Source organism: Anaeromyxobacter sp. PSR-1, assembly GCF_000964525.1.
In the GTDB taxonomy this organism is placed as follows: domain Bacteria; phylum Myxococcota; class Myxococcia; order Myxococcales; family Anaeromyxobacteraceae; genus Anaeromyxobacter.
This window is the reverse complement of record NZ_BAZG01000019.1, coordinates 1-42,983: the sequence shown is the minus strand read 5'-3', so window position 1 is coordinate 42,983 and position 42,983 is coordinate 1. Positions and strand designations below refer to the sequence as shown.

The window sequence follows — 42,983 nt, the reverse complement described above, 5'->3', positions numbered from 1 at the left end:
GCGCCGCGTGGGCGCCGCCCTGGGTCGCGGCGGCGTTCACGCCCTCGGCCCAGTGGACCAGCGGCACGTACGCGGCCACCCAGCGGCGGCCGGCGGCCACGTCGTCGGCGGGCGCCTTCTCGGCGGCGAGCCGGCTCCAGCGCGCCTCCAGCCCCTGGTGCACCGCCGCCTGGAGCAGCCGCTCCACCTCGGCCGGGTTGCCCTTCGCGATGGCCCGGTCCATGGCCGCGACGGCCGGGTCGAGGTCGCCGCCGGCGGGCTTCAGGCCGGTGTACGGCGCGCCCTCGCCGGCGCGGTGCACGCGCACCAGCGTCTCGAGGAACCAGCGGTCGGCCACCTCGCGGGCGTCGGGGCCGGCCTTGCGCGCGGCGCGGGTCTTCGCGAACGCGGCCTTGATCTCGGCCTCGTCGGCCGGCTGCACCCACGCCAGCACCGGGGCGAGCTTGCCGGACTCGAGCGCCGCCTTCGCGGCCACCACCACCGGGCCGTCGAGCGTGTCGCAGTGGGCGCGGACGACGGCGGGCGAGAGCAGCGCGCCGAGCGCGAGCGTCAGGGAGAGGGAGGGGAGGAGCTTCACGTTCACGGGGTCACCTCTGGTCGTGCCGTCGGGTCGGGGGGGACCGCGGAGGACGGCGCCCCGCGGCGGTCGCGCGGCCCGCGGGCCGGCGCAGGAAGGTCTCGAGGGTGCGCCACACGCGCTCGGAGAGCTCGGGCGGGCGCGGGGCGGCGGCGGGCGCGTGGGCCAGCGCGAGCAGCGCGCCGATCACCATCACCTGCGCCTCCTCGGCGCCCACCCCGTCCGCGAGCACGCCGCCGCGCTCCGCCTCGTCGAGGCACGCGCGCACGAACCCGGTGGAGCGGCGGCGGAAGGCGGTGAGGCGGGCGATCCCGGCCGCGCCCGCGACCTGGCCCAGCTCGTCGCAGGCGAACAGCCGCGCGATGCCCGGGTTCGCGCGGATGGCCGCGACGCGCCGCCGGAAGAACGCGCCCAGCCGCTCCAGCGGATCGGCCTGCTCCGGCGGGAAGCCCTCGAACAGCAGCTCCTCGACCCGGTCGATGGCCGCGGCCGCGATGGCCTCCTTGGTGGGGAAGTGCCGGAACAGCGCCGCGTCGCTCACGCCGACCTCGCGGGCGATGGCGAGCGCGGTGAAGTGCGAGGCGCCCTGGGCGGCGATCACCCGCAGGGCGGCGTCGGCGATCTCCCGGCGGCGATCCGGGCCCGGCTTGCGCGCGCGGGGCGCTGCGGCGAGCTGTCTCATGGCCGCTATGTAAGTGAGTATCCACTTACTAGCAACCGAACTCGACGCGTCCCCGGGGGGTGCCCGCGGAGGCGGTGACGCGCGTGCGGCGCGGCGGACCGGGCTACAGGTGGGCGATGCGGGGCGGCTCCTCGTCGTGGTGCGCCTCGTCGCGATCGCGCAGGCGCCGCTCCCAGGAGCGGGTCACCACCTCGCGCGAGCCGAGCCCCACCGCCAGCGCCAGCGCCAGCACGATGCCGCCGAACAGGATCGAGAAGGAGATGGTGACGAGCGCGCCGCCCACCCCGAGGTGCTGCAGCGCCATGGCGCCGCCCAGCACCGTCACCAGCCAGCGCGCGCCGGTGGCGAGCAGCCGCGCCGAGCGGATCTGCATGTTCACCGCGCTCACCAGCACGCTCGCCTCCACCCACCGCGACAGCGCCACGGCCGCGGCGAACAGCACGCCCGCCACGATGACGCTGGGGGCGAACGCGAGCACGCGCTCGGCGAGCGCGCTGGTCCAGCGCGACTCGACCGACGTCAGGCTGAGCGCGAGGCCCACGGCGAAGACCAGCCAGAACGTGAAGCGGGTGGCCCCGGTGACGAGCGAGGGCAGGCGGGCGCGGTCCTCGGCGGGCGCCCACCGGCGCAGGAGGCGATCGAGCTGGACCGCCTTCAGGATCCGGCGCACCAGGCGCGCGCAGGCCCACGCGAGCGCGAGCGAGAGCAGCGCGAAGACGAGCGTGGCGAGCAGGCCGGGCACCAGCCGCGCGGCGTTGACGGCGAGCCGCTGGAACGACTCGCGGAACGTGATCGCGACCGCTTCCCACATGATCGGCCTCCTCTCGGCGGGGGACGACCACCGTAGCGCCCGGAGGGCGGCCGGTCAAAGCACCCCAGGTACGCCCGGCGCCCCGTGCGTGGATCGCTTGGGACACCAACGGAGCGGGCTGGTAGGATCGGGCTTCACCGCGACCGGTTGCCGCGCCCCGAGCGCGCCGGGCGCGGATCCCCGGATCCTGCGAAGGAAGGTGCGATGTCGCGCGTGGTGATCGTGTCGAACCGGCTGCCCGTGACCGTGGAGCGCGCGCAGGACGGCGTCCGCGTGGTGCCCAGCGTGGGGGGCCTCGCCACGGGGCTGCGCCGCCCCCACGAGCAGGGGGGCGGGCCCTGGGTCGGCTGGCCGGGCGATCTCGGCGGGCTGGAGCCGGAGCAGCTGGCCCGCGTGGAGGCCCGGCTCTCGGACCTGCGGCTCGTGCCGGTGCACCTCACGCCCGAGGAGGTGCAGCGCTACTACCAGGACTACTCGAACGCGCTGCTCTGGCCGGTGTTCCACTCGTTCCTGGGCGAGGTGCCGCTGGAGATGGGCGGCGCCGCCGAGTACGAGCGCGTCAACGCGCGCTTCGCCGACGCGGTCGCGGCCACCGCGCGGCCCGGCGACGTCATCTGGGTCCACGACTACCAGCTGCTCCGCCTGCCGGCGCTCCTGCGGGAGCGGCTCCCCGACGCGCGCATCGGCTTCTTCCTGCACATCCCCTTCCCGTCGTCCGACGTGTTCCGCGTGCTGCCGCAGCGCGAGGCGCTGCTCGAGGGCATGCTCGGCGCCGATCTGATCGGGTTTCACACGGCGTCCTACATGCGCCACTTCTCCTCGTCGGTGCTGCGCGTGCTCGGCGCCTGGACCGACGTGGACCGGATCCGCTGGCGCGGGCGCGAGGTCCGCATCGGCGTGTTCCCGATGGGCGTGGACGCGGCCGACTTCGCCGGCACGGCGCACACGCCCGAGGTGGAGGAGGAGTTCCGCGGCCTGCGGCAGGACGGGACCCACCTGCTCGTGGGGATCGACCGGCTCGACTACACGAAGGGCATCCCCCGCCGCCTGCTCGCCTACGAGAAGCTGCTGCGCGACCACCCGGAGCTGCGCGGCAAGGTGCGGCTGGTGCAGGTGGCCGTCCCGTCCCGCACCGAGGTCGGCGCCTACCAGCAGTTCCGCGAGCAGGTGGACGGGCTCGTCGGCCGCATCCACGGCGCGTTCGCCACGCCGACCTGGTCGCCCATCCACTACCTGTCGCGCGGGCTCAGCCGCCCGCAGGTGGTGGCGCTCTACCGCGCGGCGGACGTGATGCTGGTCACGCCCATCCGCGACGGCATGAACCTGGTGGCGAAGGAGTTCGTGGCGGTGCGCGGCGACGGCGACGGCGTGCTGGTGCTGTCGGAGTTCACCGGCGCGGCGGCCGAGCTGGCCGAGGCGGTGCAGGTGAACCCGTACGACGCGGAGGGCACCGCGGCGGCGATCCTGCGCGCGCTGGAGATGCCGGAGGACGAGCGGCGCACCCGCATGGCGGGGCTGCGCCGGCGGGTCACGCGCTACGACGTCCACTGGTGGGCGCGGACGTTCCTCGACCGGCTGCGGGCGCCCGCGACGGCCACCGCGCCGCACGGCCTGGAGGTGTCCGCGCGCCCGGCGATCCAGGAGGCGGTGACCCGGCTCCGGTCGGCGCCGCACGCCACGCTGCTGCTCGACTACGACGGGACGCTGGTGCCGTTCGCGCCCACCCCCGAGCTGGCGCGGCCCGATCGCGAGCTGCGCGACCTGCTGCGCGAGCTCGGCCGGCACCCGGGCTACTCGGTCCACCTCGTCACCGGGCGCCAGCGCGACACGGTGGACCGCTGGTTCGGCGATCTCGGGATCGGCCTCCACGCCGAGCACGGCTACTGGTCGAAGCTGCCCGGCACCGCCTGGCAGCTCGCGGCCTCCGTCTCGACCGCCTGGCGCGAGCCGGCCCGCGCCATCCTCGAGGAGTTCGCGGCGCGCACGCCGGGCTCGCTGGTGGAGGAGAAGTCGGCCGGGTTCGCCTGGCACTACCGCACCGCCGATCCGGACTTCGGGGCGGCGCAGGCGCACGACCTCATGCTCCACCTCTCGACGGTGCTCTCCAACGCGCCGGTGGAGATCCTGCCCGGCGCCCTGGTGGTCGAGGTGCGGCCGCAGGGCGTGGACAAGGGCAAGGTGGTGGCGCGCGCCGCGGCGGCCTCGCCCGAGGGGAGCCTGCTCGCCGCCCTCGGGGACGACCGCACCGACGAGGACATGTTCGCGGCGCTGCCCCCGGGTGCCATCTCGGTGCACGTGGGCCCCGCCCCCAGCCGCGCCACGCTCCGCCTCGCCGGTGTGCCGGAGTCACGGGCATTCCTGCGCGGGCTGCTGTAACCCGCGCGGGGTGTGGTCGGCTGCCTCGGGGGCAGGGAGCCGGGTGGAGCCGGGGTGGAGCCGGGGTGCCGGAGTCAGGGAGCCGGGGTGCCGGAGTCAGGGAGCCGGGGTGCCGGAGTCAGGCCGGCGAGCCGGGGGGAGCCGGGGTGCCGGAGTCAGGCCCGGCGAGAACCGGGGTGCCGGAGTCAGGGGGAGAGCCAGGGTGCCGGAGTCAGAACCGGGGTGCCGGAGTCAGCGGGTCCGAAGGGCTTTCGTGCCGCGCCGCGGCACGAGACGCCCCATCCGCGTGTCTGCGCCGTGACACGCCCATCACACGCCCCCCATAGGCAAGTGGGCCTTCCCGACGACGAGGTGCCCACGTGCTGTATCCCGAGCTGTTCAGGTCCCTGGAGCGCGCCCGCTGGAGCCTGGAGGACGACGTGCCGTGGGCGAGCTTCGACGCGGCCGCGCTCTCCGACGAGCAGGCGCTCACGGTGAAGATGAACGCCATCACCGAGTGGTCGGCGCTGCCCGCGACCGAGATGTTCCTGCGCGACAACCGGCACGACAGCGACTTCTCGGCGTTCATGTCGATCTGGTTCTACGAGGAGCAGAAGCACGCCCTGGTGCTCATGGAGTACCTGCGCCGCTTCCGCCCCGACCTCGTGCCGACCGAGGACGAGCTGCACGCGGTCCGCTTCGAGTTCGACCCGGCGCCCGCGCTGGAGACGCTCGCGCTCCACTTCTGCGGCGAGATCCGGCTCACCCAGTGGTACCGGCGCGCCGCCGAGTGGCACACCGAGCCCGTGCTGAAGCAGGTCTACGGCCTCATCTCGCAAGACGAGGGGCGCCACGGCGGCGCGTACCTCCGGTACATGCGCCAGGCCGTCGAGCGCCACGGCGACGCCGCGCGCGCCGCCTTCGCGAAGCTCGGCGTCCTCATGGCGAGCAGCGGCCGCAGCGGCAAGCCGCTCCACCCCACCAACCTGCACGTGAACCAGCAGCTGTTCCCGCGCGACACCGTGCAGAGCCGGTTGCCGGATCCGGGCTGGCTCGACCGCTGGCTCGACGGCCAGATCCGCTTCGACGAGGCCTGCGAGCGGCGGGTGGTGCGGACCATGCTGCGCAGCCTCTCGGCGCTCCTCGGCGAGAGCTTCGACACGGTCCGGGACCTGAACCGCTACCGGAAGTCGCTCGCGGGCGTCTCGGCACCGCCGGCGAGCGCCGCGGCCCTGCCGGCCTGAGCCGAGCGGTCAGCGCCCGCCCGCACCCTCCAGCCGCGCCACGTCCTCCGCCGTGAGCGCGATCCGGACGGCGCCGGACAGCTCCCGCACCTGCGCCGCGCTCGTCGCGCTGGCGATGGGGGTCGTGACCCGCGGGCTCTGCAGCTGCCACGCGAGCGCGACCTGCGCCACGGTCGCGCCGTGGGCCCGCGCCACCTCGCGCGCCGCGGCCAGCGCCGCCATCGCCTTCGGGTCGGCGAGGAGCGCGTTCACCTTGCCGGCGCGGGCGGTGGGCGGCGGCAGGCCCGGACCGTACTTGCCGGTGAGGAAGCCGGACGCGAGCGCGTAGTAGGTGCACACGCCCAACCCGCGCGCCGCGCACAGGTCGGCGAGCGCGCCCTCGTAGCCGCCGCGCGCGACCAGGTTGTACTCGGGCTGGAGCACCGCGAACGGCGCCAGGCCGGCGCGCGCCGAGAGGTCGAGCGCCGCCGCGAGCCGCGGGGCCGCGTAGTTGGAGGCGCCGAGGTGGCGCACCTTGCCCGCCCGCACCAGCCGGTCGAACGCCTCCAGCGTCTCCTCCAGCGGCGTCGCCGGGTCGTCGCGGTGCGCGTAGTAGAGGTCGATCCGCTCGACCCCGAGCCGCCGCAGCGAGCCGTCGCAGGCGTGCGCGATCTTGTCGGCCGAGAGGCCCGCCGCCGCGTCCGGGCCGCCCATGCCGACCTCGTGGCGACGACCACCTCGTCGCGGCAGCGCCGCTCCCGCAGCCACTCGCCGATGACCGCCTCGGACTCGCCGCCGCGGTGGCCGGGCACCCACGCGCTGTAGATGTCGGCGGTGTCCACGAAGTTCCCGCCCGCCTCGCGGTAGGCGTCGAGCACGGCGAAGCTGGCGGCGCGATCGGCGGTCCAGCCGAACACGTTGCCGCCAAGGCAGACGGGGAAGACGGAGAGGTCCGTGGCGCCGAGGCGGCGCCGCTGCGGGATCGGAGAGGTCATGGTGCGAGGGATCTAACCGCGATCGTCCGCGCCTTCACCCGCGCGTGCGCGCGCGTCGCGCCCGGAGGCGCGCGGAGGACCGCGGCGCGATCAGCCGCGCGCGGCCTCGAGCTCGTAGAACGGCAGGCCGGCCCGGCGCGCCGCCCACAGGCCCGCGCCCACCTGCACGAAATGCCGCGCCAGCCGCCGCCGGTACCACGCGCCGGTGCGCCGGCGCATCGCCGTGTCGGTGCGCTCGAGGTCGACCACCGTCTCGAGGTCGGCGCGCGTGATCACCTCGAGGTAGAGGAGCCCGCGGCACATCGCGCCCAGGTTGTCGATGGCCCGAGCCGCGGCGCGGTCGTCGAGGTAGTGCAGGACCCCGTGGCAGACCACGAGGTCGAAGCGCTCGCGCGCCCGCCACCGCGAGATGTCGCGCTCCTCGTGCCCGTAGCGCGCGCAGGCGTACGACGACACGTCGATGGAGCGGTAGGTGGCGTCGGGCCGGTGGCGGCGCAGCCAGGCCCGCCACAGCCCGGTGCCCGCGCCCACGTCGAGCACCGAGCGCACCTCCACCCCGAGCCATCCGGCGAGCCCGCACACCCCGCCCGCCAGCCGCGCGATCTCCGCCGCCGAGTGGACGCGGTCCTTTCCGCGGTAATGGCGCCGGTAGTAGGCGGCGTCGAAGCGCCCGGGCGCGTCCGGGGACGGAGGGCGGGTCGCCGGGGCGGTTCGGCCAGTGCGGGCGGGCGGGCGGTGCAGCGCGCGGGGCGGCATGGGCGAGAGAGAACGGCCGCCCCGCTGCGCCGTCAAGCGCGCCGTCACACGTCCAGCGTCGGTGCCCCGCCATCGAGCAGCGCCGCGATCATGCGGACGCGCCGCTCGGCTCGGCGGCGGCAGGCGGGGTCGAGCGAGCGGTCCAGGGCGGCCCGCACCTCGTGCACCGGGTCGCCCAGGCGGCGGTTGCCGGTGATCGGGCCGCAGGGGGCCGGGGTCTTCATGCGTTCGCGCATCGTTGCACCTCCATCCTTCGACCTGAACGCAATAGCAGGGGGGTCTGACATCGAGGAGCCCCGGCTCGAAGCGGGGGCTGGCGCGCCCCGCCGAACGGAGCGATCCAGTTCGCATGCCCGATCCCACCCAGCCCGAGCGCCGCCCGCTTCGCGGCGGCGACGTCGCGGCCATCGTGCTCGCGCTCGCCGTCGCCGGCGCGATCGCCTACTTCTGGTTCCACCGTCAACGGGCGTCGCCCCCGCCCCCGCCGGCGGTGCCGGAGCAAGCCGCCCCAACGGCGAGCCCCCCGGCCGGCGCCCCATCGGCCGCGGTCCAGGCGGACCCGGCGCAGGTGAAGTCGCTCCTCGAGGCCGCCTCGCCCGATCCGGAGTACCGCCGCTGGCTCGGTGCGGGGGGCGACCTCGTCCGGCTCTGGGCGGTGCTCACCGACAACCTGGCCGAGGGCGTCTCGCCCCGGAAGCAGCTCCCCTTCCTCGCCCCGGAGCAGCCGTTCTCGGTGGCTGAGCAGGGCGGCCGCCAGGTGATCGCCCCCGCCTCCTACGCCCGCTACGACCGCTTCGCCGACGCAGTGGCGTCCCTCGACGCGAAGGCGGTCGCCACCGCCTACCGCGCGCTCCGCCCGGCAGTCGAGTCCGCCTACCGGCTGCTCGGCTACCCGGACGCCGTGCTGGACCGCGTCACGGCCCGCGCGCTCCACCGGCTCGAGGCGGCGCCGCGCCCGGCGGGGCCGGTGGCCGTCGTCCCGCACGCCGAGGCCGGGGCCGGATGGGCCTACGCGGATCCGGCGCTCGAGCACCTCGGCGCGGTCGAGAAGCACCTCCTGCGCATGGGGCCGCGGAACGCGGGCAAGGTGCAGGCGAAGGCGCGCGAGATCCGGGAGGCGCTGGGCCTCCGGGAGGTGCGGTAGCGAACCGCCCGCCGGCGGTGCCGGAGCAAACGCCGGCGGTGCCGGAGCAAACAGCTGCCGGAGCTGCCGGTGCTGCCGGTGCTGCCGGTGCCGGACTAACGGACCGCCCGAAGGAGCCGGTGCCGGAGAGGAGCCGGTGCCGGAGTAACGGACCAGCCGGTGCCGGAGTAACGGACCGCCCGCGTCCCCCGCTGACGGCCCCCGCGGGTCCCGCGAAGCTTGCCCGGCGACCGATCCGCCACTACACAGCCCGGCATGTCGCCGCGCCCGGAAGCCGCCCGCGAGGGTCCCGTCGCGGGGCCGGACGCCGCAAGCTCGCCGGCCCCGGGGCCCGCGCTCGCGCTCCGCGGCGCCGGGCGCGCCTACGGGGCGGTGCGCGCGCTCCGGCCGCTGACCCTGGAGATCCGCCGCGGCGAGCGCGTCGCCCTGCTCGGCCCGAGCGGCGCCGGGAAGTCCACGCTGCTCCGGCTCTTCGACACCTCGCTCGCGCCGTCGGAGGGCACGGTGCACGTGCTGGGGCAGCCCGTGGCCGCCGCCGACGCGCGCCGGCTCCGCGCGCTGCGCGCGCGCATCGGCACCGTGCACCAGCAGCTGCTCCTCGTCCCGCAGGCCACCGCCATGCAGAACGTGGTCGCGGGGCGGCTCGGCCGCACGTCGCTCGCGCGCACGCTCGCCGCGCTCGTCTCGCGGCGCGAGGCGGCGCGCGTCCGCGCGGTGCTCGACCAGGTCGGCATCGGCGTGAAGATCTTCGAGCGTGTGGACCGACTCTCCGGCGGCGAACAGCAGCGCGTCGCCATCGCCCGCACGCTCTACCAGGATCCGGAGCTGATCCTCGCCGACGAGCCGCTCGCCTCGGTGGACCCGGCCCGTGCCGCGGAGATCGCCGCGCTGTTCGCGCGCGCGTTCGCGGGCCGCACGCTGGTCGTCTCCACCCACCGGATCGAGCCGCTCCTCGCCCACGTGGACCGGGTCGTCGGCCTGCGCGAGGGGGCGCTCGCGTTCGACAAGCCGGCCTCGTCGCTCACGTTGCGCGACCTCGGCGAGCTGTACGAGGCCCAGCGCGGCGCCGCGGTCCCGGCGCGCGCGCCCGCGGCCCGGCCACCCTCCGATCCGGAGGTCGCGCCCGGCGGCACGCTCCGGATCGGCGCGTCCAGCACGCCCGGGGAGCACCTCCTGCCGCCGATTGTCCGCGCGTTCGCGCGCGCCTACCCGGGCACGCGGGTGAGCCTGAGCCTCACCGACTCGGCCGCGGTGACGGAGCAGGTGCGCGCGGGCTCGCTCGACCTCGGGTTCGTGGGCGCGCGCGACGACGATCCGGCGCTCGCCTACGAGGACGTGGCCCGCGACGAGATCGTGCTCGTGGCCGCGCCCGCGCTGGAGCTGCCGCCCGAGCCCATCGCGCTCGACGTCGCGGCGCGGCTGCCGCGGGTGGATCGCGAGCGCGGCTCCGGCACGCGCGCGGTCGTCGAGCAGCACCTCGCGAACATGGGCGTGGCGCTCGACCCTGCCGCGGTGGTGCTGGAGGCCGGCGCGCTCGTGGCGCTGAAGGCCGCGGTGGTGTCGGGCATGGGCGTCGCGTTCGTCTCGCGGCGCGCGGTGGAGGACGACCTCCGCGGCGGGCACGTGCGCGCCGTGCGCGTGGAGGGGCTCTCGATCCCGCGCCACGTGTTCGCGGTGGCGCGGCGCAGCCCCGGCCCGGGCGCGGCGGCGCGGGCCTTCCTCGAGGTCGCGCGCGCCGAGGTGCCGCCGTGAGCGCGGCCGTCCTGCACGAGCGCCCGCCGCTGCCGCTCCTGCTCCGCTGGCCGGGGCTCGTGCTCGCGGCCGTGCTGGGCGTCGCCTGGCGCATGTCGGAAGGGAGCCTCGCGGCGCTGCTCGCACCCGAGGCGCGCGCCGCCGCGGCCGACTTCGCGCGCGGGTTCTGGCCCCCGGCGCACTCGCCCGAGTTCCTGCGCTTCCTGGTCCGGCCGCTCGTCGAGACCGTCGCCATCGCGCTCGCCGGCATGACGCTCGCGCTCGTGCTCGCGGCGCCGCTCGCCTGGCTCGCCACCGCGCCCGGCGTCGCCCGCGCCGAGGGCGACGCGCCGGGACCGCTGCGCCGGGGCGCGTGGCTCGCCGCGCGGACGGTGCTCAACCTGATGCGCTCCGTCCCGGAGCTGGTCTGGGCCCTCGTGTTCGTCCGCGCGCTCGGGCTCGGTCCGGCGGCCGGTGTGGCGGCCATCGGCATCGGGTACGCCGGCGTGGTCGGGAAGGTGTTCGCCGAGATCTGGGAGTCCTCGCCCTGCGCGCCGGCCCGCGCCCTCGCCGCCGCGGGCGCGCCGCCGCGCCGCGCGTTCGCGCTGGCAGTGCTGCCCGGGTCGGCGCCGCTGCTCGCCTCCTACGCGCTCTACCGGCTCGATTGCGCGCTCCGCGCCTCGGCGGTGCTTGGGCTGGTGGGCGCGGGCGGGATGGGCGTCCAGCTCGAGTTCTCGCTGAAGATGTTCGCGTACGACGAGGTGGCGACGCTGGTCCTGGCCCTGTTCGCAGTCGTCGCCGCGGTGGACCTCCTCTCCGCGTGGGCCCGGCGGCGCCTGGCCGAGAGCCGCGGGCTGTTCCCGGCCGGCCCGGGCGCGCTCCGGTGGCGCGCCGCGATCCTGGGGACCTGGCTCGCGCTCGCCGCCGGCGCGGCCGCGTACCTCGAGCTGCCGCTCGGCGAGCTCTTCTCCGGGGCCACGCTGCGGAGCGCGGCGGGCTTCTTCGGCTCGATGTTCCCGCCCGACCTCTCGCCGGGGTTCCTGCGCGCCCTCGTCCCCGCCGCGGCCGAGACGCTGGCGGTGAGCATCCTCGGGAGCGCGATCGCGTCGGTGCTCGGGCTCGGTCTCGCGCTCGCCGCGGTCCACCCCGGCACACGCGGGCTGGCCGGCGCGCCCGGCGACTCGCGCCTGCGGTCCGGGGCGCGACTCGCGCTCGCGGCCGGCGCCCGCGGCGCCATGAACCTGCTCCGCACGCTTCCGGAGCTGCTCTGGGCGCTGCTCGTCATCTTCGCGGTGGGCCTCGGCCCGTTCGCCGGCGCGCTCGCGCTCGGCATCCACAACGCCGGCGTGCTCGGGCGCCTCTACGCGGAGGCGCTCGAGGAGGTGCCGCCCGGCCCGGTGGCGGCGCTCCGCGGCGCCGGGGCGCGGCCGCTCGCGGCGACGCTCCTCGCCGCGCTGCCGCAGGCCTGGCCGCAGCTCGTCGCGTACACGCTCTACCGCTGGGAGGTGGCCGTCCGCGCCTCGGCGGTGCTGGGCGTGGTCGGGGCGGGCGGCATCGGCGCGCTCCTGCACGTCTCGCTCAACCTGTTCCAGCACCACCGCACGGCGACGCTGGTCGCCGCCATCGTGGTCCTGGTGACGGCAGTGGACCTGTTCTCCGGCTGGCTCCGGGCCCGCATCCTGGCGGGACCCGCGAGCCGCGCCGCGCCGCGCGCCGCCTGCGCGCCCGGGCTCGCCAACGCGACCTGAGCCCCACCCCGGATCGGAGCCTCGCCGATGCACCGTCTCGCCGCCGTCGCCCTCGCCGCCGTCCTGCTCGTCCCACCCGCCGCCCGCGCCCTCGACGCGCTCCGCGTCAGCGCCATCCCCGACGAGTCGCCCACCGAGCTGCAGCGCAAGTTCGAGCCGCTCGGCAAGTATCTCGAGAAGAACATCGGGCTCCCGGTGAAGTTCGTGCCGGTGACGGACTACGCCGCCACGGTGGAAGGGCTCGCCGCCGGCAAGCTCGACATGGTCTGGTACGGCGGCTTCACCTTCGTGCAGGCGCGGCGCCGCACCGGGAACGCGATCCCCATCGTGCAGCGCGCCGAAGACGCCCGCTTCCACTCGAAGTTCATCGTGCCCGCCAGCTCCAAGGCGCAGTCGCTGAAGGACCTGAAGGGCGCGAGCTTCGCATTCGGGTCGGTGAGCTCGACCTCCGGCCACCTCATGCCGCGCTACTTCCTGCTCCAGGCCGGCATCGATCCGGACAAGGACTTCGCCAAGGTCGCGTACTCCGGCGCGCACGACGTGACCGCGAAGTGGGTCGAGGCCGGCAAGGTCGACGCCGGCGCGCTGAACGAGTCGATCTGGCAGCGGCTCGTGGACGAGAAGAAGATCGACACCAGCAAGGTCCGCGTGCTTTGGACCACGCCCGAGTACCAGGACTACAACTGGACCGTCCGCGGCGACCTCGACCCGAAGCTCGTCGAGAAGCTCCGCGCCGCGTTCCTCGCGCTCGATCCCGCGAAGCCCGAGGACAAGGCCATCCTCGACCTCCAGCGCGCCAGCCGCTTCATCCCGACCTCGCCCGAGGCGTACAAGAACATCGAGCAGGCCGCGAGGTCGGCGGGGCTCATCAAGGACTGAGTGCGGGTGCAAGCACTGCAGCCTTGCGGCTGTGCTCGCGGGGCTTCACCGTGGAGGCGTTGCGAGGACCGCAGCGCGTTCATTCGGGCTGTCATGCGAGAAGCGCGCGGCGAGAGGTCTCATCAGCGCGGATGACACGCCTCGGCCACCTCGTCGTCGCATCACGGCTCCTTCCCGGTTCGACGGTCGGCTTCGTGGAGGGCCGCAGCGACCTCCTCGACGTAGCGCTCGCTCATGGGATCCAGCCCCGTGGAGATCACCTTCAAACGCAGGATCGTTCGCATCGTCCTGTTGGCCGTCTTGGTGATGTGCTCGGCGTACGTCAGAAGGTCTCCGTTGTCCGGAAATGCGTCCCAATCGAGGAATGGGTAAACAAACGAGAGAACAAGCCGTTCGCTGCGGTAGACCCGGAATCGTTTCACGTGGGCAAACACAGTCGATCGCCGAACCTTCAGCTCGGAATCTGGCCAGCGAACCTCGAACGTCCCGACGCGGAGCACGAGCTGTTCTCCAGTGGAGTAGACCGCCACGAAAACCCGGCGGCGATGGCGAAAGTGGAGCTTCTGCCATGCGCCAAAGCCGACCCCCCTCGCTGGAGAGCGTTGTCCTCGGCTGCCGCGGGATCGATGACGTGTGCCTCGCTGACGACACCGGCGTCCGTGTTCAAGAGGTAGCGGACGGAGGAATCCCGGAAATCTTGCAGGAGCACGGTCTGCGAGTTCTCGAGGATGGCCATCACGCTAACGCCTTGTTGCGCACTCGTAGACTGCTGGTGTGCCGCCCGTTACGGCTAGTCCACCGCAGCGTATAGTCCGAACCGGAACCGGAAGATCGTCTTCAAGTCCTGTCGAGCATAGACCATGAGGGCGGTTCGATGCATTTCGGAGCCTCCCCTCACTTCGGGTCTTCGGGTCGAGGTGCCGGAGCGGGTCGAGGTGCCGGAGTACGTCCATGCGAACGCGGACGTGGTTCGCGCCGCGGCCACGGGGTCGTTCCGCGGACGAGGCCGAGAGCAGATTCGCGAGAAAAGCCGCATTCAGTGGGTGGTACCGAAATTGCGTAGCGGCCGGGGATGGCCCGAGTCCCGCGGTTCGCGATGGTCGAGCGCGACTCGTCCAATCACTGCACCTGGAGGGCACACGATCTCGAGTTCGTCTTCGAGGAAGCGGGCGCGCGCGACAAGTTCCTGGAACTGTTGGGCCGGTACAAGGACCGATACGGCATCGAGATCCAGTCGTACTGTCTGATGGGCACCCATCCGCATGTCACCTGCACGTGCCGACAGGCGCAGGTGCAGTTCAGCCGTTTCTGGCAGGTGGTCAACGGGCTCTTCGCGCGCTGGTACAACAAGGTTCGGAACCGACGGGGGCAGGTGGTGATGGAGCGTATGCGGTCGCCGCGCATCCAGGAAGGCGGCGCCCACCAGCTCACAGTGATGCGCTACGGCGACCTGAACCCGGTGCGGGCGGGGCTGGTGAGGAGCCCGAAGGACTGGAAGTGGTCGAGCTACCGCCATTACGCTTTCGGCGAGCCGAACGCCCTCATCACCGATGCGCCGGAGTATCTGGCGCTCGGAAGGACGGCTCCGGAGCGCCGGAAGGCGTATCAGGCGCTGTTCGCGCTGCCGCTGTCGGAGTCGCTCCGCACGCGCCGGGTCGACCTCGTCACCTTTCCGTTCGTGGGCGACGCGACCTGGGTGACCCACCAACTCGAGGTCGCCGGGCTGTCGGCACCGGACTGACCGCTACCGACCCATCGCGTCCACGGGTCTGCCTCTGCAATCGCGTGAGTCTGCGCCGTGGACGTGTGTCTGGAGCTTCCACGAATGCCGGCCGCGGGCGAGGCGAGCACCGAATCGCAGGGGTTTCCTTCAGCACCGGACAGACGTCCTCCGCCACGTCCGGGCACCTGGCCGTGGAACCGGTACAAGTCGAGCTCCGGCCGACGAACCATGATCAGGAGACCTTCGCGGCGCGGGTCGCGCAATCGAGGAAACGCAGCACGGCCGGCACGTCGCCGAAGGCTTCCAGCGACGCGTGATCCAGCGCGACGCGGATCACGCACCCGAGCCGGGAGACGGCCTCCAGCGGAGCGCGAGAGCGGTCCAGCTCCCACCAGCGCGGCCCGCGCACGGCGGCCTCGAGGGCCTCGATGCGCTCCTCGCCGCCGAAAGCCATCCAGATCGACTCGGCCTGCCATTCCTCGAGCAGGCTCGCGAGCGCCGAGGCGCCGCGGGCGGCGACGACGAACCCGGCGCCTGCCGGCGCGATCCCGGGCGTCGCGACGTTGCGCGCGACCTCCGTGGGCGCGACGAAGGCGCCCTCGGCCACGCACGCGACGCGCTCGCCCGCCGCGGCGGCGACGACGAGGGAGGACAGGAACTCGGATGCGCGTGCGTCTGGCGGGGCGACGGCCTGGAATCGCGCGCAGCGCTGAGGGACGCCGGGGGCGTCACGTGCCGGGTTCCACTGAACGTCCAGCCCGTATCGTTCCATCGGTCCGCTCCATTCATCGAACACGGCGTCGGACCCGCGTATCGTACGATCGGTGCAGGGTTGCGCGCCACACGGCGCCGCCTATCGACCGCGCCAGGGCGACGCAGATAGCGGCGGCCTATCAAAAGACAGCGAACGATGTATTGGAAGCCATCGCCGCTCCGATGCATCCTCCATGCGTCCCCGGGTGCCGGGCGGCTCCGCGGACGAACGGAGGACGTCCATGACCGTCGCGCTCACCGCCGCAGCCTTCGGCGCGCTGCACGCCGTCTCCGGCCCCGACCACCTGCTCAGCCTGGCCCCGCTCTCGGTGGGGCAGGGGCGCCGGGCCTGGCGCATCGGGCTCGTGTGGGGGCTCGGGCACGCGGCAGGTACCGCCGCGGCCGGGGCGGCGCTGCTCGCGGTCTTCTCCGGCACCGGGCTGCACCGGGTGGACGCGTTGGCCGAGCGCGTGGCGGGCCTGGCGCTGGTCGCAATGGGCCTGGCGAACCTCTGGGCGCTCCGCCGCGGGCGGCGCGCGGCGGCTGCCGTCGCGACCCGCGGCGCACGCCACGCGGTCTTCTCGGTGGGGCTGGTGCACGGGATCACGGGCGCCGCTGCGCTGCTCGTGCTCCTGCCGCTGGCGCACGCGAGCACGCCGGTGAAGGCGCTCACCCTCGCCGGCTTCGCGGCGGGCAGCACGGCCGCGATGGCGGCGGTCACGGCCGCGATCGACGCGCTCGCCGCGGCGGCGGGTCCCGGGCTCGCGCTGGTCACCCGACGCGTTCCGGCGCTCGCGTCGGTCGCCTCGGTGGCGGTCGGGCTGGCTTGGGCGGTGGCGGCCTGACTCCGGCACCATCTGCCATCTGCGGGCACCATCTGCGCCGGAGGCTGACTCCGGCACCAACTGCTCCTCAACTGCTACACCACTGCTCCGGCTGCCCTGCCCATCTGCGATCGCCGCGGTGACGGTCGAGCCGGCGTGGGCAGTGGCGGCCTGACCCGGTCCACCGGCATGACCCGGCCCGCCGACTTTGCGGTGGGTGAACCGGCGAGCGTCCGAACGGGCGATCGCGCGTTCCCGACCGGACCGGTCGGTCTTTGACGCGGCGAGGCAAAATCCGCGCCCCCTCTTGCTCCGACGACCCGACCTTGCCACACTTCTGCCCCCGTTTTTCCTGGGCGGTGGCCGGGCCGTGTGGACCTCGAATCGAGGGTCACTGCGGCGGTTCCGCGCAGGGCCGCAGTCGACGCCAGCTCACCTCCTGGAGGTCCGTGCCCGTGACCACGAAGGCGATCAAACCGACCCTGACGAACCCGCTCGATCCGCCCGAGAAGGTGGAGTTCACCATCCCCGGCGAGATCGCCAGGGCCACCGGCGGCTACGAGGAGGCGATGCAGGAGGGCTGGGAGCTCATCCAGCGTCCCATCCGCTCGGTCCCCGTCGATCAGATCGAGAAGCAGCACATCAAGAAGCGCATGACGGTGTGGGAGCGGATCCGCGTCCTCTCGGACAAGGAGCCGATGGTCCTGTACCAGAACTGGGGCAAGAACCTCGACGGCGCCTCCCTCGTCACCGCCATCCTCAACATCGGCGGCCGCGACGTCGCGGTGTACGGGCACGACTTCACCGTCCGCGCCGGCTCGATGGACGCGACCAACGGCTCGAAGCTGGCGCGCCTGTTCCGCATGGCCGGCGAGAAGGGGATCCCGCTCATCGGCATGAACGACTCGGCCGGCGCCTACGTGCCGGCGGGCGTGGGCGGCCTCGACGGCTACGCCGAGGCGTTCACCGCGCTCCGGCGGATCAGCGGCGTGGTCCCGTCGATCATGTGCATGTTCGGGTTCAACGCCGGCGGCGGCTCGTACCTTCCGCGCCAGGGCAGCTTCGTGATCCAACCGGCCGAGACGTTCTTCGGCCTCACCGGCCCGGGCGTGGTGAAGTCGGTGCTGGGCGAGGAGATCTCGCCGGAGGATCTGGGCGGCCCGAAGGTGCACGGCGCCTCGGGCGTGGCGGACCTCACCGTCATCGACGAGCTCGCCGCGCTCCGCCAGGCGGTGCGCCTGCTCAACTACGTCCCGGACAACAACCGGACGATGGCGCCGTTCCAGCAGACCAGCGACCCGCTCGACCGCAAGACCTGGGAGATCAACACCCTGCTGAAGAAGGCGTTCAACTCGCCGACCGGCTTCAACACGCCGTTCGACGTGTCGATCATCATCCAGCAGGTGTGCGACTACGGCGACTTCTTCGAGATCCAGCCCGAGCGCGCCCGCGAGGTGGTCACCGCGTTCGGCCGCCTGGGCGGGCACGTGGTCGGCTTCGTCGCGAACAACAGCGCGGTCGGCTCCGGCCAGATCGACTGCGACACCGCGCTGAAGATCGCCAGGTTCGTGCGCTTCTGCAACATCTACAACATCCCCATCATCTTCATGGAGGACACCACCGGCTTCCTCCCAGGGCGCGAGCAGGAGGCGCGCGGCATCGTGCAGGCCGGCCGCTCCATGCTCGACGCGATCGTGGACGTCCGCACGCCGCGCATCCTGCTCATCCTGCGCAACGCGTTCGGCGGCGCCTACGCCTCGTACAACAACTACCCCACCGGCGCCGACGTGGTGCTGGCGCTGCCCACCACCCGGCTCGCGGTGATGGGCCCGGCCGGCAAGGAGTTCGTCTACAAGGACGAGCTCCGCAAGATGCGCGCCGCCGCCGCCGATCGCGCCAAGAAGGGCGCGCAGCAGCGCGTCGCCGCCGGGATGGAGGGCGAGGCCGCCCGCAAGGACGCCGAGAAGGAGGCGGCCGAGTGGCTCAAGGGCGAGGAGGCCGCGCTCGGGCGCCGCTACGAGAAGGAGCTCATGAACCCGAAGGAAGGCCTGGCGCTCGGGTCCATCTCCTCCCTGGTGATGCCGACCGATCTCCGCAAGGTGCTCGGCCAGAACCTCCACTTCCTGCTCCGCCACTACACGCCGTCGCCGATGAGCGGCCCGCAGCGCGAGTTCCACTAGGCCCCGCGCACCGGACCCGAGACCCGGAGAACCGAACGACATGGCTTCCAACGTCGACCACTACCGGAACAACCCGCTCATCCACCGCGACCGCCGCCTGGGCAGCTCGCCCTCGGCGTGGGTGCGCTCCTTCGCCTGCGAGGACCTGAAGCCGCTCATCGTGTGCCGCGGCCCCATCCGCAAGGAGGCGATGGACGTCTTCGCCGAGATGGGCATGACGCACGTCGGGATCCTGCTCTCCGAGAAGGACTCGATCGTCTACGCGAACGCCCTCGCCCCCGAGCTGCGCCAGCTCGCGGACCACGATCGCGTCCACCGCGTGCCGGACTACACCGGCGCGACCAAGGAGGAGCGCGTCGAGCGGATGAACCAGATCGTCCAGATCGCGCTCGACAACGGCTACGACTCCGTCTTCGCCGGCTACGGCTTCATGGCGGAGGACGAGGAGTTCGTCGCCACCATCGAGCGGGCCGGCCTGAAGTTCATCGGCCCGAACTCCATCACCCAGGCGCGCGCCGGCAAGAAGGACGAGGCGAAGCGCACCGCGCTGGAGGTGAAGGTCAGCGTCACGCCGGGCGTGAACGACGTGGCGGCCCGCACGCTGCTCGCGAAGCACAAGACGCGCAAGCAGCTGCTCGCGCTGGTGGAGGCGGAGGGCCTCGCCTGCGATGCGAAGGTGCTGGCGGACGAGAAGCTGGAGCTGCCGGTGCTCGCCGAGCACGTGCTCCAGGCCTCCTACGCCAAGGGCATCGACCTCTTCACCATCGACGAGCTGGGCGCGCAGGTGCAGGTCGAGGTGGCGGAGATGTTCCGGAAGCACCCGCGCAGCCGCGTGCGCCTGAAGGCCATCGGCGGCGGCGGCGGCAAGGGCCAGCGCATCCTGGGCGCCTCGCTGCTCACCGCGAAGGACCCGGACGCGAAGGCCGTCGCGGCGGCCGCGGCCGAGGCGCCCGCCATGGTGCGCGAGGTGCTGAGCGAGGTGAAGGCGACCGGCGTCGGCGACAACAAGAACGTCCTCATCGAGCTCAACATCGAGCAGACCCGGCACAACGAGATTCAGCTCCTCGGCAACGGGGAGTGGTGCGTGTCGCTGGGCGGCCGCGACTGCTCGCTGCAGATGCACGAGCAGAAGCTGCTCGAGGTCTCGGTGACGCAGGAGGCGCTCGCCGCCACCATCGAGCGGGCGAAGAAGAACGGCAAGCCCGTCCGCGCCAAGGCGCTCGAGGTGGACCTGGAGATCCTGAAGCGGATGGAGGACGACGCCGCCCGCTTCGGCCAGGCGGTGGGGCTCGACTCCGCCTCCACGTTCGAGTGCATCGTCGACCGCGACCGCTACTACTTCATGGAGGTCAACACCCGCATCCAGGTGGAGCACCGGGTGTCCGAGCTCTGCTACGCGCTCGAGTTCGCGAATCCGGACGATCCGGCCGACACGTTCGTGGTCGAGTCGCTGGTCGAGGCCATGGCGCTGCTGGCGCGCCACAAGAAGCGCCTGCCCAAGCCCCGCCGCATCCAGCGCTTCGGCGCGGCGGTGGAGGCCCGCCTCAACGCGACCGACGCCTCGCTGTCCCCGCACGCCGGCGGCGTGATCCGCTACTGGTCGAAGCCCATCGAGGGCGAGATCCGCGACGACCAGGGCATCAGCATGCCCAACCCCGACACGCGCATGTTCATGCGCTACAAGGTGGCCGGCGCGTACGACTCCAACATCGCGCTGCTGCTCACCAAGGGCGACCGGCGGCTGGAGAGCTACAAGCACCTGGCGCGCGTGCTGGCGCGCATGGAGCTCCGCGGCACCACCCTCGCCACCAACATGGAGTTCCACTACGGCCTGGTGAACTGGTTCCTGGGCCAGAGCGTGAACGCCAAGCCCACCACCCGCTTCGTGGTGCCGTACCTCACGCTGGTGGGCATGCTGAAGGACGAGGCGAACAAGCTCGACACCGCCTACGCGTTCGCCGAGATGAAGAAGCACTACGCGAAGCTCATGGCGACGGAGAACCCGGGCGACGCGGCGGCGCAGAAGGCGATGGCCGAGGTGCTCGACCGCAAGGTGACGCTGCTCACCCGCGTGATCGACCGCTTCCTCGACGATCCGCACCTGTTCGCCGGCTGGCTCAGCATGAACCGCCGCCACTACCGGATCGAGAACGGCAAGCTGCTCTGGATCCGGAACCCGCTCGGCGTGCTCAATGACGCCTACGCGTACCTGAACATGGCGTTCCACCCGCGGCGGCCCGCCTCCCAGGTGATGTGGGAGCACGACCACGAGCTGCTGACGAAGTCGCTGCGCTTCTACGTGGCGCTCCGCGAGCGCTTCGGCCTGAAGCGCGAGGAGTACTACAAGCTCAACGAGATCCTGCAGAAGGAGGAGCCGCAGGACGGCTTCGACGCCGAGACCTGGACGAGGATCCGCTCCGCCCACCTCGGCTACGAGGCCGGCAACGAGCTGCTCGGCCTGCTGTTCATGGTGGCCGAGTCGGTGCGCTTCTTCGACTTCAAGGTCGAGGAGGACCTCGAGGTCACCATCCCCGAGCACCTGCACGACCCCGAGCTGCAGGCGCGCATGAAGAAGGTGCTGTGCCCGCCGCCCGCCACCAAGGCGGACGAGCTGGTGGCGCCGTTCGGCGGCATGTTCTACCGCCAGGAGGCGCCGGGCCGGCCGCCGTTCGTCGAGGAGGGCCAGCACTTCGACAAGGGGCAGCCGCTCTACATCATCGAGGTGATGAAGATGTTCAACACGGTGCGCGCGCCGTTCTCCGGGACCATCGAGAAGGTCCTGATGCAGGGCGCGGACGGCACCGTGGTGCAGAAGGGCCAGCCGCTCTTCAAGATCACGCCGGACGAGAAGTTCGTCCCGGTGGATCCGAAGGCGGTGGAGCGCGAGCGGCGCACCCGGACCCAGAAGCACCTCGAGGGCGTGCTGATGACGTTCGCCGAGAAGTTCACCACCGTCGAGCCCGTCCGGTTCGAGGAGCCGGAGGAGGAGGTGGCCTGGGCGGGGGTCGAGGCCGTCTAGCGCCCCTTCCCACGCCGAGGTCCCCGGGACCCCGCCTCGCCGGAGGCGGGGTCCCGCCGTTTCCGGGCCGGTCCTCAGGTCCGGGTCGGCGCCGGGTGCGCCGCCGTCGGCTGCGGCTCGACCGCCCCCGCCGGCCGCCGGGCCCGGAGCGGCTCGTGGACGGCCGCGAGCCGCGCCAGCGCGAACGCGGCCACCGCCATGACCGCGTCGCGCGCGGCCACGTCGAGGAACGCGCCGCTCGCGATCAGGTTGAGCGCGATGGCGGCGAGCCACGCCATGGCGATCCAGCCGAACGTGCGCGCACGCCCGGCCAGGATCCCGATGCCCACGATCACCTCGATGACGCCCGCCGCCCGCATGAAGGCGGCGGGGCTCACCGGCAGCAGCCGCACCGCCAGCGGGCTCAGGTACCCCGCCCAGTCCGCGAGCAGGTTGGTGAACTTGTCCAGCCCCGCCACGATCGGCACCACGCCGAGCGCGATGCGGAGCGCCCAGTACGCGGGAGCCGTTCCGTGGATCTCGTCCCTGTCGGCCATGTGAACCTCCTTGCCCGTTGGATGCGCCGTGCGCGGCGGCGTTACGCCGGTAACGATCCGCGCGCCGGCGCATCCGATGACGGGAGGCGGAGGAGGAGCCATGACCGTGCAGGCGAGCAGCGTGCGCGGGGTGCCCGCGGGGGCACCCTCGGATCCGGACGTGGTGGCGCGGGTCCTCGACGGGGACGTCGCGCTGTTCGAGGTGCTCATGCGGCGGCACAACCCGCGCCTGTACCGCGCCATCCGCTCGGTGCTCCGCAACGAGGCCGAGGTGGAGGACGCGATGCAGCAGGCGTACCTCCAGGCGTACGCGCACCTGGGCGACTTCCAGGGGCACGCGGCGTTCTCGACGTGGCTGGTGCGCATCGGCGTGAACGAGGCGCTCATGCGCCTGCGCGGACGCGACCGGCTGGTCCCGCTCCCGGACGAGCGGGAGGACGGCGGCATCGGAGGGGAGGGCGAGCGCGTGGCGGATCCGAGCCCGGAGGACGAGGCGGCGACGCGCGAGGCGAGGGTGCTGCTCGAGCAGGCGGTGGACCGGCTCCCCGTGCACCTGCGGACCGTGTACGTGCTCCGCGAGATCGAGCAGCTCTCGACGGCCGAGGTGGCCGCGGCGCTCGACCTGGGCGAGGAGGCCGTGAAGGTCCGCCTCCACCGCGCCCGCCTCGCGCTGCGCGGGCTCATCGCCGAGCGCGTGGGCCGCAGCGCGCCCGAGGCGTTCGGGTTCCTCGCGCCCCGCTGCGACCGGGTGGTCGCCGCGGTGCTCGCGGCGATCGCGGCGCGGTCCTGAGCGTCCGCGCGCCCCGACGCGCAGGGCGGGCGGACCCCGGACGCACGGAGCTAGTAGCCGCCGCCGCCTCCACCACCGCCGCCGCCGCCCCCACCGCCGCCGCCGCCGGGCGGCGGGGGCGGCGGCGCCGGCTGCGCGGCCGGGTCGATGGTGATGCTGCCGTTCGGCGTGACCATGCCGCCGAGGTGCGTGGAGCAGTAGTACGGGACCACCGTGCCCTGCGCGGCCGCCGCCGGGATGGTGAAGGTCTTGACCCCGTTGAACGCGCCGGTGTTGAAGGTGACGCCGTCCACGCCGCCGGGCGCGTAGGCGCCCGGGGTCGCCTCGCTGGTCACCGAGTGCGCCATCGAGTCGTCGTTGATGACGGTGACCGTCGCGCCGGCCGGCACCTTCAGGTCGAGGGGCGAGAACTTCATCCCCGAGATCTCGATGTAGTAGCCGGCCGCCGTCGGCCGCGTGCTCGCGCCGCTGCCGCCGTTGTCCGACCCGCCACAGGCGGCGCCCGCGATCGCCGCCGCCGCCGCGCCCACCCACCAGCTCCTGCCGTGTGCCATGGTGCACCCCCGCTGCCGGGCCGCGCGGCGTGCGCGGCCACCTCCAGCGCAGCATTCGATGTCCCAGACACCGGAGCGTTTCCGCGTGGCACAGGGGCACCCCGTCCGGCATCCGTCCCCGGCGAGGCGACGCCGTCACGCGGACGGGGCGGCGCGGCGGACGGCGACCTTCGCGAGCTCCAGCACGGGCAGCACCGTGAGGGCCGCGCCCGTCACCAGCAGCCAGTCCGCCGCCGGGAGCGCGTAGGTGCCGAAGGCGGCCCGCAGCGGCGGCAGGTAGACGATCAGGAGCAGGAGCGCCAGCTCCCAGCCGATGGCGAGGTTCAGCCAGCGGTTCGCGAACGGCCGGCGCAGCACCGAGTGGCGCACGGAGCGGAACGCGAACGCCTTCGCGAACTGCACCAGCACGAGCGACATGAAGCACATGGTCATCGCCTCGGCGTCGCCGCGGCCGGAGGCGCGCGCCCAGGCGAACAGGCCCAGGTTGACGACCGTGGACCAGGCGCCGCCGGTCGCGATGAGCGCCACCACCGGCCGCGTGAAGATCCCCTGCCGCGGGTCCCGGGGCGGCAGCCGCATCAGGTCGCCCTCGGGGGGATCGACCGCCAGCGCCAGCGCCGGCAGCCCGTCGGTGGCCAGGTTCACGTAGAGGATCTGCACCGCCGTCAGCGGCAGCGGCAGGCCGAGCAGGGTGGCGGCGGCCATGAGCCCGATCTCGCCCACGTTCGAGGAGAGCAGGTACATGAGGTACTTCTTCACGTTCGCGAAGATGCCGCGGCCCTCCTCCACCGCGCCGACGATGGACGCGAAGTTGTCGTCGGTGAGCGTCATCGCCGCCGCCTCGCGGGTGACGTCGGTGCCGGTGATGCCCATGGCCACGCCGATGTCGGCCTTCTTGAGCGCGGGGGCGTCGTTCACGCCGTCGCCGGTCATCGCCACCACCTCGCCGCGCGACTGGAGCGCGGTGACGATGCGCAGCTTGTCGGCGGGGGAGACGCGCGCGTAGACCTCGATGTCCTGCACCCGCGCGCCCAGCTCCGCGTCGGAGAGGCGCGCCAGCTCGGGCCCGGTCACCACCGTCCCGGTGCGGAGCAGCCCCAGCTCGCCCCCGATGGCGCGGGCGGTGACCGGGTGGTCGCCGGTGATCATCACGACCCGGATGCCGGCCGCGGCGCAGCGCTCCAGCGCGGCGCGGGCCTCCGGGCGCGGCGGGTCGATCATCGCCACCAGCCCGAGCAGCGTCAGGTCGCGCTCGGCCCCGGCGAGGGACGCGCCGGCCCCGCGCGCCACGGCGAGCACGCGCAGCGCCCGCTCCGCCATGCCGCGGACCACCTCGAGCAGCGCGGCGCGGCCGGCCTCGTCGAGCGGCCGCTCCCCGTCGCCGCTCGCCACCCGGGTGCAGGCGGGGACGATCACCTCCGGCGCGCCCTTGGCGAACGCCACCGGCCCGCGCGCGGTGCGGTGCAGGGTGGTCATCCGCTTGCTCTCGGAGGTGAACGGGATCTCGCCGACGCGCGGCGCGCGCGCGTCCAGCTCGGCGCGGTCGAGGCCGGCCTTCAGCGCCGCCACCACCAGCGCCGCCTCGGTGGGATCGCCGGAGACGGTCAGGTCGCCGGACGGCGTGCGCTCCACCCTGGCGTCCGAGGCGAGCACCGCGCCCCCGAGCAGCGCGAGCAGGGCGGGCGGCGAGTCCACCGGCGCGCCCTCGTGCAGGAACCCGCCCTCGACGCGGTAGCCGGAGCCGGTCACCTCCAGCGTGCGCCCGTCCACGTGCAGCGCGCGGACGGTCATCTCGTCGCGGGTGAGCGTGCCGGTCTTGTCCGAGCAGATGACGGTGGTGGAGCCGAGCGTCTCCGCGGCGGCGAGCCGGCGCACCAGCGCGTTCCGGCGCGCCAGCCGCTGCACGCCCAGCGCGAGCGCGATGGTGACCACCGCCGGCAGCGCCTCCGGCACCACCGCCACCGCGAGCGCGATGGCGAATACCACCATCTCGAGGAACGGCTGGCCCCGCAGGAGCCCCAGCCCGGCGAGCAGCACCACCACCACGATGGCCGCGCGGGCGAGCTGCTTCCCCACCCGGTCCAGCTCGAGCTGCAGCGGGGTCCGCGCCGGCTTCACCTCGGCGAGCATGCGGGCGATGGCGCCCAGCTCGGTGCCGGCGCCGGTGGCCACCACCACGGCGCGGCCGCGCCCGTAGGTGGCGGCGGTGCCGCCGAACAGCATGTCGGTGCGATCGCCGATGGCGACCGGGCCGGCGGGGAGCGGCTCCTCGGTCTTCGTCACCGGCACCGACTCGCCGGTGAGCGCCGCCTCGTCCGCCTGCAGGTTGACGGCCTCGACCACCCGCGCGTCGGCGGGGATCCGGTCGCCGGCGTGGATCACGAGCAGGTCCCCCGCCACCACCTCGCGCGCCGGGACCTTCCGCTCCGCGCCGCCGCGGATCACCGTGGCGAGCGGTGCGGCCATCCGGCGGAGCGCCGCGAGCGCGTTCTCGGCCCGGTACTCCTGCACGAACCCGAGCACCACCGTGAACACCAGGATGGCGCCGATGGTGGCCGCCTCGAGGTCGTGGCCGAGGGACAGCGAGAGCGCGATCGCGACCATCAGGATCACGACCAGCACGTTCTTGAACTGGGCGGCGAGCAGCGCGAGCGCCGGGGCGCGGCGCGCGCGGGCGAGCTCGTTGGGCCCGTGCTCCTCCAGGCGGCGGGCCGCCTCCGCGGGGTCGAGGCCGGCCGGTCCGGAGCCGAGCCGCGCGAACGCGTCGGTGGCGGACAGCGCATGCCACTCCGGGACGTTCGCCATCGGGCCCCCGGCTGCCTGGGTGATCGCGCCCAGTGTACGGCGCGGGCGCCGGTCCTGCGGCGGAAACCGGGCGCGTGCGGCGGCGCGCCGCCGGGCTGCGGTGGGATGCCGCCGGGGCCGGCGCTCCGGCGGCCGCGCCGTCAGAACCGGTACGCGACCCCGAGGTCGATCTGCAGCTGCGACATCTCGGTGCGGTAGGCGGCGATGCCCTGGCCGGTGCCGCCCATGGGCGGCGGGGGCGACGCGTTCGCGCCGGAGATCGAGGCCGCCGGCGCGTACACCGCCGCAACATTCACGGTTAGTGCCTGGCCCGCGCGGACGCCGGCGCCCGCGGTGAGGTGGTGGTCCGCCACCGCCGGGAAGGCCAGGTTCTCGAAGGCCCGCGACCGGTCGAGCGGCGCCTTGCCGTAGTTCCAGCCGGCCCGGAGGTCCAGCGCGCGCACGGGCGTGACCTGCGCCCCGAGCTTGAGGACCCACTGGTCGTGCCAGCCCATGTCGAACGGGAGAGCGCCGGTGGTCGCCGGGTCGGAGGTGTAGCGGGGGAGCCCGTCGCCCAGCGTGGCGGACCAGTCGATCCACTGCACGTCGGCGGCGAGGAGCACCGCGTGCCAGGGCGCGAACGACGCGCCGACGGTCACGCTCTGCGGCTGGTCGAGGGCGAGCCGGTCGGTGCCGCCGGGGATGGTGCTGCCCGGCGAGAACGGATCGGGCCGCGCGGGGACGTGGAACGAGAAGTCCTGGAACGAGCTGCGCGACTCCCAGGCGGCGCCGAGGCTCACCCCACCCGCCAGCGTCCACCGCAGGCCCACCGTGGCGCCGAGGCCGAGCGCGGTCGCGGTGTCGTGCTTCGCCTGACCGGCGCCGCTCGCCACGTCGTACTCCATCTGCGCCAGCATCAGGTTGGCGGTGACGCCGATCGAGAGCGGGCGGGGCAGGGCGACGGGGCTGCGGTTCGGCACGGGGACCTCCGGGTCGGGCGGCGGCGTGGGGCCTGGGACGCGATAACGGACGATGAGCCGTAATAGCGGACAGCGGGGCGATGGGTGCGCCTCCGCCCGCCTGGCGCGCGCGGGCGGCGGCGGTCGAGCGCTCAGCCGGTGATGCGCCGGATCACCGCGCCGTCGGCGGCGACCTCGACGGCGAGCGGGACCACCGCGACGCCGTACTTCCGCGCGAGGTCGGGCCGCCGGGCGACGTCGACGAGCACCGGGCCGTGCCGCTCGCCGGCGAGGCGCCGCGCCAGCTCCTGGCAGTCCGAGCACAGCGGGTGCGTGAACTGGACCACCGCGCCCTGGCCGGCCGGCACCCCGAGCTCGGCGAGGTCCACGCGCTCCACGGTGCGGCCCCGGATGCCGCGGAGCCGGGCGCCCGCCCGGTACAGCGCGCAGCCCGTGCAGAAGCCCGTCGCCGCAGAAACGAGCGCGAGCGCGGCCACCGCGCCCCCCAGCGCCCTCCCGAGCGCGGGCGCGCCGACGAGCGTCGCCGCGGTCGCGGTCCACAGGAACACCGCCCCGACCTGGTTCGCGAAGCGCGGCGGCCGGCTGTCCTCCAGCGGACCCTCGCCGAGCCGGGGCTGAACCACCTCGAAGTAGAACACGCAGGGGAGGCACCAGCGGCGGCCCAGCGCGAGGCCGAGGGTGAGCTGCAGCGCGGGCAGCGCGAACAGCGCCCACCCGCCGGTGAGCGTTCCCGCGAGCGCCAGCGCGCCGATGACCGCCTGGTTGAAGCGGGGCGCCCGCGCGTCGATGACGGCGAGGTCGCGGTAGGGATCGGCGGCGCGGGCGGGCATGCGGCGGGCTCCTCGGCTGGGCTGGAGAGGCGTCTCATATAACGGACGGACCGTCCGCCGCAACCAGACCCGCGCGGCAGGACCCTGCGGGCGTGTGCGGAGGCGGCGGAGCGCCTGCGTCCGGTATCGCGGAGTGTGCGGCGAGCAGCGGCGGAGGGCGGGTGGGGCGCCCGCCCCGGCGGCTGCGCCCCGCGGCTGGGGTACGATGCCGGCATGAGCGCGCCCGCGTCCGCCCCCGTCCTGCTCGGCTACGGCACCCGCCCGCTCCCGTTCCCGGCCGGCGTGCCGGCGCGCGTGCTCGCCGCCCCGCCCGCGCCGGCGGTGGCCGACCTGCCCGCCGCGCTGGACGCGGCGCTCGCGCACCCCGAGGGCGCCCGGCCGCTGCCGGAGGTGGCCGGCCCGCGCACGCGCGTGCTGGTGATCGTGAGCGACGCCTCCCGCGACGAGCCGCGCGCCGAGCTGTTCGCGGCGGTGCGGCGCGCGCTCGCGGTGGTCCCCGACGACCACCTCACGCTCGCGGTCGCGAACGGCACGCACGGGCCCGGGCCGCTCGAGGCGCTCGGGCTGCCGGACGAGGTGCTCCGGCGGCACCGCGTGGTGAACCACGACGCGCGCGACGAGGCCTCGATGGTGGAGATGGGCCGGACCAGCCGCGGCACGCGCCTGCGGGTGAACCGGTGCGTGGCCGAGAGCGACCTCGTCGTCACCACCGGCCGGGTGAAGCCGCACTACTTCGCCGGCTGGGGCGGCGGCGCGAAGGGCATCTTCCCCGGGCTCGGGCACGACGACGACATCCGGCAGAACCACAAGCTCAAGGCCGATCCCGCCTCGAGCCTGGGCCGCGCCGACGGCAACCCGTGCCGCGAGGACCTGGAGGAGGCGGTCCGGCGGCTCGGGCGCGACACGTACATGCTGAACGTGGTGGAGGCGGGCGGGGTGGTGATGGGCGCGGTGGCGGGCGACGTGGTCTACGCGCACCGCGCCGGCGTGCGCATGGCGCGCCCGTGGTGCGAGGTCGCCGCCGAGCCGGCCGACGTGGTGGTGGTCTCGGCGCCGCTGCCGGTCTCCGGCAGCCTGTACCAGGCCTCGAAGCTGGTCCCGCCGGCGGGGATGCTGCTGCGGGAGGGCGGCGTGGTCGTCGTCTGCGCCGAGTGCCCCGGCGGCGTGGGGCCGCTCCGGACCGTCAACGAGGGCATCTTCCAGCTGGGCGTCCGGCGCTTCCTGCCGGAGCGGTACACGCTCTTCCTGGTCTCGGGCATGCCCGAGGCCACCGTCCGCGAAACGTACGCGACGTTCGCCCCCTCGCTGGACGCGGCGCTCGCGAGCGCGCGGGAGCTCGTCGGCAAGGCCGAGCCGGACGTCCTCGTCCTTCCGGACGCCGGCGACCTCGTCCCGCGGCGGCGCTGATCGCGTCGCGGGCGCGTGGTAATCTCGCGCTCCCGTGACCGACGAACCCATCCCGCAAGGCGGAAAGCTCTCCTCGTTCCGGCAGGTCCCCCGCACCGGCGTCATCTACGCCACCGCGGAGGCGACCAAGCTCGGCTTCTCGATGCAGGATCCGGACTGGTGCAACCTCGGGCAGGGGCAGCCCGAGACCGGTCCGCTGCCCGGCGCGCCCGACCGCGTCCACTCCGTCGCCGTGTCGGTGGACGACCAGGAGTACGCGCCGGTGGCCGGCCTGTGGGAGCTGCGCGAGGAGGTGGCCGGCCTCTACAACCGGCTGTACCGCCGCGGCCTGCCCTCGCAGTACAAGGCCGAGAACGTCTCCATCTCCGGCGGCGGCCGCACCTCGCTCACCCGCGCCGCGGCGAGCCTCGGGCGCGTGAACATGGGCCACTTCCTGCCCGACTACACCGCCTACGAGGAGCTGCTGGACCTGTTCCGCACCTTCACGCCCATCCCCATCCTGCTGGAGGGCGAGCGCGGGTACGCGTTCACGGTGGACGACCTGCGCCGCGAGGTGACCGGCCGCGGGCTCTCGGCGCTGCTCCTCTCCAACCCCTGCAACCCCACCGGCAAGCTGGTGCAGGGCGACGAGCTGGCGCGCTGGGTCGAGCTGGCGCGCGAGCTCGAGTGCGCCATGCTCATGGACGAGTTCTACTCGCACTACGTCTGGACGGCGCCGCCGGGCCGGCTGCCGGTGGAGAGCGCGGCGCGGTACGTCGAGGACGTGGACCGCGATCCGATCGTGCTGTTCGACGGGCTCACCAAGAACTGGCGCTACCCGGGCTGGCGCGTCACCTGGACGGTCGGGCCGCGCAAGGTCATCGACGCGGTGGCGAGCGCCGGCTCGTTCCTGGACGGCGGCGGCTCGAAGCCGCTCCAGCGCGCGGCCATCCCGCTGCTCGCCGAGGAGGCGGTGCGCCAGGAGACCGAGGCCATCCACCGCACCTTCGGCGAGAAGCGCCGCCACATGCTCGACGCGCTCGAGACCATGGGCGTCCGCATCGACCGCGCGCCGGACGGCACCTTCTACTGCTGGGGCAACCTCGCCAACCTGCCCGCGCCGCTCAACGACGGCATGGGCTTCTTCCGCGAGGCGCTGCGACGCAAGGTGATCGTGGTCCCCGGCGAGTTCTTCGACGTGAACCCCGGCAAGCGCCGCGCCCGCCACGTCGCCCGCTTCCGCTCCTACGTGCGCTTCTCCTTCGGCCCCTCGCTGGAGACGCTGGAGAAGGCCTTCGAGCGGCTCGCGGCGATGATCCAGGAGCGGTCGTCGGTGACCGCGTCGGTGGGGTAGGGCGCCGGCCGAGGCATGAGCGGGGGCTAGTGGCGGTGCCCGTGATCGTGCCCGTGACCGTGGCCGTGGGCATGGTCATGGGCGTGATCGTGCGGGTGCGCGTGGGTCGTCCCGTCCGCGTGCGTGTGCTCGTGACCGTGGTCGTGCCCGTGGGTGTGCGTCCGCGGCTGCGCCGGCTTCACGATGGGCCGCCGCAGCTCCTCCAGCCACGCGATCCACCGGTCCATGCCCTCGCCGGTGCGGGCGGACAGCTCGATCACCTTCGCGGTCGGCATGACGTGCGCGATGGCGTCGCGGAGCTTCGGGAGGTCCACGTCGAGGTGCGGGACGAGGTCCACCTTGGTGACGAGCACCAGGTCCGCCGCCTTGAACATGACCGGGTACTTGAGCGGCTTGTCCTCGCCCTCGGTCACCGAGAGCACCACCACGTTCGCCGCCTGGCCCAGGTCGTAGATGGCCGGGCACACCAGGTTGCCGACGTTCTCGATGAAGAACACGTCGGTGTCGCGCCAGGGGAAGTCGTGGAGGCTGCGGTGCACCAGCTCGGCGTCGAGGTGGCAGGCCTGGCCGGTGGTGATGGCCTTCGACGGGATGCCGGCCTTCTCCAGCCGGCGCGCGTCGTTGTCGGTGGCGAGGTCGGCCGAGACCGCGCCGAGGCGCCAGCCCTTCGCGGCCGCCGCCTTCGCGGTCGCCTCGAGCACGCCGGTCTTGCCGGCGCCGGGCGAGCCCATGATGTTGAGGGCGAGGACGCCGGCCTCGAGGAAGTGCTCGCGGTTGTGGCGGGCGGCGCGGTCGTTGCCGGCCAGGATCTTCTCGTGCAGCTCCACCGGGACGAGCTCGGGATCGCCGCAGCCGCAGGTCGTGCACATCAGGGCACCTCCATGTCGATGCTGTCGAGGGTGAGCGCGTCCGAGCCCTCGTCGAGGCGGGCCGGGACGTCGCAGGTCGGGCAGCGCAGCACCGCGCCGCGGGCGATGGGGGCGCGGCAGGCCGGGCAGGACCAGCGCGCCTCCAGGCGCTTCAGGGTGAGGGGCGTCTCGGCGCACAGGCTGCCGGCGCGGAACGTCTCGTAGGCGGTGCGGAACAGCTCCGGGTCCACGCCGGAGAGCTCGCCCACGCTCACGGTGAGCCCGCGGACCGCGACCGCCTCGCGGCGCCGCGCCTCCTGCTCCACGCGCCTGACCAGCGCCTCCACCAGGGAATACTCGTGCATGCGGCTCGCCTGCCTAGCAGATGCGCGGCAGGAGCTCCCCCTCGGGCTCGGCCAGCATGCGCTTGCCGAAGCCGGTGTCGAGGATCACCGCGCCGGGCCGCTCGGCGATGGCCCGCGCGAACACGGTGGCGCGCGCGCCGAGCGGGTGCGCGCGGAGCGCGGCCAGCACCTTGTCGGCCGAGCGGGCCCGCACGCCGATCACCGCCTTGCCCTCGTTCGCGACGAGCAGCGGGTCGATGCCGATCATCTCGCCGGCGGCCCGCACCTCGTCGTTGATCGGCAGCGACGGCTCGTCCACCACGATGCCGACGCCGCCCTTCGCGGCCATCTCGTGCAGCACGCCCGCCACGCCGCCGCGGGTCGGGTCCTTCATCGCGACCACGTCCTCGCCGCCGGCGGCGAGCGCCGCGCGGACCAGCCCGTTGATGGGCGCGACGTCGGAGCGGAGGTCGCCCTCCAGCCGCAGGTCGTGCCGCCGGGCCATCACCGCCATGCCGTGATCGCCGATCGAGCCGGTGACGACGAGCACGTCGCCGGCCCGCAGCCCGGCGTCCGAGACCACCCGGTCGGCCAGCGCCACGCCGGTGGTGTTGAGCACGATGCCGTCCACCTGGCCCTTGCCCATCACCTTGGTGTCGCCGGTGACGATGGGCGCGCCGGCCTCCTTCGCCGTCTCGCGCATCGAGGCCACCACCCGCTCCAGGTCGGCGCGCGGGAAGCCCTCCTCCAGGATCACCGCGCAGGTCAACCCCACCGGCTCGGTGGCGCCCATCATGGCGAGGTCGTTCACCGTGCCCGAGACGCTGATCCGGCCGATGTCGCCGCCCGGGAAGAAGATGGGGTGCACCACGTGCGAGTCGGTGGTGATCACCAGCCAGCGGTCGCCCACGCGGATCGCCGCGCCGTCGTCCAGCGCCGAGAGCCCGATGCCGTCCACCGGCGAGGCCAGCGAGAGGAACACGTCCTCGATGAGCTGGCGCATGGCGCGCCCGCCGGAGCCGTGCTTCAGGCCGATCTTCTGCTGCACCTTCGTGTCCATGGGTCTCCGCGCCTTCCTAGCCGACCTTGCGCAGATCGGGCACGCCGCCGTACGTGTGCCAGATCCGGCACTGCCCCTCCGACGACACCATGCACGCGCCCACCGGCGACTCCGGGACGCAGGTGGTGCCGAACAGCGCGCAGTGCTCCGGGGTGGCGAGGCCGAGCATGATCCGGCCGCAGATGCACCCCTTCGCCTCCTCCTCCGCCGCCGCGTCGCGCACGCCCGCCGTGTCGATGCGGAAGCGGTTGCGGGCGTCGAGCGCGGCCAGCTCGGGCACGAGCTCGAGGTTGCCGCCCGGGACGTCGGCGATGCCGCGCCATCGGCCGGTCACGGTGCGGAACGCCCGCCACAGCGAGCGCTGCGCGGGGAGGTTGCCCTCCTTCGTCACGCAGCGCGGGTAGACGTTCGCCACCTCCGGCCGCCGCTCGCGGATGAGCTCGGTGAGCTTCACCAGCGCGGCCAGGATGTCGAGCGGCTCGAAGCCGGCCACCACCACCGGCGCGCCGGTGCGGGCCGCGAACGGCTCGAAGATGGCCCAGCCGGTGATGATCGCGGCGTGGCCGGCCGCGACGTAGCCCTCGATGTGCGTCTCCTTCGACGCGGCCACGATCTCCATCGCCGCCGGCACGTACTTGTGCACCGAGAGGATGGAGAAGTTCGGGGGCGGCGAGGCGAGCGCCACCGCCGCGGTCGCCACCGCGGTGGTCTCGAAGCCGCTCGCCAGGAACACCACCTGCTCCTCGGGGTGCGCCTGGGCGAGCTCGACCGCCTGCGAGATCGAGTAGACCACCTCGACCTTGCCGCCGTCGGCCTGCGCGTCGGCGAGCGAGCGCGCGGTGCCGGGGAGGCGGAGCATGTCACCGTAGGTGCACACGCGCACGCCCTGCATGGCGAGCGCGACCGCCTCGTCCACCTCCGGGCCGTCCGTGACGCACACCGGGCAGCCCGGGCCCATGATGAGCTCCAGGCCGGGCGGGAGCACCGCGCGCAGGCCGAAGCGGGCGATGGCCTGCTCGTGGCTGCCGCACACGTGCATCACCGACACCTCGCGGCCGATGGCGTCCATGTTGTGGCGGAGCGCCTCGGCGAGCGCGCGGGCGCGGGCCGGATCGCGGAACTTGAGCTGCCGGAAGAGATCCTCGTTCGACATCGCCGGCCCTCCTACTTCTGGTCCTTCCCGGCGGCCATCTCGCCCCGGACGTCGGCGGCCATGAGGTCCTCCTTCGCGCCGGAGACCTCCAGGATCTGGTCGAACAGCGCCAGCGTCTCCTGGACCTCCTCGGGCGGGATGCGCCGGATGGCGAAGCCCACGTGGTTGAGCACGTAGTCGCCCACCTGCACCGGCTCGTCCACGATGTCGAGGCGGAGCGACTTGCGCACGCCGAAGAAGTCCACCGTGGCGTCGAGCCCGTCGATGGCGATGACCTTCCCTGGAACCCCGAGGCACATGTCTTCCGTCTCCTCCACCGGCCGGCGCTAGGCGCGGGCCACCGCGTCGGCGACCACCGCCTGGCCGAGCGCGATCCCGCCGTCGCCGGGCGGCACCTCGCCGTGCTGGTATACCGCGAACTCTCCCTCCAGCCGCGCGCGGATCGCCTCCGCGAGCCGCGCGTTCTGGAAGCAGCCGCCGGTCAGCACCACCGGCAGCCGCCCGGCCCGGCGCGCCGCCCGCCGGACCTGCTCGGCGCCGGCCGCGGCGAGCGCCGCGTGGAAGCGCGCCGAGATCTCCCCGGCCGGCCGGGCCGCCAGGACGTCCGCCGCGAGCGCGCGCCACAGCGGGCGCAGGTCGAGCGCCTCCACCGGCCCGGACGCGTCGAGGTCGAACGGGTAGGGCGGCGCCTCGTGGCCGTGCGCGGCCGCGTCGAGCGCGAGCGCGAGCTGCCCCTCGAAGCGCGCCGACGGGCGGCACAGCGCGAGCGCGCCGGCGGCGTCGAAGGCGCGCCCGGCCCCGTGGGCGGGCGGCGCGTTCAGGCCGGCGGCGAGCATGCGGCCGACCACCTCCAGCTCCCGCGCCGGCACCCCCGCGAACAGGGGGAGGCGGTCGAGCGGGGCGTCCTCGCCGAACGCGTCGAGCAGCGCCGCGAGCGCGATGCGCCAGGGATCGCGGATGGCGCGGTCGCCGCCCGCCAGCGCCACCGGCCGGAAGGTGGCGAGCCGCTCGAAGCGCGCCGCCTCGGCGAGCAGGAGCTCCCCGCCCCAGGACGCGCCGTCGGCGCCGAGCCCGGTGCCGTCCCAGCACAGCGCCAGGACCGGGCCCTCGAGGCCGTGCTCGGCCATGCAGGCGGCGGCGTGCGCGTGGTGGTGCTGGACCTCGACGAGCGGCAGCGAGGCCGCCTTGGCCCGCTCGCGCGCCCAGCGCGTGGAGAGGTAGAGCGGGTGGAGGTCGCAGGCGAGCAGCTCGGGGCGGAAGGCGAGGAACGCCTCCAGCCGCGCCACCGCCGCCTCGAACGCGCCGTAGGTCTCGAGGCCGTCGAGGTCGCCCACGTGCGGGCCCAGGGTGGCCTCGTCGCCCCGCGCCAGGCAGCAGGCGTTCTTGAGCTGCGCGCCCGCCGCCAGCACCGGGCGGGCGAAGCGCCGGGCGGTGCGCACCGGGCGCGGCACGAACCCGCGGCTGCGGCGCATGACCAAGGGCCGCCCCGCCACCACCCGCGCCACCGAGTCGTCGCAGCGCGAGGCGATGGGCCGGTCGTGGACCAGGAACAGGTCGGCGATGCCGCCGAGCCGCGCCAGCGCGTCCTCGTCCTCGAAGGCGATGGGCTCGTCGGAGAGGTTCGCGCTCGTCATCACCAGCGGCACGCCGGCGTCGGCGAGCAGCAGGTGGTGGAGCGGCGCGTACGCCAGCATGAGCCCGACGATGGGGCTGCCGGGCGCGAGCTCCGGGGCGAGCGCCGCGCCGGGCCGCCGGCGGCAGAGCACGATGGGACGCTCGGGGGCGGCGAGCAGCGCCGCCTCGTCCGGCGAGAGCTCGGCGAGCGCCCGCGCGGCCCCGAGGTCCGCCACCATGACCGCGAGCGGCTTCTCCTCGCGGCGCTTCCGCTCGCGCAGCGTCCGCACCGCGGCGGGCGCGCTCGCGTCGCACGCGAGGTGGTACCCGCCGAGCCCCTTCACCGCGGCGACGCCGCCGGAGCGCAGGAGCGCGGCGCAGTCGCGGATCGGGTCGGCGGAGGGGCGCGGCGCGCCGGCGGCGTCCCGCAGCGCGACGCGCGGGCCGCACACGGGGCACGCGTTCGGCTGCGCGTGGAAGCGCCGGTCGAGCGGGTCGCCGTACTCGCGCGCGCAGGCCGGGCACATCCGGAAGCCGGCCATGGTGGTGGCGGGCCGGTCGTAGGGGACGCCCAGCGCGATGGTGAAGCGCGGGCCGCAGGCGGTGCAGTTCGTGAAGGGGTAGCGGTGGCGGCGATCGGCGGGGTCGCGCAGCTCGTCGAGGCACTCGGGGCAGGTGGCGAGGTCCGGCGGGATGGCCACCCGCCGCTCGGCCGCCCCGCCGCTCTCCACGATCTCGAAGCGCGCCGCCGGCTCGGCGGGGATGGGCTCGGCGCGCAGCGCGGCGATGGAGGCGGCGGGCGGGCGGTCGCTCACCAGGCGGGCCTGGAACGCGTCCAGCGCGGCGCGCGGGCCGAACGCCTCGATGGTCACGCCGGCCGCGTCGTTGCGGACGCGGCCGGTCACGCCGGTCTGGTGCGCCAGCCGGTAGACGAACGGCCGGAAGCCGACGCCCTGCACCGTGCCGCTCACGGCGATCCGCCGCCCCTCGCCGGAGCGATCCGGCCCGCCGTCTGTGGTCCGCTGCGTGGTCATGCGGAGCGGCGCGTGCGCCTGGGCCTTCCGTGCTGGGGCGGCGCGAGCTTACCGCCGCGCCTTTCGCCGCCGCAACGCGGGGCGGCCACCCGGTGGATCAACGTCCGTTTGCCCGGCGCGCATTCCCTGCGGCGCGCCCGGCGCTATCCGGCCCGGCCCTTCTCCCACCACAGGTCCGGCTCGGCCGGCGGGTCGCGGGGCCGCGGCGCGACGCCCAGCGCCCGCAGCTCGGACAGCACCTGCTCGACCGCCGCCGGCACCGCGGCCTGCACCGAGGGCGAGAGCGCGCAGCCGAGGTCGGTCCGCTCCGCCACCACGCCCACCAGGCGCACCGTGGCCGGGCACACGCCCATGAACTCGGCGTTCATGACCGCCTCGCGCAGCCCGGGCTCGTGCGGGCTCACCGCCAGCACCGGCGAGCGCTTCACCAGGTCCTCGCGCGAGTAGGTCCGCAGCTCGCCCGGCGCGGCGCGCGCCTTGACCGCGTCCACCAGGACGGCCGCGTCGAGGCCGGCGAAGTAGGCGGTGAGGTCGAGGCCGGGCGTGCCGGCGTCCACCACCTCGACGCCCGGCAGCTCCCAGCGGGCCTCCAGCACCTTCACCACGTACGGCCCGACGGCGTCGTCGCCGGTGAGCACGTTGCCGATGCCGAAGACCGCGATGCGCGCCACCCGAGCCTCCTCCCCGCCGCGGCGGGGCTCCCGAAAAGGCCGATCCCGTCCCCGGCGGTCGAGGACGGGATCGGATGTACCACCCGACGCGGGCTACAGCACCTTCACCCGGGCGATCTCGTCACCCTCGGCGTCCACGGTGTGGATGGCGCAGGCGAGGCACGGGTCGAACGAGTGGATGGTGCGGAGCGCCTCGAGCGGCAGCTTCGGGTCGGCGATGGGGTTGCCGACGAGCGACTTCTCGTAGGGGCCCAGGGCGCCGCTCGCGTCGCGCGGGCCGGCGTTCCAGGTCGAGGGCACGACGCACTGGTAGTTCTTCAGCTTCATGCCCTTCTTGTCGGCCTCGATCACGCACCAGTGCGAGAGCGTGCCGCGCGGCGCCTCGTGGAAGCCGACGCCCTTGTAGATGCCGGGCTTCAGGTTCGCCATCGGGTCCACCCAGATGCGCGTGTCGCCCTTGCCGATGTTCTCGACCAGGAGCTTCCACTGCTTCTGGGCCATCTCGGCCATCATGGCCGCGCGGATGGCGCGGGCCGCGTGACGGCCGAGCGTCGAGTGGAGGTGCGCCGGGGTGAGGTCGATCTTGTGGATCGCCTTCACCGCGCCGATGGCCGCGGTGGCCCACCGGGTGGTGGGCTCGTGGCCGGAGGCGAGGCCCACCAGCACGCAGGCGAGCGGCCCGACCTGCACCGGCTTGCCCTCGAGGCGCGGCGCCTTCACCCAGGTGTAGCGGTCGGGCGCGGGCGTCTCGTGCTTCCACTCACCGGCGAACTTCGGCTTGTCGTCCTCCTCCCACGGGCCCTTGGCCCAGGCGCCGTCGTAGTGGGCGTGCGCGATCGACTCCGTCACGTTCTGCTTCAGGTAGTCGTCGTTCCAGCCCGCCAGCTTGTGCGCCAGCTCGAGCTTGCCGTTCCAGAGCACGCCGCCCGGGATGTCGAACTTCGACATCTTCTCGTCCAGCGGGAGCTCGGGCACCGAGAGGTAGTTCGTCACGCCGGCGCCGTACTTGAACCAGTCCGGGTAGAAGCCGCCGATGGCGGCCACGTCGGGCAGGTAGCACTGCTGCACGAAGGTGGCGACCTCGTCGATGAGGGTCTTCACCTGGTACAGCTTCTCCATGTTCAGCGCGGCCGGGCTGTCCAGGTTGATGGCGTTGGCCACGCCGCCCACCGCCAGGTTCTGGATGTTCGGCGTCTTCGAGCCGAGGATCGCCACCGCCATGTTGGCCTTGCGCTGGATCTCCAGCGCCTGGAGGTAGTGCGCGACCGCGAGCAGGTTCACCTCCGGCGAGAGCTTCATCGCCGGGTGGCCCCAGTAGCCGTTGGTGAAGATGCCCATCTGGCCGGCCTTCACGAAGCCCTCGAGGCGCGCCTTCACCGCCGCGAGCTCGTGCTTCGAGTTGCCCGGCCAGCTGGAGATCGACTCGGCGAGCTGCGCCGCCTTCACCGGGTCGGCCTTCAGGGCGCTGGTCACGTCCACCCAGTCCAGCGCGGACAGCTGGTAGAAGTGGACGATGTGATCGTGCAGCGTGTGCGCCGTGACGATCAGGTTGCGGATGAGCTGCGCGTTCAGCGGGATCTCGAGGCCGAGCGCGTTCTCCACGCTGCGCACCGAGGCGATCGCGTGCACGGTGGTGCACACGCCGCAGATGCGCTGGGTGAAGATCCAGGCGTCGCGGGGATCGCGGCCCTGGAGGATGGTCTCGATGCCGCGCCACATGGTGCCCGAGGACCATGCGTTCTTGACCGCGCCCCCGTCGACCTCGACGTCGATGCGGAGGTGACCCTCGATGCGCGTGACCGGGTCGATGGTGATGAGCTTGCTCATTTAGGCACCCCTCAGTGGCCGGAAGCGGCCCGGACCTCGCCGCGGCCGATCGTGGACTTCTTCCCCTGGTCGACGACGACGACGGGGAACAGACGGGAGATGAAGACGAAGATGGCCATGCCGATGGCGGCCATGCCGATGGTGACGACCGTCTCGCCGACGGACGGGAAGTAGTCCCACCCCGCGGCGATGGACTTGCCGTCGGCGGTCCAGCCGGCCGGCCGGTACATGGTCATGTACGTGTCGGCGCGGTAGACGGCGCCGGCGAGCACGGCCAGGAGCGCGGCGCCGAACAGCTTGCCGCGGTTCCGCTGCACGCCGGGCATGACGAACATGACGGCCGGCGCGATGAACAGCGCCATCTCCACCAGGAACAGGAAGGTGGGGAAGTCGGCGCCGAGGAACCTGAGCTTGCCGTGCAGCACGATGTCGCCGAGGCGGAGCACCACGTACAGCAGCAGGAAGCCCGCGTTCACCTTCGACATGCTGGCGAACAGCGCCTGGTCCTGCTTCGCGTTCCAGTTCAGCCGCAGGATGTTCACCAGCACCACCACCGCGCCGTAGCCCATCGACAGGCAGGACACGAGGAAGAGCGTGGGGAGCAGCGCGGTGTGCCAGAACGGGTGGAGCTTCGGGCCGGCGATGAGGTACAGGCCGCCCAGCGAGCTCTGGTGCATGGTGGGGAGCAGGATGGCGAGCGCGATGATGTACGGCATCGCCTTCGCCATGCGCGCGCCCCAGCGCTTCCCGATGGCGGACCACCTGGGTGACTTGCTCTGGGCGGCGCCGTCGAAGATCGCCGGCAGCACCTCGATCCAGAGGACCATCACGTACATCATCACGCAGACCGCGACCTCGAGGAGCGCGGAGCTGAGGTTCCACCACGGGACGATGGGCAGCGTCACCGCGTTCCAGTAGCGGCCCAGCGCGATCATGATCGAGCTGCCGCCCAGCGTGTACGCGATGGCGCCGAGCAGCACCGCCGGCCGCACCAGGCCGTGGTACTGGCCCTTGTTGAGCAGGTAGCAGAGGAGCCCGACGCCGTAGGCGCCGGCGCCGATGCCGGTGAAGACGACGACGTTGATCGGCTCCCAGATGCCCCAGGTGAAGCCGTCGGTCATGTTGGAGACCGAGCCGATCCCCGTGACGAACCGGTAGGCCATCACCAGGGCGGAGACGCCGAAGACGGCGAGCAGGACCTTCATGAGGGGGTCGAAGAGCTTGCCCCCGATGGCCTGCGGGTGGTCGTGGCCGCTCATCGCTTGCCCTCCTCGCCGTGCTCGGCGGCCTCTTCCTTCTTCTTGTTGCGGTTGATGACGAAGGCCATCGCCGCGTACAGCGCGATCGGCGTCACGCCGTACAGGTACGGCGCGTGCGAGACGCTCTCCGAGAACTCCGCCTGCGAGCGCTCGGGGAGGTCGGGGAGGCCGAGGTCGTGGAACTGCACCCCGGCGGCGGCGAGGTACAGCACCTGCGTGCCGCCGCCGTCGTGCTCGCCGTAGACGTGCGGGTTGTAGCGCTGCGGGTCGGCGGCGACGCGCCGCTTCGCCTCGGCGAGCAGATCCTTGCGGTAGCCGAAGATCACCGCCTCGCGCGGGCAGACCTCGCAGCAGGCGGGGTTCGCGACCGCGAGCGGGCCGGACTTCTGCTCGTCGCGGCGGTGCCGGCACAGCTCGCACTTCACGATGGCGGGGAACGCCTCGAACCACTCGAACTTCGGGACGTTGAAGGCGCAGCCGATCTGGCAATAGCGGCAGCCGACGCAGGTCCACTTGTCCCAGAGGACGATGCCGGTGCCCTTCTTCTCGCCCTTGAAGTCGCGCTTCCCCTCGCCCTCCTTGTGCAGCGCGCCCAGCATGCAGACGGACACGCAGGAGGGATCCACGCAGTGCATGCACTGCTGCTTCATGTAGTGCTGCGTGTCGCCGGCGGGGAACGCCTTGATGACGTTCTTGGTGGTGCTGTTCAGGTCGTTCGGCGCGTCGTAGACGCCGCCGTTCGCCTCCACCTTGTCCTCGGGGAGCTTGTTCGACACCTTGCAGGCGCTCTGGCAGGCGCGGCAGCCCACGCACAGCGTCGAGTCGAACAGCATGCCCACCGCGTCGGGGAGCGGCTCGATCTCGTGCCGGGCCTCCGCCGTGGCCGGGATGGCGACGGCGGCTCCCGCGGCGACCGCTCCCTTGAGCAGGTCTCGTCGAGAGATGGTCATCGCCGCTACTCCTTCCCGTCTGCGTCGTCGGCGGCCGCCATCTTCCGGGAGGCCACCACGCCCGCGCCGACCAGGGCGCCGATCACCGCGCCGCCCAGGCCGACCGCGACCGGGCTGCCGCCCACCACGCCGTGCTCGGGGTGGATGGCCGGGTAGGCCATCGGGGCGGTGGGGTGCTCGATGGGCAGGTTCTGGTTGATGGGCACGTTGAAGACGATGCCCTGCTCGGTGCAGCCGACGCACGGGTGGCCGATGCCGATGGGCCACGCGCCCGGCACCTCGCAGAACGAGAGGAGCGAGCAGTTGGCGTGCGTCTGCGGTCCCTTGCAGCCGATCTTGTAGAGGCACCAGCCGTTGCGGTGGCCCTCGTCGCCGTAGGCCTGCGCGAAGCGGCCGGCGTCGAAGTGCGGGCGCCGCGGGCAGTCCTCGTGGATCACGCGGCCGTAGGCGAACGCGGGGCGGCCCTTCTCGTCCAGCTTGGGCAGCGTCCCGAACGTCGCGAACTGCAGCACGGTGCCGAGGAGGTTGTACGGGTTCGCCGGGCAGCCGGGGAGCGTCACCACCGGCTTGTTGATCCCCTTCTCCTTCAGGATCTCCGGCGCGCCCACCGCCTGCGTCGGGTTCGGCGCCGCCGACGGCACGCCGCCCCAGCTCGCGCAGGAGCCGATGCAGATCACCGCCGCGGCCTTCTCGGCGCACTCGACCAGCGACTGCACCGCGGTCTTGCCGCCGACCATGCAGTAGATGCCGTCGTCCTTCTTCGGGATCGCGCCCTCGACCACGAGCACGTAGCCGCCCGCCTTCTTCGCGGACTCGAGCGCCTCCTCGATCTGCTTGCCCGCCGCGGCGAACAGCGTCTCGTGGTAGTCCACCGAGATCAGGTCGAGCACCAGCGCGCCGACGTCCGGGTGGCTGGTCCGCAGGAGCGACTCGGTGCAGCCGGTGCACTCCTGGAAGTGGAGCCAGACGACCGACGGCTTCTTCTTGCCGACGTTCTCCGCCATCTTCTCGCCGGCCCAAGCGGGCAGGCCGACGGCGGCGGCAGCGACGCTGCACACCTTGATGAAGTCACGGCGAGAGACGCCCTTGGTCTCCGGGCCGCTGATCATCTGGGAGCCGATATTGTCCATTCCGTCCTCCGGGTGCGCGCGAGACTATCGCCCCGGATTGGAATTGCAACGCGGCAAAATTGCGGAACGAGACGGGATTCCCGGCGGCGCACGATTTGCGGACGGGCCGGTGGGACGAAGGACCGCAGGCGCGCCGGCGCGCACCGAGCGGACGCGTCCAGAATTGACCAGCGTCAACGCCGACCCGGACAGAAGCGCACGGAGACCCCGAAAAATGGCATTTCTGGACTCCGCGACGCAACATTGACCGCTCCGGTCCGATACAAAAATTTGCGCGCGCTCCGGGATCGCAAAAAAAATCCGGCCATCGCCCCCGCGGCCGAGCGGATCCGGGGCGCAGGACCGGATCGCCGCGCACCGGGAGTGCGGGACCGGCCGGGGAGCCCGGAAAGCGTGAATTGACCATCCGTGAGCACGCGAAGCGCCAATTCCGTGGCGCGGGAAATGCCGGGACGCGGCGCGCGCCGCGCGATCAGCCC

The 42,983-nt window shown here is 73.5% G+C and carries 37 protein-coding genes and 1 pseudogene; 13 read left to right on the top strand and 25 right to left on the bottom strand.

Translation table 11 applies throughout. The annotated features are described in order from the left end of the window. From PSR1_RS05590 to PSR1_RS05580, 3 genes are all read right to left on the bottom strand, one after another. Positions 1-583, bottom strand: a 583-nt coding sequence (locus PSR1_RS05590) for a DUF6448 family protein (RefSeq protein WP_059436642.1), incomplete at its 3' end; no start/stop codon positions are given. Between the two features lie 4 nt (positions 584-587). After that, on the bottom strand, positions 588-1,259 hold the full coding sequence (locus tag PSR1_RS05585) for a TetR/AcrR family transcriptional regulator (protein WP_059436641.1): 672 nt from the start codon (positions 1,257-1,259) through the stop codon (positions 588-590). A gap of 103 nt (positions 1,260-1,362) precedes the next feature. Next, positions 1,363-2,070, bottom strand: a complete 708-nt coding sequence (locus PSR1_RS05580) for a hypothetical protein (protein ID WP_059436640.1) — start codon at positions 2,068-2,070, stop codon at positions 1,363-1,365. Between the two features lie 204 nt (positions 2,071-2,274). Between PSR1_RS05580 and PSR1_RS05575 the strand changes: the two genes are divergently transcribed. Then, positions 2,275-4,446: a bifunctional alpha,alpha-trehalose-phosphate synthase (UDP-forming)/trehalose-phosphatase gene (locus PSR1_RS05575; RefSeq protein WP_059436639.1), complete on the top strand. Its 2,172-nt coding sequence runs from the start codon at positions 2,275-2,277 to the stop codon at positions 4,444-4,446. A 359-nt stretch (positions 4,447-4,805) separates the two neighbouring features. Beyond that, positions 4,806-5,669, top strand: a complete 864-nt coding sequence (locus PSR1_RS05570) for a ferritin (protein ID WP_059436638.1) — start codon at positions 4,806-4,808, stop codon at positions 5,667-5,669. Positions 5,670-5,678: 9 nt separating this feature from the next. Here PSR1_RS05570 and PSR1_RS05565 read toward each other — a convergent pair whose 3' ends face one another. The 4 genes and pseudogenes from PSR1_RS05565 to PSR1_RS05555 all read right to left on the bottom strand — a co-directional run bounded on the left by PSR1_RS05565 (position 5,679) and on the right by PSR1_RS05555 (position 7,635). Beyond that, positions 5,679-6,362: an aldo/keto reductase gene (locus PSR1_RS05565; RefSeq protein WP_272946331.1), complete on the bottom strand. Its 684-nt coding sequence runs from the start codon at positions 6,360-6,362 to the stop codon at positions 5,679-5,681. 62 nt (positions 6,363-6,424) lie between these two features. Next, a pseudogene (locus tag PSR1_RS24800) lies at positions 6,425-6,643 on the bottom strand (aldo/keto reductase); the annotation flags it as partial. 90 nt (positions 6,644-6,733) lie between these two features. Then, entirely contained in the window at positions 6,734-7,399 is a 666-nt protein-coding gene (locus PSR1_RS05560) for a class I SAM-dependent methyltransferase (protein ID WP_059436637.1), read from the bottom strand. A 44-nt stretch (positions 7,400-7,443) separates the two neighbouring features. Further along, positions 7,444-7,635 (bottom strand): hypothetical protein, encoded by a 192-nt coding sequence (locus PSR1_RS05555; protein ID WP_059436636.1) that lies wholly within the window; start codon positions 7,633-7,635, stop codon positions 7,444-7,446. A gap of 113 nt (positions 7,636-7,748) precedes the next feature. Between PSR1_RS05555 and PSR1_RS05550 the strand changes: the two genes are divergently transcribed. The 4 genes from PSR1_RS05550 to PSR1_RS05535 all read left to right on the top strand — a co-directional run bounded on the left by PSR1_RS05550 (position 7,749) and on the right by PSR1_RS05535 (position 12,901). Beyond that, a complete protein-coding gene (locus PSR1_RS05550; protein WP_059436635.1) occupies positions 7,749-8,543 on the top strand; it encodes a DUF3014 domain-containing protein in 795 nt (264 codons plus the stop codon). A gap of 255 nt (positions 8,544-8,798) precedes the next feature. Further along, positions 8,799-10,295 carry a LysR substrate-binding domain-containing protein gene (locus PSR1_RS05545; protein WP_059436634.1) on the top strand — a complete coding sequence of 499 codons (1,497 nt, stop codon included), beginning with the start codon at positions 8,799-8,801 and terminating at the stop codon, positions 10,293-10,295. Then, a complete protein-coding gene (locus PSR1_RS05540; protein ID WP_059436633.1) occupies positions 10,292-12,022 on the top strand; it encodes an ABC transporter permease in 1,731 nt (576 codons plus the stop codon). Before PSR1_RS05545 ends, PSR1_RS05540 begins: the two co-directional genes overlap by 4 nt. 27 nt (positions 12,023-12,049) lie before the next feature. Then, the gene (locus PSR1_RS05535; protein ID WP_059436632.1) at positions 12,050-12,901 is read left to right on the top strand and encodes a putative selenate ABC transporter substrate-binding protein; all 852 of its coding nucleotides are present in this window, start codon (positions 12,050-12,052) and stop codon (positions 12,899-12,901) included. 161 nt (positions 12,902-13,062) lie between these two features. Here the strand turns inward: PSR1_RS05535 and PSR1_RS05530 are convergent, their stop codons facing one another. Continuing rightward, a complete protein-coding gene (locus PSR1_RS05530; RefSeq protein ID WP_152643311.1) occupies positions 13,063-13,431 on the bottom strand; it encodes a hypothetical protein in 369 nt (122 codons plus the stop codon). Between the two features lie 566 nt (positions 13,432-13,997). On the opposite strand from PSR1_RS05530, the gene PSR1_RS05520 reads away from it, so the two are divergent. Further along, entirely contained in the window at positions 13,998-14,642 is a 645-nt protein-coding gene (locus PSR1_RS05520; RefSeq protein WP_237757830.1) for a transposase, read from the top strand. A gap of 214 nt (positions 14,643-14,856) precedes the next feature. Here the strand turns inward: PSR1_RS05520 and PSR1_RS05515 are convergent, their stop codons facing one another. Then, positions 14,857-15,396 carry a hypothetical protein gene (locus tag PSR1_RS05515; protein ID WP_152643310.1) on the bottom strand — a complete coding sequence of 180 codons (540 nt, stop codon included), beginning with the start codon at positions 15,394-15,396 and terminating at the stop codon, positions 14,857-14,859. Between the two features lie 223 nt (positions 15,397-15,619). Between PSR1_RS05515 and PSR1_RS05510 the strand changes: the two genes are divergently transcribed. The 3 genes from PSR1_RS05510 to PSR1_RS05500 all read left to right on the top strand — a co-directional run bounded on the left by PSR1_RS05510 (position 15,620) and on the right by PSR1_RS05500 (position 21,400). Next, the gene (locus PSR1_RS05510; RefSeq protein WP_059436627.1) at positions 15,620-16,222 is read left to right on the top strand and encodes a hypothetical protein; all 603 of its coding nucleotides are present in this window, start codon (positions 15,620-15,622) and stop codon (positions 16,220-16,222) included. Between the two features lie 434 nt (positions 16,223-16,656). Then, positions 16,657-18,381 carry an acyl-CoA carboxylase subunit beta gene (locus PSR1_RS05505; protein WP_059436626.1) on the top strand — a complete coding sequence of 575 codons (1,725 nt, stop codon included), beginning with the start codon at positions 16,657-16,659 and terminating at the stop codon, positions 18,379-18,381. A gap of 40 nt (positions 18,382-18,421) precedes the next feature. After that, positions 18,422-21,400, top strand: a complete 2,979-nt coding sequence (locus PSR1_RS05500) for a biotin/lipoyl-containing protein (RefSeq protein WP_059436625.1) — start codon at positions 18,422-18,424, stop codon at positions 21,398-21,400. A 74-nt stretch (positions 21,401-21,474) separates the two neighbouring features. Here the strand turns inward: PSR1_RS05500 and PSR1_RS05495 are convergent, their stop codons facing one another. Further along, positions 21,475-21,936 carry a DoxX family protein gene (locus tag PSR1_RS05495; protein ID WP_059436624.1) on the bottom strand — a complete coding sequence of 154 codons (462 nt, stop codon included), beginning with the start codon at positions 21,934-21,936 and terminating at the stop codon, positions 21,475-21,477. A gap of 100 nt (positions 21,937-22,036) precedes the next feature. Between PSR1_RS05495 and PSR1_RS05490 the strand changes: the two genes are divergently transcribed. Beyond that, a complete protein-coding gene (locus PSR1_RS05490; RefSeq protein WP_059436623.1) occupies positions 22,037-22,726 on the top strand; it encodes an RNA polymerase sigma factor in 690 nt (229 codons plus the stop codon). 50 nt (positions 22,727-22,776) lie between these two features. Here PSR1_RS05490 and PSR1_RS05485 read toward each other — a convergent pair whose 3' ends face one another. From PSR1_RS05485 to PSR1_RS05470, 4 genes are all read right to left on the bottom strand, one after another. Beyond that, entirely contained in the window at positions 22,777-23,280 is a 504-nt protein-coding gene (locus tag PSR1_RS05485) for a plastocyanin/azurin family copper-binding protein (RefSeq protein WP_059436622.1), read from the bottom strand. A 135-nt stretch (positions 23,281-23,415) separates the two neighbouring features. Next, positions 23,416-26,085, bottom strand: coding sequence for a cation-translocating P-type ATPase (locus tag PSR1_RS05480; protein ID WP_059436621.1), 2,670 nt, complete (start codon positions 26,083-26,085; stop codon positions 23,416-23,418). Between the two features lie 140 nt (positions 26,086-26,225). Further along, positions 26,226-27,044 (bottom strand): OmpP1/FadL family transporter, encoded by an 819-nt coding sequence (locus tag PSR1_RS05475; protein ID WP_059436620.1) that lies wholly within the window; start codon positions 27,042-27,044, stop codon positions 26,226-26,228. Positions 27,045-27,175: 131 nt separating this feature from the next. After that, entirely contained in the window at positions 27,176-27,874 is a 699-nt protein-coding gene (locus PSR1_RS05470) for a DUF4395 family protein (protein ID WP_059436619.1), read from the bottom strand. 213 nt (positions 27,875-28,087) lie between these two features. On the opposite strand from PSR1_RS05470, the gene PSR1_RS05465 reads away from it, so the two are divergent. Both PSR1_RS05465 and PSR1_RS05460 read left to right on the top strand, forming a co-directional pair. After that, the gene (locus PSR1_RS05465; protein ID WP_059436618.1) at positions 28,088-29,281 is read left to right on the top strand and encodes a lactate racemase domain-containing protein; all 1,194 of its coding nucleotides are present in this window, start codon (positions 28,088-28,090) and stop codon (positions 29,279-29,281) included. Positions 29,282-29,315: 34 nt separating this feature from the next. Beyond that, a complete protein-coding gene (locus tag PSR1_RS05460) occupies positions 29,316-30,614 on the top strand; it encodes a pyridoxal phosphate-dependent aminotransferase (protein ID WP_059436617.1) in 1,299 nt (432 codons plus the stop codon). A gap of 26 nt (positions 30,615-30,640) precedes the next feature. Here PSR1_RS05460 and hypB read toward each other — a convergent pair whose 3' ends face one another. The 11 genes from hypB to PSR1_RS05405 all read right to left on the bottom strand — a co-directional run bounded on the left by hypB (position 30,641) and on the right by PSR1_RS05405 (position 42,504). Further along, on the bottom strand, positions 30,641-31,483 hold the full coding sequence (hypB, locus tag PSR1_RS05455; RefSeq protein ID WP_059436616.1) for a hydrogenase nickel incorporation protein HypB: 843 nt from the start codon (positions 31,481-31,483) through the stop codon (positions 30,641-30,643). Then, a complete protein-coding gene (locus PSR1_RS05450; protein ID WP_059436615.1) occupies positions 31,483-31,827 on the bottom strand; it encodes a hydrogenase maturation nickel metallochaperone HypA in 345 nt (114 codons plus the stop codon). The genes hypB and PSR1_RS05450 overlap by 1 nt, the downstream gene beginning before the upstream one ends. A 13-nt stretch (positions 31,828-31,840) precedes the next feature. Beyond that, positions 31,841-32,866: a hydrogenase expression/formation protein HypE gene (hypE, locus tag PSR1_RS05445; protein ID WP_059436614.1), complete on the bottom strand. Its 1,026-nt coding sequence runs from the start codon at positions 32,864-32,866 to the stop codon at positions 31,841-31,843. A 16-nt stretch (positions 32,867-32,882) separates the two neighbouring features. Further along, positions 32,883-34,019, bottom strand: coding sequence for a hydrogenase formation protein HypD (gene hypD, locus PSR1_RS05440; RefSeq protein WP_059436613.1), 1,137 nt, complete (start codon positions 34,017-34,019; stop codon positions 32,883-32,885). Between the two features lie 11 nt (positions 34,020-34,030). Then, positions 34,031-34,336 (bottom strand): HypC/HybG/HupF family hydrogenase formation chaperone, encoded by a 306-nt coding sequence (locus PSR1_RS05435; protein ID WP_237757829.1) that lies wholly within the window; start codon positions 34,334-34,336, stop codon positions 34,031-34,033. A 9-nt stretch (positions 34,337-34,345) separates the two neighbouring features. Next, the gene (hypF, locus tag PSR1_RS05430; protein WP_059436612.1) at positions 34,346-36,667 is read right to left on the bottom strand and encodes a carbamoyltransferase HypF; all 2,322 of its coding nucleotides are present in this window, start codon (positions 36,665-36,667) and stop codon (positions 34,346-34,348) included. 143 nt (positions 36,668-36,810) lie between these two features. Then, positions 36,811-37,338, bottom strand: a complete 528-nt coding sequence (locus tag PSR1_RS05425) for a hydrogenase maturation protease (protein ID WP_059436611.1) — start codon at positions 37,336-37,338, stop codon at positions 36,811-36,813. A gap of 93 nt (positions 37,339-37,431) precedes the next feature. Continuing rightward, positions 37,432-39,165, bottom strand: coding sequence for a nickel-dependent hydrogenase large subunit (locus tag PSR1_RS05420; RefSeq protein ID WP_059436610.1), 1,734 nt, complete (start codon positions 39,163-39,165; stop codon positions 37,432-37,434). A gap of 11 nt (positions 39,166-39,176) precedes the next feature. Further along, complete coding sequence (locus tag PSR1_RS05415) at positions 39,177-40,424, bottom strand: Ni/Fe-hydrogenase cytochrome b subunit (protein WP_059436609.1); 1,248 nt, start codon at positions 40,422-40,424, stop codon at positions 39,177-39,179. Further along, positions 40,421-41,374, bottom strand: coding sequence for a hydrogenase 2 operon protein HybA (gene hybA, locus PSR1_RS05410; protein ID WP_059436608.1), 954 nt, complete (start codon positions 41,372-41,374; stop codon positions 40,421-40,423). The genes PSR1_RS05415 and hybA overlap by 4 nt, the downstream gene beginning before the upstream one ends. A gap of 5 nt (positions 41,375-41,379) precedes the next feature. Further along, on the bottom strand, positions 41,380-42,504 hold the full coding sequence (locus PSR1_RS05405; RefSeq protein ID WP_059436607.1) for a hydrogenase small subunit: 1,125 nt from the start codon (positions 42,502-42,504) through the stop codon (positions 41,380-41,382). Between the last annotated feature and the right edge of the window lie 479 nt (positions 42,505-42,983).

Bases quoted from the DNA above. Each gene is read 5' to 3' on its own strand.
- PSR1_RS05585 (WP_059436641.1), bottom strand. From the start codon at position 1,259: ATGAGACAGCTCGCCGCAGCGCCCCGCGCGCGCAAGCCGGGCCCGGAT.
- PSR1_RS05580 (WP_059436640.1), bottom strand. From the start codon at position 2,070: ATGTGGGAAGCGGTCGCGATCACGTTCCGCGAGTCGTTCCAGCGGCTC.
- PSR1_RS05575 (WP_059436639.1), top strand. From the start codon at position 2,275: ATGTCGCGCGTGGTGATCGTGTCGAACCGGCTGCCCGTGACCGTGGAG.
- PSR1_RS05565 (WP_272946331.1), bottom strand. From the start codon at position 6,362: ATGGGCGGCCCGGACGCGGCGGCGGGCCTCTCGGCCGACAAGATCGCG.
- PSR1_RS05560 (WP_059436637.1), bottom strand. From the start codon at position 7,399: ATGCCGCCCCGCGCGCTGCACCGCCCGCCCGCCCGCACTGGCCGAACC.
- PSR1_RS05555 (WP_059436636.1), bottom strand. From the start codon at position 7,635: ATGCGCGAACGCATGAAGACCCCGGCCCCCTGCGGCCCGATCACCGGC.
- PSR1_RS05550 (WP_059436635.1), top strand. From the start codon at position 7,749: ATGCCCGATCCCACCCAGCCCGAGCGCCGCCCGCTTCGCGGCGGCGAC.
- PSR1_RS05545 (WP_059436634.1), top strand. From the start codon at position 8,799: ATGTCGCCGCGCCCGGAAGCCGCCCGCGAGGGTCCCGTCGCGGGGCCG.
- PSR1_RS05535 (WP_059436632.1), top strand. From the start codon at position 12,050: ATGCACCGTCTCGCCGCCGTCGCCCTCGCCGCCGTCCTGCTCGTCCCA.
- PSR1_RS05520 (WP_237757830.1), top strand. From the start codon at position 13,998: ATGGTCGAGCGCGACTCGTCCAATCACTGCACCTGGAGGGCACACGAT.
- PSR1_RS05515 (WP_152643310.1), bottom strand. From the start codon at position 15,396: ATGGAACGATACGGGCTGGACGTTCAGTGGAACCCGGCACGTGACGCC.
- PSR1_RS05510 (WP_059436627.1), top strand. From the start codon at position 15,620: ATGACCGTCGCGCTCACCGCCGCAGCCTTCGGCGCGCTGCACGCCGTC.
- PSR1_RS05500 (WP_059436625.1), top strand. From the start codon at position 18,422: ATGGCTTCCAACGTCGACCACTACCGGAACAACCCGCTCATCCACCGC.
- PSR1_RS05495 (WP_059436624.1), bottom strand. From the start codon at position 21,936: ATGGCCGACAGGGACGAGATCCACGGAACGGCTCCCGCGTACTGGGCG.
- PSR1_RS05490 (WP_059436623.1), top strand. From the start codon at position 22,037: ATGACCGTGCAGGCGAGCAGCGTGCGCGGGGTGCCCGCGGGGGCACCC.
- PSR1_RS05485 (WP_059436622.1), bottom strand. From the start codon at position 23,280: ATGGCACACGGCAGGAGCTGGTGGGTGGGCGCGGCGGCGGCGGCGATC.
- PSR1_RS05480 (WP_059436621.1), bottom strand. From the start codon at position 26,085: ATGGCGAACGTCCCGGAGTGGCATGCGCTGTCCGCCACCGACGCGTTC.
- PSR1_RS05470 (WP_059436619.1), bottom strand. From the start codon at position 27,874: ATGCCCGCCCGCGCCGCCGATCCCTACCGCGACCTCGCCGTCATCGAC.
- PSR1_RS05465 (WP_059436618.1), top strand. From the start codon at position 28,088: ATGAGCGCGCCCGCGTCCGCCCCCGTCCTGCTCGGCTACGGCACCCGC.
- hypB (WP_059436616.1), bottom strand. From the start codon at position 31,483: ATGTGCACGACCTGCGGCTGCGGCGATCCCGAGCTCGTCCCGGTGGAG.
- PSR1_RS05450 (WP_059436615.1), bottom strand. From the start codon at position 31,827: ATGCACGAGTATTCCCTGGTGGAGGCGCTGGTCAGGCGCGTGGAGCAG.
- hypE (WP_059436614.1), bottom strand. From the start codon at position 32,866: ATGGACACGAAGGTGCAGCAGAAGATCGGCCTGAAGCACGGCTCCGGC.
- hypD (WP_059436613.1), bottom strand. From the start codon at position 34,019: ATGTCGAACGAGGATCTCTTCCGGCAGCTCAAGTTCCGCGATCCGGCC.
- hypF (WP_059436612.1), bottom strand. From the start codon at position 36,667: ATGACCACGCAGCGGACCACAGACGGCGGGCCGGATCGCTCCGGCGAG.
- PSR1_RS05420 (WP_059436610.1), bottom strand. From the start codon at position 39,165: ATGAGCAAGCTCATCACCATCGACCCGGTCACGCGCATCGAGGGTCAC.
- PSR1_RS05415 (WP_059436609.1), bottom strand. From the start codon at position 40,424: ATGAGCGGCCACGACCACCCGCAGGCCATCGGGGGCAAGCTCTTCGAC.
- hybA (WP_059436608.1), bottom strand. From the start codon at position 41,374: ATGACCATCTCTCGACGAGACCTGCTCAAGGGAGCGGTCGCCGCGGGA.
- PSR1_RS05405 (WP_059436607.1), bottom strand. From the start codon at position 42,504: ATGGACAATATCGGCTCCCAGATGATCAGCGGCCCGGAGACCAAGGGC.